This is a genomic window from Streptomyces sp. MK7, from assembly GCF_032658145.1.
Taxonomy (GTDB): Bacteria; Actinomycetota; Actinomycetes; order Streptomycetales; family Streptomycetaceae; genus Streptomyces; species Streptomyces spiralis.
On sequence record NZ_JAVACL010000044.1, the window covers coordinates 1 to 57,311 of the forward strand.

Sequence of the window (57,311 nt, forward strand, 5' to 3'; positions counted from 1 at the left end):
CAAGGCCGGGGTATCCACGAAGGAGAGACCCGATGACCGCCACACGTGATGCCGCGGGTTTCCGTGCCCGGCTGCTCGCCGAGCGGTGGGAGCGGGTGCTGGGCGACCCGGACGACCCCGAGAACGCCTTCTGCGCTGCGCGGTGCGCCGAGCTCGACGAACGGGAGGAGTTCCCCGCCGACATGTGCGCCGCGCTGGACGCGGCGGGGCTGCCGACGGCCTACGTGCCGACCCGGTACGGGGGCGGGCTGGCCGGCTACGACGAGGCGTTGGCGATCATGCGCACCGTGGCGCGGCGGGACCTCACGGTCGCCGTGGCCCACGGCAAGACCTACCTCGGCGCGGTCTGCGCCTGGGTGGGCGCGGACCCCGCCCAGGCGGCAGAGCTGGCCGGGCTGATCATGGGCGGCGGTGTCGTCTCCTGGGGGCTCACCGAACGCGGCCACGGCAGTGATCTGCTCGCGGGTGAGGTCACCGCCCGCCCCACAGCGGCCGGTTATGTCCTCAGCGGAGAGAAGTGGCTGATCAACAACGCGACCCGGGCCGACCGCGTCTGCACCCTTGCCCGCACGGACCCGGCCGGCGGTCCGCGCGGCTTCACCCTTCTCCTCGTCGACAAACACCGCACCGGGCGCGGCGCCGGCGGGTACCGCACCCTGCCCAAGGTGCTCACCCATGGGATCCGGGGCGCGGACATCAGCGGCATCGCGTTCGACGAGGCCGAGGTACCGGCGAGCGCCGCGATCGGCCCCCTCGGCAGCGGCCTGGAGATCGTGCTGAAGAGTCTCCAGCTCACCCGGACCCTGTGCGCCTCGCTGTCGCTGGGTGCCGGTGACCACGCGCTGCGCCTCGGTCTGGACTTCCTGCACCGGCGCAGCCTCTACGGACGCACGCTGGCCCGGCTTCCGCAGGCCCGCCGGACCTTGGGCGAGGCGATCGCCGGTCTGCTGGCCGCCGAGGCCGTCGGTGTCGTGGCCAGCCGGGCGATCCACACGTGCACCGGCGAGCTGGCCACGTCCTCGGCCGTCACCAAGTACCTGGTGCCCACGCTCGTCGGGGAGAGCATCACGAGCATCGGCCGGCTCCTGGGCGCGAGGGCCTACCTCAAGGGGACGCACGCGCAGGCGATGTTCCAGAAGGTGGAGCGCGATCACCGCATCGTCGGTCTCTTCGACGGGAGCACCGTGGTGAATCTGCACGCCCTGGTGAATCAGTTCGGCCTGCTCTCCCGCGGCTACCGGCGCGGACTGGCGGACGAGGCCGGCTCGGCCGTCGCGGCCACCCTGACCGAGCCGCTCCCCGCCTTCGACCCCGGCCGGCTGTCGCTGGCCCCCACGAAGGGATCCGGCTTGGTGACGGGTCTGACGTCGATGCTGAAGGTCAGCGCGCTGCCGCCGGCCACCGCCGCGCTGGCGGCCGAGGTGCTGACCGCGACCCACGAGCTGCACGACGAACTCGCCTCCTACCGGCCCACCCCGCTCGCCGTGCCGCCCCGGGCCTTCGCGCTCGCCGAACGCTACGCGGCCTGCTACGCGGCTGCCGCCGCGCTGCGGCTGTGGTCGCACAACCACCGATGGGTCGCGGCCGGCGCGGCCCCGCACGACGCGGCACTGTGGCGCGACGGACTGTGGCTCGAGGCCTGTCTGCACCGGCTCCTGGCCCGGATCCGTCCGGGTTCGGCCCGTGGCAACCCGGACTCCGACGAGGCGTTCGACCGGCTGGTCACCGTGGCCACGGATCGCGCGGCCGACGCGGTCGGCCCGCCGCTCTCGCTGCTGCCCGCCCCCGCCCGCGTTCCCGACGAGGAGGGACTGTGAGTACCGCCCCCGGTCTGGAGGAGCTGCTGGGAGACCCCTGGGACGGCGACAACCCCCTGGGTTTCGAGGCGATCGTGGCCGCCGACGAGGACGGCCGGCTGCCGCGCGGCGGGGAGCGGCTCCTCGACCGCTACGGGCTGGGCAAGGAGTTCGTGCCGGCCGAACTCGGCGGCCGGCTGCACGACATCTCGCAGTTGGCGCGTTCCCTGCGGTCCGTGTTCCGCCGCGACGGCGCGCTGGGGCTCGGGCACGGCGTGACGTCGTTCATGGCGGCCGTCAACGTGTGGACGTCCGGCAGCCCGCAGCAGCGGCGCCGGCTCGCCGAGGTCCTCGGCGACGGCGGGAAGGCGGCCGTCTGTTTCCATGAGCTCGCTCACGGAAACGACCTGTCCCGCCAGGAGTTCCGGGCCGATCCGGGGACCGGCGGCTTCCTCCTGAACGGCCGCAAGGAAGTGGTGAACAACGCGGACCGTGCCGACGCCCTGGTGCTGTTCGCCCGTACCGGGCAGGGCCCCGGCAGCCGCAGCCACTCGCTGCTCCTGCTCGAACGGCCGCGGCTGCCCGGTGCCCGGGTCCGCTCGCTGCCGCGCTACCCGACCGTCGGGGTACGCGGCTGCCGGCTGAGCGGGCTCGAGTTCACCGACTGCCCCGCCCCCGCGGACAGCACGGTCGGTGAGGCCGGTACCGGCCTCGAGACCGCGCTGCGCTCGTTCCAGGTGACCCGGGCGGCGCTGCCGAGCATGGCGCTGGGAACGCTGGACACGCAGTTGCGCGTCACCCTGCGTTTCGCCCTGCACCGCAAGCTGTACGGCACCAGGGTGGCCGAACTTCCGCACGCTCGCGGGCTCCTGGCAGGCGCCTTCGTCGATCTGCTGATCGCCGACTGCCTGGCGACGACGGCCACCCGGGCGCTGCACCTGCTGCCGGACCAGTGCGGTCCGGTCGCCGCCGCGACCAAGTACCTGGTGCCGCAGTTGCTGCTGGGGGCCTGTGCCGATCTGTCGGTCGTCCTCGGCGCACGCCACTACCTTCGCGAGGGCGAGTTCGCGATCTTCCAGAAACATCTGCGGGACCTGCCGGTGCTCAGCCTGGGCCACGCCGGGTCCACCACCTGCCTGGCCACGCTGGTCCCCCAGCTCCACCAACTGGCCCGGCGCTCCTGGCTCCTCGGCGCGGAGGCGCCCCCCGCGCTCTTCCGGCCCGATGAGGCGCTGCCTGCCATGCGGTACGACCGCCTCTCCATCGGCACCGGCGGCCGGGACGTGCTGGGCGGCGGCGTCCTCGCGTCCTTCGAGGCGGTGCTCAAGGAGTTCACGGGCCCCAGGGACCCGCTCGCGGCCCTGGCCCGGGTGCTGCGCGAGGAGTTCCACGACCTGGCGACGCGCTGCGCGGCCCTGCGCCCGCGGGAACGCACCGTCGTCTCGGGCCCCCGCAGTTTCGAACTGGCGGAACGCTACGCCCTGTTGCTCGCCGCGTCCTCCTGCACCCAGGTCTGGCGGCACAGCCGCGACACCGCGCTTCCCTTCCTGCGCGATCCGGCCTGGCTGACGGCGGCGCTGCACCGGATCGCCGTACGGCTCGGGCACACGCCGCAGCCGCCGGCGCAGGAGACGGACGACCTCGTCTTCACCGAGCTCCTCGTACGTCACGAGGCGAGCACCAGCTTCGACCTCGACGACCGCCCCTACGCGTAGCCCTCGACCGGCAGGGCCCTGCGCGAGCCCCTACGAGAACACGGAGAACCCATGGCCACCACGCCCCCCGCCGCGCTCCGTTCCAAGACGGAACTCAAGCTCTGGCTCACCGCTCTGATCGCCGACTACGTGGACGCCGACCCCACGTCCCTCGATCCGCACCGGCCGCTCGCGGAGGCGGGGCTCGACTCCGTCTACGCCGTGAGCGTGTGCGCGGACATCGAGGAAACGCTCGGCATCCCGGTGGAGCCCACGCTCGCCTGGGACCACCCCACGATCGACGCGATAGCCGAGTACCTCCACCACGCACTCGCCCTCCGATGAGCCGCGAGGAACGCGTCGGGGCCGCCCGTTCCCCGGTGGCGATCACCGGCATCGAGTGCGTGTTCCCCGGGGCCGAGGACAAGGACGCCCTGTGGGATCTGCTGATGCGCGGCGGCGACGCCATGCGCAGTGTCCCGGACGCCCGCTGGGACACGGAGCACGTCGTCGCACCGGGGCCCGACGTCCTCCCCGGCACCATGAACACGCGGCTCGGCGGCTATCTGGACGACATCGACCTCTTCGACAACGACTTGTTCGGTATCGCCCCCCGCGAGGCGGCCGCCATGGATCCGCAACTACGGCTGCTCCTGCAGTGCGCATGGCGGGCCATGGAGGACGCGGGCACCGGTCCGCGTGCCCTGGGGGGCAGCAGGACCGGAGTCTTCGTCGGCGCCATGGGCAACGAATGGGCCCTGCGCATGGGCTGCTTCGACGCCATCACCCCGCACCTGGGGTCGGGCACCGGGCACGGGATGATGGCCAACCGGATCTCGTACCAGTTCGATCTGCGTGGCCCGAGCGTCTCCGTCGACACGGCGTGCTCGTCCTCCCTCGTCGCCGTCGACATGGCCCGTACGGCGCTGGCGCGCGGCGAGTGCGACCACGCGCTCGTCTGCGGGGTGAACGTGATCCTCACGCCGGCGCTCGGGATCTTCTACACCCAGGCCGGGCTCTCGGCACCGGACGGCCGGTGCAAGCCCTTCAGCTCCCGTGCCGACGGCATCGGCCGGGGGGAGGGAGCGGCCGTCGTCGTGCTGCGCCGGCTCGACGACGCCCTGGCCGCGGGCGACCGGGTGTACGCCGTGATCCGCGGCGGCGCCGTGAACCACGGAGGGCGCAGCAACGGCTTCGCCGCCCCGAACCGGATCAGCCAGCGGGAGGTCATCACCGCGGCCTACGCCGAGGCGGGCGTGGAGCCGGCCGACGTCCGCTTCGTCGAGGCCCACGGCACCGGCACCGTCCTCGGCGACATGATCGAGACGGCCGCCCTGGGTGATGTGCACGCCGTGCCGCGCGAGCAGCCCTGCGCGGTCGGCTCGGTCAAGGGCAACCTCGGGCACACGGAAGGGGCCGCCGGCACAGCCGCTCTCATCAAGACCGCGCTCGCGCTGCACCACGGCGTCCTTCCGGCGAGCCTGCACAGTCGGCACGAGAACTCGGCTCTGCGGCTGGCCGAGCGAGGACTGCGGCTGGTCAAGGCGCCTCTCCGGCTGCCGTCAGGAGACATGTTCGGCGCGGTGAGCAGCTTCGGGCTCGGCGGCACCAACGCCCATCTGCTGCTCTCCGGTGCCCCGTCGGCCCCCCGACGGGGCAACGGGGCCAAGGGCGCCGTATCGGACGCCGCGGCGCGCGAACCCCAGCTGTTCACGTTGTCCGCTCCCGACCCGGAGTCCCTGCGCCGCAATCTCGCCCGGCAGGCCGTCCATGTCACGCGGCAGCGCGAGCTCGACCTGCCGGCCATGTGCCACACCTCCCGTCGGGTGAAGGCCGGTCTCAAGCACCGCTTCTCGGTGACGGTCACCAGCCGCGACGCCCTGGCCGAGGTGCTCGGGCTGGCCTCGCGGGACGACACGGTGTTCGCCCGGCACACCGGCCGGGCGGCGGTGCCCAAGGTGGGTCTGCTCTTCACCGGGCAGGGCTCGCAGTACCCCGGGATGACGGCGGACGTCTACCGCCGGTCCGCCGTCTACCGCCGGTTCCTCACGGAGACCGACGAGGCGCTGGGGCCCCACCTCGGAGATTCCGTCGTGCGGCTGCTGCTCGACGAGGATCCCCGCGTGCGCGAGCCCGCCTACGCCCAGCCGATGCTCTTCGCCGTGGAGCACGCGCTCGGCCGCACCCTGCTGTCGTACGGTGTCGAGCCCGCGTTCGTGCTGGGCCACAGCATCGGCGAGTTCGGGGCGGCCTGTCTGACCGGCGCGCTGTCCCTGGCCGACGCGGCACGGCTGGTGTGCCTGCGCGGCGCCCTGATGCAGCGGCTGCCCGCCGGCGGCGGCATGCTCGCGGTGCTCGCGCCCCTGGACGACGTGCTCGGGCTGGTGGCGGACGAGCCCCTGCTGGGCGTGGCCGCGATCAACGGACCGCGCAATGTGGTCGTGTCCGGGGACGGAAAAGCGCTGTCCCGTGTCAACGAGGCCCTGGCGGCACGCGGTGTGCGGTCGCGCCGGCTGGAGGTCTCGCACGCCTTTCACTCACCGCTGATGGCGCCGGTCGTCGAGGAGTTCGCGGCCGCGGCCGCGTCGGTGTCCCCCCAGACGTCCGGCACTCCCCTGCTGTCGACGGTGCTGGGCGGCCCGCTGGACGACGCCCCGCTGGACGCCGCCTACTGGACGCGGCACATCACCGCGCCCGTTCTCTTCGCCGACGCGGCCCGAGCGGCGCTCGCCCTGGAACCGACCCACCTGGTGGAGGTCGGGCCGCGCCCGGTGCTGAAGTCGCTCGTCTCCGCGCTGCAGCCGCCACCCGGCCTGCGCCGGCTCTCCACCTGCTCCGGCAAGAACGCCACGGCCGAGGACCTGCTGGAGGTGGTGGCCGCCCTGTACCGTGCGGGCCTCGACCTCGCCCCGCAGGCCCCGTACACCGCGCAGACCGAAGCCCCGCACCGGCTGGCGCCGTACGTCTTCTCTCCGACCCGGCGCTTCGACACCACCGTCGTGCCCGTGCGGCCGGCGGCTCCGGGCCCGGACCCGGCGGTGTCGGCAGGGACCGGGCCGCCGGACACCGAGCTCCCCGAGCTCCCAGGGCTTCCCGGGCTCCCCGACGACCTGGTGCACAGGACGGTCGTCTCCGTGGTCGCGGAGGTGGGCGGCTACTCCCCCGCCGAGATCCTGCCGGACACGGTGCTCTACGACCTCGGATACGACTCCCTCACCCTGCTCCTGGTGGGGCGCAAGCTCCAGGACTGCTTCCCCCGGCTGGCCGGGGCCGAACCGGCCACCGGGCGGGCCGCCGCCGAGCTGCGTGTACGCGACCTCGTCGCGTGGGTCGGCGAACACCTCGACGGACCGTTGGCGACGCAGAACAGCGGGGTACACGCATGACACCGCACATCGACACCCAGGTCTGCGTCGTCGGCGGCGGACCCGGCGGACTGATGCTCGGCCTCGAACTGGCGCGGCGCGGCTGCGACGTGGTCGTCGTCGAGCAGTCCACGAAGTTCACCCGGCACTTCCGGGGCGAATCGGTCTCGCCCGACTCGGTGCGCCTGCTCGACCAGCGCGGCCTGCTCGAAGAGATCAGCGCACGGCTGGACTTCGAGGAGACGCGGCGATTCGAGATCTCGGACGGCGGCAGGCGGGTACTGGAGGTCGACTTCCGGGACCTGAGTCCCACGGGATACCTGCCGATCGAGCTTCCCCAGCAGATACTCCTCGACGTACTGGCCGAGGCGGCCGCCCGTCACCCCGGCTTCACCCTGCTGCGCGGCAGCAGCGCCACCGGACTGGTCGAGGAAGGCGGCCGGGTGGTCGGTGTGCGCTGCGGCGGCGGGCAGGACGGCGGCACACAGATCCGTGCCGCTCTCACGGTCGGCGCCGACGGCCGGTTCAGCCGGGTGCTGCGCCAGAGCGGTCTCGCCCACAAGAAGACGCCGCTCAACCGCGATGTGCTGTGGTGCACCCTGCCCTTCCCCGACACCTGGGACCGCAGCACGGTCCGGGTGCGCATCGACGGGGACCAGCACGCGCTGTGCCTGCCGACCCATCCCGGCCTGGTCCGGGTGGGCCTCAACATCCCCAAGGGCGGGCTGAAGGAGTTCCGCGGCCTCGGCATCAACGCCCTGCGGTCACGTCTGTCCTCGCTCGTTCCCGAGCTGGCGCCGGCCGCGGCGGAGCACATCACCGGCTGGAACAGCATGATGCTTCTGGACATCTTCACGACGTCGGTCCCGCAGTGGTCCCGCCCCGGTCTCGTCCTGATCGGCGACGCCGCCCACACCCTCTCCCCGGTGCTCGGGCAAGGGGTCAACCACGCCGTCATCGACGCCGTCACCCTTGCTCCGCTCGTGGCGCGGGCGCTGCGCTCCTCCGACCGCAGCGGCCTGCTCGACGCCGCCACGCAGCGTTTCCAGCACCTGCGCAGCCCGCATGTCGAACAGGCCCGCAAGGTGCAGCTGGCCCAGGAACGCGCCTTCTCCGTGTCCAGCGCCCCGGCCGTACGCGTACGCCAGGGCCTCTACACCCTGATCGACTCCAACGACTGGCTCAAGCGCCGTGTCTGGCGGCGCGTCTACTACACGCTGCCGGCCGGCCGACGGCACGACAGCCCCATCCCCCGTCACTCCACTCCTTTGTGAGGCAGCATCATGTACCGGAACCTTGCTGAGCAGCGCATCCTCATCACGGGTGCATCCAGCGGGATCGGACGGGCACTGGCCAAGGCTCTCGCCCTCAAGGGGGCGCACCTCGCGGTGGCCGCCCGCACGGAGACCGCGCTGCACGAGCTCGCGGACGACATCACCCGTGCGGGCGGCCGCCGGCCCGTGATCCTGGTGACCGACCTGTCCCTGCGCGGCAACGCGGAACAGCTCGCGCAGCGGGCCCTGACCGAACTGGGCCGCGTGGACGTCCTCATCAACAACGCCGGCGTGGGCTGCTTCGGCTTCCAGTGGAACGTCGGCGACGGCGACGAGGCCCGCGAGGTGTACGAGACCAACTTCTGGAGCCCGCTCGCCCTGGTGCGCTCCCTCGTGCCGCACATGCGCGAACGGGGCACCGGACTCGTCATCAACGTCTCCTCGCTGATGCAGCTGCGCACCTGGCCCGGCCTCGGGTACTACGCCTCGTCGAAGTCGGCCCTGGCCGCCGTCACCGAGACCCTGCGGCTGGAACTGCAGAACAGCGACATCGACGTCATGGAACTGCTGCCCGGCCCGGTCGACACGCAGTTCCTCTCCGAGTCCGCACAGGCGCCGGGCGCCGGACACATCCTGCGCAACCTGCCCATCGGGACGACGGACGCGCTCGCCGTGGCCGCCGTACGTGCCATCGAGAAGGGCAAGCGCCGTCTGGTGTACCCGGGCAAGCTGGTGGCGGCGCTCTACCTGCCGATGCTGGTGCGCTACAAGGCGGCGCGGACGGTCCGGAAGGCCGGCTCGGACATCGACAGGAACGACCGACGCGTCCTGCGTTCGGGGTCGAACGGCGATCCGATCGCCCAGCAGGCCCGCGCCGACTGGGTGCGCGCCAAGAGGGCCTCGTGATGTCGTCCGGCCCGGTGGCACCGGTTCCCTACCTGGTCGGTGCGGGCTCGGCCCTGCCCGGCGATCCGGTCGGCAACGAGCGGCTGGCCGGGCTCATCAAAGCCAGCGCGGCGTGGATCGACGACTTCACCGGTACGAAGACCCGGCACTTCGCGTCCGACCTGGCGACCGGTGCCGCGACCCACACCCTGGCGCAGCTGTGCCATGAGGCGGCTCAGGCGGCGCTCGCCGACGCGGGGCTCACCGCCGCCGACATCGGTTTCGTCGTGCTGGGCACCGCGACGCCCGACCATCTGATGCCCGCGACGGTCAATCTGGTGGCGGACCTGCTGGGCATCGGCCACGTGCCGACGTACCAGCTGCAGTCGGGGTGCGTCGGCGCCGTCCAGGCGCTGGACCTGGCATGCCGCATCCTGCGCGATCCCGAGACGGACCGCTCCTGCACCACCGGCCTTGTCATCGGCGCGGACATCTGCAACAAGCACCTGCTTCTCGACCGGGACTTCACCCGCCTCCAACCGGGCGAGCTGGTCAACTACATGCTGTTCGGTGACGGGGCCGGCGCCGCCGTGGTGTCGCGGGAACCTCTCGGGCACCGCACGGCGATACGCCGCGTCCTCAACCGCTTCGTCGGCCTGGGGCAGAGTCCCGGGCAGGTCATCGAGTGGTTCGGGCTCGCGGACCGTGACCGGGACAGGCCCGCCGCGCAGGAGGACTACAAGGCCATCGAGGACAACGTCCCCCGTTTGGCGGAAGAGGTCCTGTGCGAACTGGCCGACGACATCGGCTGGGATCTCGACAAGATCGACTACTTGCTGCCGCCGCAGCTGTCGGGCCGGATGACCGGGCTGATCGTCGACCGCATCGGCGTCCCGGCGCAGGAGGTGAGCTGTGTCGACACCACCGGTAACAACGGAAACGCCCTTCCCTTCCTCCAACTCGGCCGTCTGCTGCCGCTGCTGAAGGACGGCGAGCGGGCGCTCTGCGCCGCCGTGGAATCGAGCAAGTGGTTGAAAGGCGGCCTTGCCCTGGAGAAAGAATCCATCAGTTGAACGAGCTCTTTTCGAGACAGCGGTCTGTTCTGCCGTCTCGATTGCGCGCTTGCGCCCGTGGTCTTGAGTGCGGCACCCTCGTGGACGTGCGAGGGTGCCGCATCCTCGAGCGATGGAAAACAGCTCTGACTTCATGGATTTGAGTACATGACAAACCGTTTCTACAACGGCCCTTCACTCCGACGACTTCACGACGAATTCGCGAAGAAGTACACCATCGACAAGGATGCGCCGGTTCGCGGCGCGGTGGAAGTGGAGATCGATGCCCCTTTGACAAGGGTCTGGGAGCTGTTGAGCAACGTCGAAGGATGGCCCTTGTGGAACCCCGGCATCACCTCGGTCCAGCTCGATTCCGGCGTAGCGGTGGACGCCACGTTCACCTGGGTGAGCCAACGGGCCAGGATGCGCTCGAAATTCGCCGTCGTCGAGCCGCTCCGTGAACTCACCTGGACCGGAGTCAGCCTGGGCATCAAGGGAATTCACCGGAACATTCTCCGGAAGCTGCCCGACGGCCGCGTGCTCGCCCGGACCGAGGAGTCGATGGCCTCTCCGCTGCTCCGCCTCATCTTCAGCGAACGCAAGCTCCGTTCAACGCTGTCGGACCAGATGGCGAGGCTGAAACAGGCCGCGGAGCAGACCGCCTGAGACGGGTGACGTCCACGCGGGCGCGGACAACCGCTATGCGCCGATGCCGACTTGCCGTGCGAGGCCCGCGCAGGTGTACGCGAAGAATTCCTCCTGCGCCCGCAGCGGTGTGCCGTACGCCCCGAAGACCTCGAATCCGATCAGGCCGAACAGCTGCGCCCAGGCCGCGACCAGGCATACCGCGTTGGGCGCGGGGAGTCCGGAGAAGAGTTCCGCACCGAGCCGTTCGGCATCCTCGAGGACCGCGGCCGGCGGCGGCCCGGTCGGCGGTGCCGTGAGCCGGCCCGCTGCCAGGGCGTCCGCCGCGATACGGCTCAGGGTGCGCCCCAGCCGCAGGGCCGGGGCGACCGTGTCCCGGGGAGCGGAGCGGCCCGGGACCGGCGAGCCGTAGATCAGCGTGTACTCGTGCGGGTGCTCCCGTGCCCAGGCACGGGCCGCCAGGCACACCGCTGTCCACCGGTCCACCGGCCCGGCTTGCGACGCGCCCTCCAGGGCCTGTTCCGCGGTGTGCCCCAGCGCGTCATGAGCATCGGCGGTCAGGGCGGTGAGCAGGTCGTCGCGGCTCGGGAAGTACCGGTAGACGGCGGACGAGACCATGTCCAGCTCGCGCGCCACGGCCCGGAGCGACAGCTGCTGCGCCCCCGTGATGACGAGCTGCCGCCGCGCCGCCGCCTTGATGCCGGCGGTGATCTCGCTGCGGGCCCGCTCTCGGATCACGTCGATCACTCCCGTACGATCATCCGCCGTCGGCACAGCACGGTGCTCGCGGCCGTGCTATGCCGCGACCGAAGGGTGGTCCGCGGGCACCGGCAGGATGCCCGTACCGGCAGCGCCGCCCGGCGAACCGAGTTCGGCGAAGACGTCCCGGGTCGTCCGGCTGTAGTGCTGCAAGTTCTCCGGCAGGTCGTCCTCGAAGAAGATCGCCTCCACGGGGCAGACCGGCTCGCAGGCCCCGCAGTCGACACATTCATCGGGGTGTATGTAGAGCATCCTCGGACCCTCGTAGATGCAGTCCACGGGGCACTCGTCCACGCACGCCTTGTCCTTCACGTCCACACAGGGCTGGGCGATGGTGTAGGTCATGAGTATCTCCCCTTAAGAAATCACGGCCCGTCATGCTCCGACCGGCTGCGGCTGCGGTGTCCTGAGGTCCACCGGATCGATCGGGTGCGGCGCGGCGAGTACGTTGCCGAACAGCGAGTACTTCATCGGCAGCCGGTCGAGCACCTGGAACCGCGCCCGCCGCAGCGCCGTGCCGAGCGGAGTGTGCTGCTCGAGAGCGGCCTCCTGCCGGCGCTGGAACCCCGTCACCATGCTCTTGTGCTTGCGGCGGACGGCGACGAAGTCGGCCAGATCCGCGGCCGGCACCTGCGAGCCCGGCTTCCCGCGCTCCAGCGAGCGGGCGATCACGGGGGTGATGCAGACGGTGTCCTGGATGGCCAGGTTCACGCCCTGGCCCAGGATCGGGGTGCACGTGTGCGAGGCGTCGCCGATCAGCACCAGCCCGTCACGGGCCCATTCGTCGACCTCGGCGGTGAAGATCTCCAGGAAGCTCGTGTCGTTCCACGAGGTCAGATGCTCGTCGAGCAGCGGCTTCAGACGGGGGTCGATGGCCGCGATGCCGGCGCGGAAGGACGCGAACCCCTCCTTGCGCAGCTCCCCCATCCCACGCTTCGGGAGGTTGTTGCTGACCCGCAGGAAGTCGGGGAACGTCGGCAGCACCACTAGGTGCTTGTTGCGCTCCACGATGAGTTCCGCCTCGGTGCCCCAGTCGGCGGGGCGGGGCAGCTTGAACGACAGGAAGTCGCGGCCCGCGGGCTGGATCCGGGCGGTGATCCCGGCTTCCTTGCGCACCTTGGAGAACCGCCCGTCGGCGCCGACCACGAGACGGGCCCGGACCTCGACGCGCTCGCCGTCCTTCGACTTGAGCACGGCACCCCGGACGGCACCGTTCTCCTGCAGCAGCTCGGTGCAGCCGACACCCGAGAGGTAGGTGTGGCTCGGCAGTCCGGCCGCCGCATCGTTGAAGATCTTGATCAGTGCGGGCTGCGGGATGTCGGTCGGTTTGGTGGGTATGCCGAAGCGCCCGTAGTCCAGTGAGAACACCCGCCGGCCCTCCATGCGCATCGTCACGGCGGTCGTTTCCAGATAGCCGTGCCGTTCCAGCGCCGGGCCGAAGCCCAGTCTGCGGAGTGTGACGACCGAGGGCGCCGCCAGCGTCTCCCCGCGAAACTCGCGGTCGAGATGTGACTGCTTCTCGGCGACGACGACGTCGATACCGCGACGGGCCAGCAGACAGCCAAGCAGAGCACCGGCTGGCCCACCGCCGACGACAAGGACGTCCGTCTCGTTCGGGATGGTCATGCTGCGGTCTCCCCATGCTCGGTCTTGTCCGACCGGAGGAAAGTAAGCCGCCGCACTCGGATGGCGCTCAAGGACCGGTCGCACCGGCCAGGAACGGTCGCGGCCCGGTCCGGCTCGAGCGGGCCTTGAGTACAGCGCTAGGGGCTTTGGGCAGGCTGCGACAGGCAGCCGGTACGTCACTTCTGCGCGAGAATTTCGAGGAGCAATCGTGAGTGTTAACACCAAGGCCGTGCCCGAAGAGGGTGCGTCAGGCTCGTCGGGCAGCCCTCCCGCGGACAGTCGGCGGTGGTGGGTACTCATCGTGGTCTCGCTGGCTCAGTTCATGGTCGGTCTCGACGCAACCGTCGTCAACGTCATGACGCCGACGCTCCAGTCGGCCTTCGGCATGTCGACCGCGAACCTGCAGTGGGTCATGAGCATCTACGTGCTCCTGTTCGGCGGCCTCATGCTGCTGGGCGGCCGGCTCACCGACGTCCTCGGCCGACGCAGGATCCTGCTGGGCGGCATCGCCCTGTTCACCGTGGGCTCGCTGCTGGCGGGTATCGCCCACGGCGAGACCCAGCTGCTGTGGGCGCGCGCTCTGCAGGGCATCGGCGCCGCGGGTGTCTCGCCCGCCGCACTGTCCACCGTCGTCACCAGCTTCCCCGACTCCAAGGAACGCACGAAGGCCTTCGGTATCTGGGGATCGATCATCGGCATCGGCGCCGCCTGCGGGACGCTGCTCGGTGGAGCGATCATCGACATCGGCTGGCGCTGGGCGTTCTACATCAACGTCCCGATCGGCGTGGTGCTCCTCCTGGCCGCGCTCGCGCTGATCCCGGGCGGTTCACCGGCCGGTCCGCGGCCCAAGTCCGACTTCCTCGGTGCGCTGACGTCGACGCTCGGCCTGTTTCTGCTCGTCTACGGGACGGTCGGCACGAGCAGCCGCGGCTGGGCCGATCCGATCACCCTCGGCTCCTTCGCCGCAGCGGCCGTCCTGCTCGCCCTCTTCGTCCGCATCGAGAGCCGCAACTCGGCGCCGCTGGTACCGCTGCGGCTGTTCCGGCAGCGGGGCGTGGTGGCCGGTGGTCTGGGCCAGCTCATCACGGCCGGCATCATGCTGCCCTGCTTCTTCATGCTGCCGCTCTACATGCAGTCCGTGCTCGATTACACCCCCATGCAGACAGGTCTCGCGTACATCCCGACCACGCTCGCGATGATCTTCTTCGCGCCCATCATCTCCAAGCTCATCCCGAAGGTGGGCCCGCTGGCCCTCTACGTCACGGGCACCCTGCTGCTCGCCGTCATGATCGTCCTCATGCTCGGCAGCCCGATCCACACGAGCTACTGGGCCCTGATGATGCCCGTCACCGCGCTGCTCGGCGTCGGTCTGCTCTGCTGCCTGATCCCCACGCCTCAGGTGGGTACGTCGCAGGCCACCGAAGAGGACGCGGGGACGACATCCGCGCTGCTCAACTCGGCGACCGAGATCGGCGGCGCGTTCGGGCTGGCCGTCGCGGCGACCGTGGTGCAGTCCCGGACCGCCCACTTCATCGCGGCGGGTGCCGACCCCGTGCACGCCCTCAACAAGGCGCTGCACACCGGATTCGCCGTCCTGTTCGTCTGGGTGGGAATCAGCCTCGCGGTCGGCTTCCTCGGATTCCGCGGCATGAAGCCGAGCCAGGCCGCGACCGAACCGGTCGCGTCGAACACCACGTCCGCGGGCAAGAGCGAGAGCAAGGTGTCCGTCGCCACCAACTGACGTCCGGTGTGGCGCCTGTCCTGTCGATCACCTCGACGGGGCACGCGCCACTCGGGCGTGTCCCCCGTCCGTCCGCCTACTTTCTTTCTCGTCGCCTCCCGTGAGGACCCCACATCGCCATGCGTATCGTCGCCGCGGCAGCATCCGCTCTGGTCATCTTCGAGTTCGGGCTGGCCGCTCTCACCTGGACACCCGCCCTGCAGGTCGCGGTCGAAAGGTTCTCCCAGGTGGCGCATGTCCCACCGGCCCCGCGCCTCGTCGCCCTGATCGGTCTGCTCGACCTGATCGGTGTGATCGGCGTGGTCGTGGGCTTCTGGAAACCGGAGGCCGCCGTGGCGGCCGGTGTGTGGTTCGCGGCGCTGTGCGGCTGGATCCTGTACCGGCAGGTCACTCACGGCGACCGCGGGTCCGCACTCCTTCCCTACACGCTGTTCGCCGGCTCGGCGGTCCTCGTGATCGTCGGCCGCCTGGCTTCCTGATCCTGAACGAAGAGGCCGGGGGGCGCGTCGAAGCGACGCCCACGCAGCGCCTCCCGGGCCTTCGGCCTCCGGGCCGCTGACGGGCGCTGCGGGCCGCGGGCTCGCCGATCTCCCAGACACCCGGCCGCAGTTCCAGCGGATCGCCCGGAACGCTCCCCAGCCGGAGACCGGCCGCGGCCCGACGGGCGTACGCGTGCCACCGCCGGTCACGCAGCTCACCGGTCTGGCGCTTCGGCCGGGCCGCCGGCACCTGATGACACGGTCACAGGGCGCTGCGGGCCGCGGGCTCGCCGATCTCCCAGACACCCGGCCGCAGTTCCAGCGGATCGCCCGGAACGCTCCCCAGCCGGAGACCGGCCGCGGCCCGACGGGCGTACGCGTGCCACCGCCGGTCACGCAGCTCGCCGGCCGCCTGCTCGCACTCCGCGAGACGCTGGAGCGCGGTCGCCGGATCACCGCACCGCAGCGCGGCGAACGCCAGTCCGCGCCGTGCGTCGGCCAGGCCGCGCAGATCCCCTTCGGCACGGCAGAGCAGGGACGCCTTGGCGTAGATGCGCCCGGCTTTGACAACCCCGCCCAGGCCCAGCGCCACGTCCGCCAGGCCGATGAGAGCCCTCGCCTCGGTGCGGCGGGCTGATGCCTCGAGGGCGCGGCTCCTGGCGGCCTCGTAGTGCGTGCCGGCGAGGACGAACTGACGGCGCTGCCAGGCCAGGGCCCCTTGCGAGCACAGGATCGACGCCTCGGCGGACGGATCGCCCGCACGGCGGGCCGCGGTCAGGGCCAGCCTCGCCAGACCGTCCCACTCCTCCCACTCGCCGCCCGCCTCCAGGTAGCGCAGGAAGGCCTCGGCCAGGGTCCAGGTCAACTGCCACAGTCCCGCGTCATGCGCCCGGCGCAGCGTTGTCGCGATACCGGCTCGCTCCTCGGCGAACCAACGCAACGGCGTAGCGCCGACGGCCTGGTGAGGGACGAGCCAGTCGGGGTGGTCCTGCTCGCCGGCTCCGGGGCCCCCGGTCTCGCGGGCCCCGGGTGACAGCAGGTCGTCCGCGTACCGGGCGAGCGCTCGGTACGCGGTGCACAGCCGCGTCGTGGCCCGCCGGATCTCCTGCGGGTCCCGCTCCGCGAGCAGTTCGGCCGCCAGCGCGCGGGACAGGTCGTCGCCCACATAGCGCACCTGTCCGCCGCCCGAGGGCCGGGTGCCGAGCAGCCCCGCGCGCACGAGCCCCTCCACCGCCCGCTCGACGTGGTCCGCCGTGGTGCCGAGGAGAGCTGCCGCACACCACGGAGCGACGTCGGGCTGTGGCGCGAGGGCCAGCATCCTGAAGGCGTGCCGCTCGGCGTCGTCGAGTTCGCGGTAGCCCGTGAGCAGACGGCCACGGACGTCCTGGTCGCCGAGGGCGAGTACGTCGAGTCGTGCCCTCTCGTCCGCGAGCCGGGCCCGCAGCCCCGCGCCCGACCAGCGGGGGTGACGGGCGAGGGCCGTGGCCGCGCTCCGCAGCGCCAGGGGCGAACAGCCGCACAGCCGGGCGATGTGCGTGGCCGAGTCGACCTCGAGGGGCACTCCGGCCTGCGCGCGCAGCAGTTCCACTGCCGCGTCGGTGGTGAGCGGCGGCAGGGGGAAGGTGCGCGTGCCGTCGAGGCCGCTGACGGGCTTGCGGCTGGTGATCACGACCGTACTCGCGGTGGCCGCCGCCGTGACGGGTTCGATCTGCGCGGCGCAGCTCGCGTCGTCCAGGACGAGCAGCAGCAGCCTCCCTGCCACGGTCACCTGCAGCAGGTCGGACAGTTCGTCGATGCCTGCGTCCGGGTCGGGCGAGGGGCACTCGGGCCCGGTCCGCAGCAGCCGCAGCAGCCGCAGCAGCACGGCACGGGCATGCAGCGGCTCGCCGTCCGCCCCGCGCAGGCTCACGAACACCTGCCCGTCGGGGTGGCGGTCGGCGGTGCGACGGGCCAGTTCCACGGCGAACGCGGTCTTCCCGACGCCCGCCGCTCCCGTGATGCCCAGGACATGGACCGGGTCGACGCCGCCGGCCCCCCTCAACTGCGCTTCCGCCGCCTCGAGCTGTCCGTCGCGGCCCGTCATCCCCCGCGCCGGCCTCGGCAGTCGCACGACCGGCGCGGGGGCGGAACGCACCTCGACCACGGCCCTGCCGTCCAGACATTCGTCGAAGTGCGTGATCGGTTCGGAGCGCAGCACGCGCTGGTGCAGTTCGCGCAGGGCGTGGCCCGGGTCGATGCCCATCTCCTCCGCGAGCGAACGCCGGATCCGCTCGTAGACCGTCAGTGCTTCGGACTGCCGGTTCGACCGGTACAGGGCCACGATGAGGTGGGCGTGGAGCGTCTCCCGCAGCGGATACTCCTCCACCAGGCCGGTCAGTTCACCGGTCAGCCGGCGATGCCGGCCCAGCCAGACGTCGACAGCGATCCGCTGCTCCAGGGTCTCCGTCTTCAGCAGCTGGAGACGGGAGGCGGCCGCCTCCAGACGCTGCCCCTGCACCACGCCCGTCAGAGCGGGGCCGCGCCACAGGCCGAGCGCCGCGTGCAGGGCCTCTCCCGCGGCGGCGAACTTCCCGCGGCTGTAAGCCTCTTCGCCCCGTGCGCGCAGGTCCTCGAAGGCGTGCAGATCCAGATCCTCCGGATCCGTGTGGAACATATAGCCCGGCGGGCGGGTCTCGATGAAGGCCCGGCCGATGCCGTCGTCGGCGCCTGCGGACAGCAGCTTGCGCAACTGGGAGATGTACACCTGCAGTGTGGTCGTCACCGTGCGCGGCGGATCAGCGCCCCACAGTTCGTCGACCAGGTTGTCGGTGGAGACGACGGTGTTGGCGCCGACCAGCAAAGCGGCGAGGGCGGTGCGCAGCTTGGCCGCGGACGGGGTCTGCGGTTCGACCTGCAGCGGGCCGAGAAGACGAAAACGCATGAGGCCTCGACTCAGCAGTCCTGCAGCACGGACATGGTGACCGTGCTGATACGGCGTTGTCCCTGGGCGAGTTCGATGGCGACGGGAACCGTGGGCCGGTCCATGGCGTCCCGGTGCACCGCTCCGGGTTCGGCGAAGCACTGGACCGGGAGCAAGGGGTCGAACGGGGCATTGCGCAGCGAGGACCACCGGGTGGGCAGGCAGTGCGCGGTCGAGAAGTTGCGCAGCTCGGCGACCGCGTGGATCGCGGCCTGCCCGGATGCTTCGAGGAGCAGCGCGGTGTCCGCGAGGCCGTCCCGCCAGGTGCCGTGGACGGCTCCGGCCTCCGTCCCGTGGTCCGCGTGGCCGGCGATGACATCCATCAGCAGTCGTCTCCCTTGCACCACGTGGGGCCCGTGGACCGTCGCGTTGCGCAGACCGGCCCGGCCGCGGGGCACCGGCCATGACCGGGGAAGGTCGTCGGCGGCCGGGCGCGGCGCGCTGTCTTCCCGGCCCTCGGGGGACCGTGCGGAACCGGCCACGGCCAGCTGAGCGCTGACCGCCCCGCACCGCATGCCGTTGATCCGTGCCTCGCCCTCGCACTCCAGCCCGGTCAGCACTCCCGCGGCCATGACCGGCCGGACCAGGAGGTCGACGACGACCTGTGCCCGCTCCCGTCCACCGAGCAGCCACAGGTCGACATCCGTGATGTCGAGGGACCTGCGGGACACCGTCACACGACCGTCTGCCGTGCCGGTGCGGTGGCGGCGCGTCACGAGCCGTACCACGCTCCGCATCGCCTCGGCCAGGAAGCGGAGATCATCGGTCGAGCCGCCCCCTTCCCCGAACGCGTACCGTGCAAGGGGGAGTTCCTCGGTGAGCACGAACCGGTGGTCGCCGAGCACGGTCGCCCCGAGGTAGAACTCCTCGGGCGATGTGGGGCGCTGCACCACGTGTCGTACCGATGCATTCTCGCGGACGGAATGCTCCTGCCAGGACGCCGAAGGCGCCTCTTCGGCCACCGCTGCCTCACCGTCCGATGCGAGCGACAAGACTCCCACTTTCTCGCCTTCCTCGGCCGGGCCGCCGCCCTGACCACTCCGAGAATCCTTCCGGACACTGAAAGGTGAAATACCCTCACTTCTTGACGGAGTGCATTCCCCCGCCCAGCCGGAACGGGGGTAAATCAGCCTCACCTTGGCATCTCGCTCCGTTCTGCCCCACCCCTACCCCGCCCCCTTAGCCACCCCCTACGCCCTTGGGCGCGCCGGGCGAAGAAGCTTTTTCGACCTTGGATCATTGCTGGTCAGATGAGACTGCGGAGATCCAATAGGCGGGGGAAAAGATCACGGAGAACGAAAGATCGGGGAATTTTTTCGGGGAGCCGGTCAGTGCCCCGTCGACCGGAAACAGACAGTGAGCCTGTCCGTCCTCCAGCGGAGGACAAGCGGTCTTCCGGCGGCTCCATGGACGCTGTCGGACATCAGGCGACCGCTGGGAGGCCACCATGAACCACCCCGTTGCGTCCGGCGAGCATCTTCGGCCGGCCGCCTTGAGCGGCCCGGACGGGCATGCCCCGCACAGCCTGGAGGAGTCCCGTCTGCTGAGCGGGCTCGCCACTGCCTCCACCCTCGCGGGTGCGGCGTCGGTGGTCTGGATCGCCTGGCGCACGCTCGGCCGCGGCCCGGACAGGGCGGCCGCGTAGCCGCGGCCGGGGCGTGACGCGCACCGGGTCCTCGATGCCGAGGGCCCGGTGCCGGTGCGTCACGCCCGGTGGGCGGCTCACGCAACGGCGTGGGAGGCGGCGTTCGTCTTCTTCCCGATGAAGGCGATCAGCGAATCGATGGACAGGAAGTGCCCGGGGTTGAAGTCGTCCTCGCTGACGGTGATGCCGAAGCGCGCCTCCACCTGGCAGCGCAGTTCGACGAAGCCGAGGGAGCCGATGCCCAGGTCCCGAGGGAAATGCTGGTCGCCGGTGATCTCGTCCGGGTCGGCCTCGAGTCTGTGTGTCGCCTCTTGATCCGCGGTGAAGGCCGGGGCCGCTCAGCCGACGACGGTCCAGGTGTCGCCGCCTGCGAGGAGTGCGGCGAGGTCGCCCTTGCCGTTCTGCTCGATCGCCGCGTCGAGCTGATCGGCCATCTCGGCGTCGTAGACCGGGCGTCCGACGCTGCGGAAGACGCCGATGGGGGTGTGGTGCAGGGTGTCGGGGTCGGCGAGGCGGGAGAGGGCGAAGGCGGTGGTGGGGGACGTGGCGTGGGCGTCGTGGACGAGGATGTCGGCCTTGTTGTCGTCGGTGACGGGGACGACCTTCAGGTCGCCCGTGGCCGGATCGCGGACGACGCCCTTGGAGCCTTCGGCGCCGAAGGTGATCGGTGCGCGGTGTTCCAGGCGGATGACGGCTTCCTCGGCCTGCTGTTTGTCCTTGAGGACTTCGAAGGCGCCGTCGTTGAAGATGTTGCAGTTCTGGTAGATCTCGACAAGAGCGGCGCCCGGGTGGGCGGCGGCGGCGCGGAGCACCGAGGTGAGGTGCTTGCGGTCGGAGTCGACGGTGCGGGCCACGAAGGAGGCCTCGGCGCCGATGGCGAGGGAGACCGGGTTGAAGGGGGCGTCGAGCGAGCCCATCGGCGTCGACTTGGTGATCTTGCCCAGCTCGGAGGTCGGGGAGTACTGGCCTTTGGTGAGGCCGTAGATGCGGTTGTTGAACAGCAGGATCTTCAGGTTGACGTTGCGGCGCAGGGCGTGGATCAGGTGGTTGCCGCCGATGGAGAGCGCGTCGCCGTCGCCGGTGACGACCCAGACCGACAGGTCGCGGCGCGAGGAGGCGAGGCCGGTCGCGATGGCGGGGGCGCGGCCGTGGATGGAGTGCATCCCGTAGGTGTTCATGTAGTACGGGAAGCGGGAGGAGCAGCCGATGCCGGAGACGAAGACGATGTTCTCCTTGGCCAGGCCGAGTTCGGGCAGGAAGCCCTGCACCGCCGCCAGGATCGCGTAGTCACCGCAGCCGGGGCACCAGCGCACTTCCTGATCGGACTTGAAGTCCTTTGCCTTGAGGGTGAGTTCAGTCGGCATGAAGGACTTCCTCCAGTACGTCGGTGAGCTGCTCGGCCTTGAACGGCATGCCGTTGACCTGGTTGTACGAGTGGGCGTCCACCAGGTACTTCGCCCGGACGAGCGTGGCGAGCTGCCCGAGGTTCATCTCGGGGACGACCACCTTGTCGTAGCGCGCCAGCACCGCGCCGAGGTTCTTCGGGAAGGGATTGATGTGACGCAGATGGGCCTGCGCGATCGCCGTGCCGCCCGCGCGCAGCCGGCGTACGGCCGCCGTGATCGGCCCGTACGTCGATCCCCAGCCGAGGACGAGCGTGCGCGCCTGGTCCGGGTCGTCGACCTCGATGTCCGGCACCTCGATGCCGTCGACCTTGGCCTGGCGGGTGCGGACCATGAAGTCGTGGTTGGCCGGGTCGTAGGAGATGTTGCCGGTGCCGTCCTGCTTCTCGATGCCGCCGATGCGGTGCTCCAGGCCCGGCGTGCCCGGGATCGCCCACGGGCGCGCGAGGGTCTGCGGATCGCGCTTGTACGGCCGGAAGACCTCGGTGCCGTCGTCCAGCGTGTGGTTGGGTCCGGTGGCGAACTGCACGCGCAGATCCGGGAGCTCGTCCAGCTCCGGCACCCGCCACGGCTCACTGCCGTTCGCCAGGTACCCGTCACTGAGCAGGAACACCGGGGTGCGGTACGTCAAAGCGATCCGCGCCGCATCCAGGGCGGCGGCAAAGCAGTCGCCCGGCGTCCTCGCCGCGATCACCGGGACCGGCGCCTCGCCGTTGCGGCCGTACATGGCCTGCAGCAGGTCCGCCTGCTCCGTCTTGGTCGGCAGGCCCGTCGAGGGGCCGCCGCGCTGGATGTCCACCACCAGCAGCGGCAGTTCGAGCGACACCGCGAGCCCGATCGCCTCGGACTTCAGCGCCACTCCCGGCCCGGACGTGGTGGTGACCGCCAGCGAACCGCCGTAGGCCGCACCGAGCGCGGCACCGATCCCGGCGATCTCGTCCTCGGCCTGGAAGGTCCGTACGCCGAAGTTCTTGTGCTTGCTGAGCTCGTGCAGGATGTCCGAGGCCGGGGTGATCGGGTACGAGCCCAGATACAGCGGCAGATCCGCCTGCCTGGACGCCGCGATCAGGCCGTAGGACAGGGCCAGGTTCCCGGAGATGTTGCGGTACGTACCGCCGGGGAAGGCCTGCGCCGCCGGGGCGACCTCGTAGGACACCGCGAAGTCCTCGGTCGTCTCCCCGAAGTTCCAGCCCGCGTGGAACGCCGCCAGGTTCGCCTTCATGATCTCGGGTTTCTTGCCGAACTTCGCCCGCAGGAACCGCTCCGTGCCCCCGGTCGGCCGGTGGTACATCCACGACAGCAGGCCCAGCGTGAACATGTTCTTGGAGCGCTCGGCCTCCTTGCGCGAGAGGTCGAACTCCCTGAGCGCCTCCACCGTGAGGGTGGTCAGCGGCACCGGATGCACGGAGAAGCCGTCCAGCGAACCGTCCTCGAGAGGACTGGTCTCGTAACCGACCTTCGACATGGCCCGCTTGGTGAACTCGTCCGTGTTGACGATGATCTGCGCACCGCGCGGCACGTCACCGATGTTCGCCTTCAGCGCCGCCGGGTTCATCGCTACCAGCACGTTCGGGGCGTCGCCGGGCGTGAGAATGTCGTGGTCGGCGAAGTGCAGCTGGAACGACGAGACCCCGGGCAGGGTCCCGGCAGGCGCCCGGATCTCGGCGGGAAAGCTCGGCAGGGTGGACAGATCGTTGCCGAACGAGGCCGTCTCCGAGGTGAACCGGTCACCCGTCAGCTGCATACCGTCGCCGGAGTCACCCGCGAACCGGATGATCACCCGGTCCAGACGCCGTACGTCCTTCGCGGGGCTCGCGAGGTTCACGGGGAGCGGCCCTGTCGCGGGCGGCCCGGTCATTTCCACAGTCATGGTGTAGGTCGGCTCCTGTCGGTGTGTTCGGCCCTGAGAGGGACACACGTGGCCGGTCCCGCGGGAAGGCGGCCCGGGCCCTTCGCGGGGGTGCAAGCCGTACGGGGAGCGTCGCGGTTGTCGTGTCGCGCCGCCCCGGAAGTATCACCTTCGCCACGCGAGCCGGGGTGGACGGCGCCTCGAGCCACCCTGGACCGGGATCCGTGCGCGGGTGGCGCTCACCGGGCCGCGTCCGCCGGGCAGCGACCCGAGCGACCCGGATTGCCGACGGGTCCCCGGAACCTGACCGGGGTCCGGGGTGGGCGGGCCGTCCGGCGGATACGTGCCGGATCCTCAGACGACGCCCTGGGCCAGCATCGCCTCGGCGACGCGTTCGAAGCCGGCGATGTTGGCGCCCATGACGTAGTCGCCCGGCGCTCCGTACCGCTCGGCGGTGTTCGAACAGACCTCGTGGATGTCCCGCATGACGGCGGCCAGTTCGCTCTCCACGCGCTCGCGCGGCCAGGAGTCGCGCCCGCTGTTCTGCCGCATCTCCAGGGCGCTGACCGCGACCCCGCCCGCGTTGGCGGCCTTGCCGGGGCCGAAGGCGACACCCGCGTCCTGCAGCACCTTGACCGCGGCCGGGGTCACCGGCATGTTCGCCCCCTCCGAGACGGCCTTGACGCCGCCGCGCACCAGCGCCAGCGCATCGGCGGCGTCCAGTTCGTTCTGCGTCGCCGACGGCAGCGCGACATCGGCCGGCACTTCCCATACGTTGCCGCCCGCCACGTACGTGGCCGACGTGCCGCGGCGCTCCGCGTAGTCCTCGACCCGGCCCCGCTCGACCTCCTTGATCTGCTTGAGCAGGTCGAGGTCGATGCCCTTGTCGTCGATGACGTAGCCGCCCGAGTCGGAGACGGTCACGGCCCGCGCGCCCAGCTCGTGGAGCTTCTCGATGGTGTAAAGGGCCACGTTGCCCGAGCCGGACACCAGCACCTGCTGGCCCGGCAGGTCCTCGCCGCGTACGCGCAGCATCTCGGCGGCGAACAGGACGTTGCCGTACCCGGTGGCCTCCGTGCGGCCGGCCGATCCGCCCCAGGCCAGGCCCTTTCCGGTGAGCACTCCGGCCTCCCAGCGGTTGGTGATCCGCCGGTACTGGCCGAACAGATAGCCGATCTCCCGGCCGCCGACGCCGATGTCACCGGCGGGCACGTCGGTGCTCTCGCCGATGTGCCGGTGCAGCTCCGTCATGAACGACTGGCAGAACCGCATCACTTCGGCGTCCGACCGGCCGCGCGGGTCGAAGTCGCTGCCGCCCTTGCCGCCTCCGATACCGAGGCCCGTCAGGGCGTTCTTGAAGATCTGCTCGAAGCCCAGGAACTTGACGATGCCGAGGTTGACCGACGGGTGGAACCGCAGGCCTCCCTTGTACGGGCCGAGCGCGCTGTTGAACTCGACGCGGAAGCCACGGTTGACGTGGGTGCGCCCGGCGTCGTCCTGCCACGGCACCCGGAACAGCACCTGCCGCTCCGGCTCACAGACGCGCTCGACCAACGCGCCCTCGGCCAGCTCGGGCCGGGCGGCCAGCACCGGTGCCAGCGAGTCGAGGACCTCCCTCGCGGCCTGGTGGAACTCCGGTTCCGCGGGGCTGCGGCGCACGACCTCGGCGTAGACGGCGTCGATCCTGTCCTGCGCGGACACCGCGGACGCTGCGGATGCTGCTGACATGGCCACCTCTTTCGGTGCGACGGCTCCTGAGGGGCGTAGTACAGCGCGCGGCGCTAGGGAACCGGCACAGAAACGCTCGCAACCTGTGTCGACACGTCAGCCGGCCCAGCGGCCGGTCTTCCGCGAGGCGCGCTGGCCGGCCGTACGGCCGGCCAGCGCGGCCTCACCGGGGGCCCGCACGAAGAGCGAGCGCTCCTTCACCGGGAACAGGCGGCGGGTGCAGCGGCGCCCGACGACGTCGTTGAGGGCCTGCGCGAACCGGTCGATGCCCTGCTGCGAGGTGTCCGGATGCAGCGACGCGCGCAAGGCGGTGGCGGCACCGTCCGGACCGAGCAGCGGGGTCTGGTGGGCGACCGTCTTTCCGACCGCCACTCCCTGCTCCGCGAGGCGGTGCCGGATGAGCCCCGCGGGCACCTGTGGGTGGTCGAAGGCGAGGATCGCCGACTGCCGCCGGCCGGGGGCGACCAGATGGGCCCCCGGGACCGCGTCGACGGCGGCGCGCAACGCGGGCATGAGGTCGTGGTCGTGGCGGTCCGGCGCGTGCTGGGCCAGGGCGGAGTTCAGCGCCGCGACAGCCGCGCTGGCGGGGAACGGGTCCGGATCGAAGGGGTAGGACACCGGATCGACGTCCGCCCACTCCGTCGGCTGGTCGCGCAAATGCGGTGCGACGTACGCGAAGCCGACCTCGCGGGGGCCGCACAGGAACCGCCAGCCGTCGCCGGTCAGCAGATGGCAGCCGATCCGGGCGACGTCCACGGGCAGTTGGCCGACCGAGTAGGCGGCGTCGACGGCGTACAGGGTCCGGTACGGGGCGAGGATGCGGCCGATGTCCTCGACCGGGTTGACGATGCCGCGGGTCGCGGGCACGTGGGTCACGGAGACCAGTGCCACGTCGTTGTCGATGTGCCCGGCCATCCACTCCAGGTCCAGGTCGCCGTCGGGGCTCAGCGGCACCACCTCCAGGCGGCAGTGGGTGCGGTCGCGCACGGACTGCAGGGTGGTCAGGTGGGCGGTGCTCTCGTAGGGCGTGGTCCAGATGCGTTCGTGCCGGCCGAGGGCGAGGCCGCCGACCAGCGCGTCGAACGCGGTGGCGCCCGCGGTGAACAACTCGGTCTGTCCGTAGGGGGCGTTGAGCAGGCCGGAGAGCCGCTGGTGGATCTCGAGGTGCACGACGTCCTCGACGTACTCCTCGAGTTCGTGCGGGCCGAAGCGGTCCGCGAGGCGTACGTACTCGGTCAACGCCGACTGGACGGCGCTGGGCATCCGGCCCTGGCCTGCCGTGTTGAGGTGGATCATGTCCTGCTGACCATCTGTCGGACGCTTCACGGCCGTATCTCCCTTGCCAAGCGTTGCCAACTTTCTTGGCAATACCTTGCCTACATGTTCGGAGGCCTGGCAACACGCGCTCCAGGCGCGCCCTAGCGGCAGGGCCCGGACCTCGGGTTTTCCCGCGCCGGGGCGTTCTGGCATGAGGGACTTGCCATGTGTTGCCACATCAGGCAACACCGAATCCGGCTCATCCGTGCAGGTCAGAGCGGTAGGAGCTGAGATTATGAGGCCTGATCGGCTTTCATTGCCCGGCCGTTTTGCCAGCCTCCACCAAACATTGAGCACATTCCGAGCACATCTCAAGGTCAGTCGGTCAATCTTCTTGGCAAGAGGTTGCTCGCCACCGAGGCAAAACTTGTCACAGAGGAGTCAGTCATGAAGGTTCTCGCCCGCGTCCTGGTCGTCACCGCCGCCACCGCCGCCGCCGTCCTCACCACCAGCGGGATCAGCTCCGCGGGCGACAGCATCGGCTGGCCCGTCGCCCCCGCCACCGCCGCCACCACCGCCGACGACAGCATCGGCTGGCCCGTCGCCCCCGCCACCGCCGCCACCACCACCACCACCACCGACGACAGCATCGGCTGGCCCGTCGCCCCCGCCACCACCACCACCGACGACAGCATCGGCTGGCCCGTCGCCCCCACCGCCGCCGCTGTCTGAGCGTCAGACCGAGTCGAGCGACGATCATTGGAGGCAGCTGATGTCCCCCTTCGAGCTCGTTCCGCACCAGGCCGCGCCGATCCTGGCCCCCGTCACCGGCCGACGGCCTTCGGCCTCGGGACTTCCGCTCCACCACGCGTGGCTCCCGGTCGGTCCCCTCGTCCGTACGGACACCCCGGCTCCGGTCGAGCCGCACCCCGGTGTCCCGCCCGGGACCCCGGTCCAGGAGATCGTGCGGAACCTGTTCGCGCAGACGCTCGGCGTACCACGCGGCACGGTCGACGCGGACAGCGACTTCTTCCGGCTGGGCGGCTCCCCCGCCGACGCGGCCCGGCTACTGGAGCGCGTCGCTCGGTTGTTCGGCGACGACCCGGGCCCCGACGGGCTGAGCTCCGCACCGACCCCGGCACGGTTCGCCGCCCTGATCGGTGACCCGGCCCCCACCGCCACCGGCCCGCGGACACGCCCCGGACACAGCGCCCTGCTCCCCCTGCGCCTGCAAGGCCCCCTGGACGAGAAAGCGCTCGACCACGCCCTGGCCGACCTGGGACACCGTCACGAGGCCCTCCGCAACAGCCGTCTCGGCAACGTCGGAACCAGGCTGCGCACCCTGGGCACCGATGACCGGCTCCTTGAACTGGCCCTGCCGGCCGACGTGATCGATCCCTGGGCCGTCTGGCCGCTCGCCTCGGAACTGGCCCGGGCCTACCGGGCACGGGTCACCGGCGGCCTCCCGCACCGCACCCCCTGCACCCCGGAGACCACGCCCCGCGCACGGGAAGGCGACCGGGCCCCCACTCCCCTGCCCGGCAGCAGCCCGCACGACCGGCACGAGGAACGGCACGTGCTGGCCCACCAGGTGCCCGCGTCGGTGCACCGGCACCTGACCCGCTGCGCGGCCGCCCACGACGTCACCCTGTTCATGCTCGTGCACACGGCGCTGACCCGGCTCGTCGCCGAGCGCGGCGCACCCGGCCCGGTCACCGTGGCCGCTCCGGTGCCGGCCCGGCACTGCGCGGCGCTGCGCGACGCGGTCGCCCCGCACAGCCGCATCCTCGCGCTGACCGTCGACACCGCGGGCCGCCCCGACTTCGCCGAGCTCCTGTCGCGGACCAAGGCCGCCCACCTGGCCGCCTACCGAGCGCCCGACGCGCCGCTCGCGACCCCCGGCGGCATCGCGCTGACGGTCCTTGCGGAGCTGCCCGGGACGCTGCACGCCGCGAACCTGTCCATCACCCCGCAGCAGCCGGTCCACGCCGCGCCGTGTGCGACGCTCTCCCTGACCTTGACCGAGCACCACGACGCAGCCGGCGACAGCGCGGGACTCACCCTCCTCACGTCGTACCAACTGGACGCCGTGGCACAGGAGTCGGCGGACACGCTGAGCGAGGACCTGGTGGCCGCGCTGGCCGCCGTGCCGTACCCGGAGCCGACGCCCCCTCAGGCGCGGTCGGGAGTGCGGTCCTCGTGAGCCGCCGTGGGCGCGGGCGCCCGGAGCTGGACGAGCGCCTCGGCGAGGATGCGCCAGATCTCCGCGGCCAGATCCACGTTGGCACTGCGCTGGGCCTCTTCGGCGAGCTCCCGCAGCCCCTGGACGCCGCTCTCGTCACCGGCCAGGACCCGCAGCTGGTGGGCGAGGATGTCGAGCCTGGCCCGCTCCCGGTACGTCATCAGCAACTCGTCACGGTCGAGCGATCCGAGCAGTTCGCGGGCCTCGTCGTAACGGCCGGTCAGGAACGCCAAGTCGGCTTTGAGTGCGGTGAGTTCCTGGCGCAGGGTCGTGGTCTCGACGAAGACGAGCGCCGCGGCGGCCTGCGTGACGCACTTCTCGGCCGCCACCGGGTCCGCGGGGATCTTCTGCAGGTGCAGGCGCCCGGCCGCGAGCCGCAGCCGCACCCACAACGTCAGGTCCTCCGCACTGGAGAACCCCTCCAGGGCCAGCTCCAGGCGCTCCTGCGCACCAACGTAGTCCCCCTGCCGCATGCGCACGGCGGCCGCCGTCCAGTTCGCCTCCGCCCACAGCGTGTCGCTGCGGCCCTCGACCAGTGCCGTCAGCTCGTCGGCGTGCGCGCGCGCGTCGGGCAGCCGGCCGGCCTCGGTCTCCACCGACACGAGTGCGAGCAGCACCCCGGCCCGGTCCTCCACGCTCACCCCGGCCTCGGAAGCGAGCCGGTGCGCGGTCTCGCTCGCCTGCAGCGCGTCCGGGATCTCACCGAGGGACCGCAGGCAGCGCGCCAGGCTCGTCAGTCCGCGCATCCGCAGTTCGGGCAGCGCGACCTCGTCGCCGAGGCGGACCAGCTCCTCCAGGTGCCGGCGTTCACCGACGTGGTCGCCCTCGAGCTTGCGGGAGCGGGCCAGCAGCCACAGCGCCTGCCAGCGCAGTACGGGCGACTCGTGGGACTCCGCCGCGTACGCCTCGCGCAGCGTGTCGATCGCGGTGTCCGAGCCGGTGGAGGTGGCGAGGGTGAGCGCGTGTGCGAGGGAACCGGCCGCGGGCTCCTCGAACTCGGCCACGTCGATGCCGAGGCGCTCGGCGAGGTAGGTGACCGCCCGCTCGGTGGGCTGCCGGTTGCCGGACTCCAGCCGGGAGAGGTAGCCGGTGGACATGCCGTCACCGGCAAGCGCGGTCTGCGACAGGCCTCTGGCCAGGCGCAACTTCTTCAGACGGCTTCCGAACGCGGGTTGACGCAGCATCAGGCCACTTCCAGGAGGGCAGTGCGGTGGTCGGGTGGACGCGTGCCGGTACGGGAGTGGTCGCGGTGAAGGCGAACCGGTCTACCGGAGCACCGAGCCTAGGCCTCTGCCAACAGCCGGGCAAACCTTTGCCATGGACCGCCGACCGGGCTCCGGTCGCGCTCACCCCGGCCTCCGGCACTTCTCGACCGGTTCTCCAGAGATTCGAGGGAGGATCTCGAGTGATCATGCCGGACGCGCGTCCTCATCCAGGAGTCGCCGTGAATCATCCGATGCCCACGCACCAGCCGGTGGCCGACGCCGTGCGGCCCGTCCGCGCATGGCCGGAGCCGGTCGCCAGTACGGGCCGGTCCGACGAGGACGACATCGGGTGGCCGCGCCGCAGCACGGTCAGGGGGGCCACAGGGGCACGGACAGCGGTGCCCGTACGGCTCGCCCGCAGGATGCGTGCCTATCTGGCGGTGCGCATCATGTCGGGGGGCGCACGGCGGAGTTGACACGCCGATGGCAGAAGTCCGCGCGGACCCGGGGCCGGTCAGGCGGCCGCGCGCGACGGGGCGAGGGCCCCTTCCCGGATCAGGAAGTCGTGGTACTCGGCCACGTCGCCCGCCGCGTCGAAGCGGAACTCCGCGATCAGCCCGCAGGGCACCCGGTCCGTGGTGAGGGTGACCCGCACCGTCACGCGGTCGCCCTCGGCGAGCACCGACTCGCAGACCGGGGCGTGATAGGCGTCGGCGACCAGCGCACGGGCCAGTTCCTTGTTGCGCTCCCGCCGGGTCCGGTCGGCGAGCAGGGACGCCAGCGTCTCACTCACGGCGTCGTGCGGTGTCTGGGCCATGGCCGGACCTCCCGTTCTCGCAGCGCCCGCCTCGGGCGCCGGCGGACCCATGGTCGGGCGTGCGGGTCAAGGGCCGTTCGAGGTGCGCTACAGCCGAGGTCCCCGGTCCCGAGTACCCCTCACCCCTGCCGGGCGGCACGCATAGGGGTCGCTGTCTCTTGCCCCCCGCGCCGAGCGTGGATCACGATGGAGGCGTAGTTCTGTCCATGTTCTGTCCATGCTCTGCCGAGCAGTTACGGCCTGGAGGCGTCTGTGCATGTGCGCCCGGTGCCCTCGATCCGTGTCCGCGTGGACGCGGAGGGACATCTGCACATGGTCACGGCCCGCCCGGACCGGCACTTCCGCTGCTCCCCCGTGTGCACCGCGATGTGGATGGCGCTGCGGAACAAAGACGGCGACGTGTCCGCGGCCGCCCGCCGCCTGGCCGCGCTGTGGGGCTCGGACGTGGAGAACACCCGCGCCGACCTCGATATCTGGATCGGCGAACTGCGCGACGCGGGTCTGGTGCGCGACGAGCCCTGCGCGTCGGCCTCCTGCCCGTGCTCCGTCCCTGCTCGACCGCCCCTGTAGCCGGCTTCAGCACGCTGTGAGCGCCAGGGTCGGGCAGGTCACGGACGGGGGACGTCATGCCGTTCATGTGGGGGCACGAGGTCGCCGGCACCGTGGACGAGGTCCTCGCGGGCGCCGCCCCCGAGGGGAGCTGCCGGACCCTGCTGGTCGAGGGCCCCAGCGGCTGTGGACGCAGCACCCTCGTCGACGCGGTCATCGAACGCGCGACGGCGGTCGGCGCCGTCGTGCTCAGCGCCGTCGGCTGGGCCGGGGAGCGCACCGTGCCAGGCGGCGTGCTTCGCCAACTCGCTCACCGGGTCCCGCAGTTGCTGCCCGCAGGCGACGTCGGCCCGGTGCCGGCCGCCACCCGGGTGGAGGACATGCAGCGTTTCTGCCGCACGGTGGACTCCCTGGGCTCCGACGCCCCGGTGGTGATCTGCGTCGACGACGCGCACCACGCCGACCGGACGTCCCTGGACCACCTGCAGTACCTGGCGCGGCACGGGGGCCGGGCCCGGGTGCTGCTCGTCGTCACCGTGCCGCTGCAGGAGCGGCCGAGCCGGGCGGCGTTCCTCACCGAACTCCTGCGCAGGCCCGGCTTCCGCCGCGTCACGCTCGGCCCGCTGAGCCGGGAGACGGCCGCGGACGTGGTCCGCTCCGCCGGGCACGGCAGGCTGGCCGGTCCCCTGTACGAGCTCAGTGGCGGCAACCCGTTGCTGCTGCGGGCACTCCTCGAGGAGTGCCCGCGCGCCGACCGGGCCGAGCCCCGGCCCGGGGGCCCCTACGCGATGGCCGTGGCGGCGTGCCTGCACCGCAGCGGCCCCGGCACGGCGGCCGTGGCCCAGGTCTGTGCGCTGCTCGGCCCGCGGGCCGGTGCCGAGCGGGCCGCCCGGGTGCTCGGGCTGCCGACCGAGGAGGTCCGGCGCACGCTCTCGGCCCTGGAGGCCGCCGCCCTGCTGACCGGTGGCCGCACCCGCCACCCGGTGGCGCAGGACGTCATCCTCGCCGCGGTGCCCGCCGGCCGCCGGGCCGAGCTGCACCGCAGGGCCGCGCGCGTGCTGCGGGCCGAGGGCTGCCCGGCCGCCGAGACCGCCGGTCATCTGCTGGCCGCCGCGGAACACGCGCCGGGCGCGGACGCCGAGCACCTGCGGACGCTGTGCGACACCGCCGAGGACCTGCTGGCCGAGGACGACGCGGCCGGTGCGCTGCGCCTGCTCGAACTCGCCCACCGCTGCTGCCCCGAGGGGCCCCAGCGCACCGCGGTCGGCCTGCGTCTCGCGCAGGTCTCCTGGCGGCTGGACCCGGCCGCGGCGGAGCCGCACCTCGACTCACTGCTGCGGGCCGGGCGGCTCGGCCGGCTCGACCCCGCGCAGGCCCAGCCGCTGGCCCAGCTCCTCATGGCGCAGGGCCGCTGCGCCGACCTCGCCGAGGCGGCCGACGACAGCGGCCGGCGCGCGGACCCGGCCGGCGCTCCCGCGCTGCCCCCGCTGGGCGCGGCCACCGGCGACACCGTGCCGGCCGGCGAGCACCTGCTGCAATCCGCCCGGCTCACCGACGCGACCCTGCTGCCCGTGTGGCAGGCCCTGTTCTCGCTGACGTACTCGGCCGGGCCGCAGCGGGCCGTGCCCTGGACGCGACGGCTGCTCGCGGAGGCCGAACGTCGCCGGGCGCCGGGCTGGCACGCGGCCTTCGCCGAGCTCCACGCCCAGGCCCTGCTGCGCACCGGCGACCTGACCGGGGCCGTCGAGTTCGCGGAGCGCGCCCTGGCCGCGCTGTCCGGCAGCGGCCGCGCCCCGTTCGCGTACAGCGCCCGCGCGGTGCTCGTGCGCGCCCATGACGCGCTGGGCCGGTACGACCGGGCGGCCGAGCACCTGGACGCGCCGCCGCCCGCGCTGCTGCGCACCCGGCACGGCCTCGCCTTCCTGCACGCGCGCGGCCACCACCACCTGACCAGCGGTCAGCCGCAGCCCGCGCTCGCGGACTTCCTCGAGGTGGGGCGGCTGATGCGGGAGTGGCGCATCGACCATCCCGCGTACCTGCCCTGGCGCACCGATGCCGCTGAGGCGCTGCTGCGCCTGGGCCACGTCGAGCACGCGGCGCACCTGGCCGGGGAGCAGCTCGCGCTGCCCGACGCGCGGCACCCGTGGACCGACGGCCAGGCGCTGCGCGTACAGGCACTCGCGACCACCGTGCCGCAGCGGCGCGCCGCCCTGCTGACCCGGGCGCTGGTCCTGCTGCGGCAGTCCGGGGACCGGCTGGCGACGGCGCGCACCCTGGCCGACCTCGCCCGGCTGCACGCGCCGGGGACCCCGGCCCGCACCGCGCACCTCGAGGCCGCGTGGCGTCTTTCCGAGGAGTGCGGGGCCGCCGCGCTCGCGCACGACATCCTTCCGGTGGCGCCGGCCCAGGTGGTCCGCGAAGCCGAAAACGCGCGGCCGCGTCCGGCGTCGGGCGAGACCCGGCTGACCGCGTCGGAGCAGCGCGTCGCCACGCTCGCCGCACAGGGCCTGACGAACCGTGAGGTCTCCGCGAGGCTCTGTCTGACCGTCAGCACGGTCGAGCAGCACCTCACCCGCGTCTACCGCAAGCTCCACATCACCTCGCGCCGCGACCTGCCGCTCCAGATGACGCCGCTCACCCCGGCGGCGAGCGGCACGGTGTAGGGGGCCGGGCGGCCTCTGGACCGGTCAGACCGATCCGCCGCGGCCTGATCCGCCGGACAGGCCCTCGCGCGGCACCGGCAGGATCTGGCGGGGCCCCACCGCGGGGTGGCCGGGGCGCTGCCACTCCCGTGGGTAGCCCACCGAGACCTCTTCGAAGCGGACCCCGTCGTACCAGGTGGTACGCGGGATGTGCAGATGCCCGTAGATCATGGCGCGCACCGGGAAGCGGACGTGCCAGTCGGCCGTCAGTTCCGTGCCGCACCACTGGGCGAACTCCGGGTAGCGCAGGATCCGCGTGGGATGCCGGGTCAGCGGATAGTGGTTGACGAGGACGAGCGGCAGCTGCGGGTCGAGCTCGGTCAGCCGGGCGTCCGTCTCCTTCACACGGTCCAGGCACCAGGCCTCGCGCGTGGGGTACGGATCGGGGTGGAGCATGAACTCGTCGCTGCACACGATGCCGGACTCGTAGGCCCGGTCCAGGGATTCCTGTTTGGTACGGGCCTCGGGCACGCGGAAGGTGTAGTCGTACAGCAGGAACAGCGGGGCCACGACGACCGGCCCGCCCTCTGCCGTCCATACGGGGTAGGGGTCCTGCGGGGTGAGCACGCCGAGGGAGCGGCACATGTCGACCAGGTGCGCGTAGCGCTCCGCGCCGCGCAGTTGGAGCGGGTCCCCGCGCGGGGTCCACAGCTCGTGGTTGCCCGGTGTCCACAGAACCTTGGCGTAGCGGCTGCTGAGCGTGCGCAGGGTCCATTCGATGTCCGGGGACATCTCTGCGCAGTCGCCGGCGACGATCAGCCAGTCGTCGTCCGAGCGCGGACGCATCCCTTCGACGAATGTCCGGTTGTCCGGGAAGGCAACGTGCAGGTCGCTGACGGCCCAGAGTGTCGCGGCTTTCCCGTGCGGCATGAAATCAGACCCTAGACCTCGAACGGCCCCGTGCAGAAGTCCTGCTCCGGCACGGGGACTTTATCCGGACAGTCGGTCACGGTGCGCTATTCCGCGACCCAGGTGTGCTGGGCGTAGCGGAACACGCGCAGTTCGCTGTCGCCCCGCCGGACGAACTCCTCGGTGGGGGTGAAATGGTCGTAGCGGTTCTCGACCCGGAGCTTGAACGTCTCGCGGTGGTCCGGGACGAACGTGACGATCTCGTTCTCGCGCGGCTGGTAGGGCATGCCGACCAACAGGGCGTTGGGTTCGGCGGTCATCGTTGGCATGGGGAACTCCTTGTGGTCGTCCACGGATTCTTCGGTGGTGGCCAACCTCGGGCCCGCCGTGGCGCAGCGGTCCGGAGCGCGGGGAACTGCCCGCGGGATGGCCCGGTGGAGGTACAGGAGCGGGGTGGTCACCCCGCGGCCGATCCGGTGTCACAGCATTTCCGGGACGGCCGCGGAGAGGTTCCGTACGGCGTCGGAAATGATCGAGGTGATCTCCTGGAGGTGCTGGTCGATGAAGAAATGGCCGCCGCGGAAGACCTGGCAGGTGAGGTCGCCGGTGGTGTGGTCCGTGCAGGCCTCGGCCCCGGCGAGCGTGGTGTATGGGTCGTTGTCGCGGGTCAGTGCGGTGATCGGGCAGGTCAGCCGGGCGTCGGAACGCGGATGGGTCTCGATGGCGGTGTGGCCGGCGCGGACCGGCGGCAGGACGGCGGCCGCCGGCTCGGCCGGCCAGACGGGGTCGGTGCCGCCCCCGGTGCGCAGCTCGTCCGGGATCCCGGCCGTGTCGCGCTGGTGAACGGTGCCGCCGCGCAGCCGGGACGGCGCCGGATATCCGGACGCGAGCGGTCAGACGGGCGGCGTAGCCGTCCGCTCCTGACAGCGGCGGGCCACCTCGAAGGCGAGGACCGATCCCATGCTGTGTCCGAAGAGCACACAGGGGCGGCCGTCCTCGGCGTCGCGCAGCGCCGCGTACGCGTGGCCGGCGAGTTCGGCGAGGCAGGTGACGCACCCCTCCGCCACCCGGTCCTGGCGTCCCGGATACTGCAGCGCGAGCATGTCCGGTCCCGGCGCCAGGGATTTCGACAAAGCGTAGTAATAGCTGGCCGAACCGCCCGCGTGCGGGAAGCAGACAGCCGGAATGTGCTTTCACCGGAGGGACGGAAGCGGCGTATCCATTCCCCGTCGAATGTCGTCGGCCCCGTCATGCCGATCCCTTCTGTGCATTCCTTGGATCCGACCCGCGGTGCGGCAGTGCTCCGGGACCGGAAAGGCCGAAGGGCAGTGGTGACCCGGGCGATGCCCTGCCCGGGGCGCCCTCGCGGGGCGTCAGGCCGCGGCCGGCACGTCGCTCGCGCCGCCCGGCACGTCGCTCGCGCCGGCCGGGACGAGGCGCGGCACGTCCGGGGCCGACGGCACACGGCTCTCGGTCAGCGGCAGGTTCTCCTCGGGCAGGGGCCGCGGCAGCGGCAGCGCTCCGCCCTCGGCGGCATACGCACGGGGCAGGTCGGCGGCGGTGAGGGTCCTCGGGTTCATGGGGCATGCCTCCTTCTCGTGTCGGGTCGTGCGGGCACCTGCGGCAGGCGGGCAAGGCCGCCGCCCACCCCACCTTCGCGGCACCAGCTCGAGAAACGCTCGAGATTCGGCCCGGTCGCACCGGAGCAGCGGCGCCGCGCCGCTCGATCGCGGACCGGCCGGGCGGCCCCAGGGGCCGGTTCAGGGCTGCGGGACGCGCTGGGGCGCGAAGGGCGGACGCCGCGCTCGAGTCCCGCCCTACCACCACGGGCCACCATGGAGCTCCGGCGCACCGGACCGCCGGACGTGTGGCTCCCGGGCCGTCCTCGAATCCCCCGCCAGGACGGCTCGGGACCTTCGCGCCTACGCCGCGAACAGGTCGAACGTGGACTTCCGCGGCGGCCCCGCCAGTACGTCGAGCAGCGGGTCGACCGCCAGCATCGCCTGGTGCAGCCGCTGCAGCTGCGGAGAGGGCTCGACGCCCAGCTCCTCGATGAGACGGCCCCGCAGCCGGCGGTAGACGTCCAGGGCCGAACTCTGCCGCCCGGAGCGGTACAGCGCGACCATGACCTGGGAGTGCAGGCCCTCGTGCCGGGGGTGCCGGGCCGTCAGCTCGACCAGTTCGGCGATGAGTTCGGCGTGGCGCCCAAGGCGCAGGTCCGCGTCGATCCGCCGCTCCACGGTGACCAGACGGCTCGCCTCCAGCCGCATCACCTCGATCTCCAGGACCGGCCCGAGGCGCACGTCGACCATGGTCCGCCCCCGCCACAGATCGAGCGCGGCACGGAAGCGGTCGGCGGCGACCTGATTGTCGCCGGTTTCGAAAGCGGCCTGCCCCTCACGCGCCAGCGTCTCGTACTGGCGTACGTCTATGTCGGCGGCGGGGATCTGCAGCAGATACCCGCCGTGCCGAGTCGCGAGCACTTCCTTCACGCTGCCCGCGCTGCCCGGCCCCATGGCGACCCCGATGCGCCGGCGCAGTTGCAGAATGTAGGTCTGCAACGTGGTGAGCGCGCTCTGCGGAGGGTTCACCGACCAGATTTCCTCCATCAGGGTCGGGACCGGGATCACACGCCCGGGCGAGAGCGCCATCAGCGCCAGGATCTGCCGCGGCTTCCCCGCCGACGGCACGACCGATTCACCATTGACCTCGGCACCCAACGGGCCCAAGAGCTGAATCTTCACGCGAGCACCTTCCCCGTCGATCCGCCACGTGCGCGGTCCGTAATGTTTCGCAGAAAAGCAAGCTATCGGACCGCTAACCAGCCGATCACTTTTCTCCAGCAGATCTGTAGCGGCCTTCTAATTTTAGAGATCTTCGGCTTTTGTCGAATTCATCCGCATACTTCATCGGCGTCTTTCGGACAGAGGAAATCAGTCAGGAGATGAGCAGGCCGTGGCCGCCGTCGCGCACCGGCTCGGGCAGGGAGAACAGCTGCGGCTCAAAGCGCTTCCAGGGAAAGCCCTGGTACAGCTGGAGCTCCGGCAGCGGCCCCCGGTCGGCCTGGACCGCGACGGCCACCAGGACGCCGGGCAGCGGCTCCAGCTCGATGAAGATCCAGGCGCCCGCGGTGTCGTCGGCGGGCGCCTGGAAGCCGAGCACGCCCTGTTCGTCGGCGAGCGTGAAGGCGAAGGAGTCGAAGTCGAGCCCGAGGCCGAGGCCCCGCGCCTTGCTGTAGGCCTCTTTCAGCGTCCACAGCCGCAGCACCCGGCGCTTCCACGCCGCCGAGGCGACCCGGGCCTGCCCCACCCAGCTCTGCTCCCCGGGCGAGTACGCGCGTGCGATGGTCTCGAGCGCGCCGGCGTCCCGGTCCAGACGCTCGATGTCCACGCCGATGCGCTGGCGGCGCACCACGCCGAGCAGGTTGTAGCCGCTCGCGTGCGACAGGTTGAAGTCCAGTTCCGGGCCGCCGCGCGGCAGTCCGCCCGCCGGGTACTGCAGCGAGGGCCTGCCCCTGGGCGAGCGCCAGATCAGCAGCTCGGGTTCGACGAGGCCGACCTCCATGGCCAGCGCCCTGCGCACCAGGGTGTGCGCCACCACGTACTGCCGCCGGTCGCGCTCGAACATGAACCGCTCCGCGGTCTCCTTCTCCGGCCCGTCCAGCCAGTGCGTGGCGAGCACCCCGGCGATCGCGTCCGGCAGGTCGTCGTTGGCGCACAGCCACAGCTTCACCGCGGAGGAGGCGCCCGGGGCCGCAGCGGGCGGCACGCCTGTCACCGGTCGCTCCCGGCGTCCGCGGAGCCGTGCGGCCGCACGGCCGTGCCGGGCAGCCGCACCACGCGTGGCGGCGGCGGGGCCTCGGCGCCCACGTCGACACCGGCCAGCCAGAGCCGGGCCAGCTGTTCGTTGCGGCCCGACTGCCACAGGGCGCGCACATAGGCGCGGGTCTCGGGGACGTCCTCGAGCAGCGGCGGTCGGCCCTCGCGGCCGCGCAGATCGGCGCGGCGGACCGCGCCGGGACCCTCGGGATCCGGTCCCTCGCGGCCGAACTCCTCGAGCAGCGACGTGAGTTGAGTGAGATCCCGGACGATCACCGCGAGCCGGCAGGGCCCCGCGGCCCGGCCGGTGCGCAGCTCGGCGGCGACCTCGGCGGCGGTCGGCTCGGACTTGCCCGCGTCCTGCAGCGCGGCCGCCCAGCGGGCCAGCTGCCGTGCGGTACCGGTGAGATGGCGCGGGGTGGGGGCCGAGAGCAGCACCAGCTGCTCGCCCTCGGCACGCGGCGCCACGGCGTCCGCGGCAGCGCCCTCGCCGTCCTCCTCGAGGACCAGCTGCCCGCACACCCCGCCGCTGCCGTGCACGGTGACCGCGGCCCTGCGGCGCACCGGGGCGCCGTCGGGCCCGCTCGGCGCCCAGGGCACCGCCTCGGCCCCCGGCAGGTTCGGCGCGAGGGTGGCGTGGTGCAGCTGGAGCACGGCCCGGGTCAGCGCGGCGCCCCCGGTGGCCGCGCCGGCGTCACCGACGCAGCGGGCCACCGACTGCGGGGTCTCCCACAGGGTGATGTCGTCCGGGGTGATGCCGGTGCGGTGGGCGGTGGCACGCAGCAGCCGGTCCTCGGCCGCGGCGCGGCCGCCGCGGCCGCGCTGGGCGACGACGCCGGCCCGGATGACGGCGTGCACCAGGTCCCCGTCCGCGCGCGCCGCGGCGAGCGGTTTGAGCAGGACGGCGCAGACCGCCTCGCCGTGTTCCGGCCGCGGCGCGGGGCGGGGGCCCAGGTCGGCGGCGGCGACGAGGGCGGCCGCGCACTCGCCCGTGGTGAGGGCGTTCAGCGCCTGGTGCACGGCGGTCAGGAAGGAGGACTCGGCGGTGTCGACGGTGCAGCTGGGGCCCCGCAGGTCCAGCAGTTCGGGCAGCCGGTCGGCCATCCGCCAGGGCCCGCCGGGCGCGGCCGGGCCGGCGGCGGGCAGGCCCCGGCCGGCCGCGACGTACACGCCGAGGCTGCGCTCCGCGCCGTCGGCCGCCTTGAGCCGCTGCAGCCGCGCGCCGGTGTGGCCGCAGCGCTCGAGGACGTCCCAGGCGACCTCCAGGAGCAGCCGCTCGCGCGGATCGGCCGCGGTGGCCTCTTCCTCGGTGAGGCCGAAGAGCTGCGGGTCGAACGCGTCGATGTCGCCGATGAGGTGGCCGGGGCCCTGCGACGCGGTGTCCCTGGCCTGGAGCACCCCGTGCCAGAAGGAATCCACGTCCTCGACGCCCGGGTAGCGCCCGGCGATGCCGATGACCGCCCAGCCCTGCGCCGCGGCCGGCTCGGCGGAGCGGGCCGGCCCGGCCCCGGGGCGGGGGCCGGGCCCGGCCACGTCGGTGAGCTGCGCCGGCTCGGGCGCCGAGAACAGCGCTCCGCGCAGCAGCGTCAGCGCGTGTTCGCGCTGGAGCGTGCCGTCCTTGTAGTGGGTGAGGATCTGCCGGTTGTCCATGATGCTGGGTTTCCGTCCCGTCAGGTGCGGGCCCCCAGCAGCGCCACTGCCTCCTCGATGCTCAGTACGTCGTCGCGTACCGCGTCGAGCAGCGTCTCGAGGTCCCCGGCCGTCCGCGGGGCGACGGTCACCAGGGTGGCGAGATGGGCGGCCAGGGCGGCCAGGCTTCGGTGGTCGTGGAGGACGGAGGCCGGTTCGGCCAGTCCGTAGGTGTGGTTGAGGCCCGCGATGAACTCGTTGGCGAGCACCGAGTCGAGGCCGAGCTCGGCGAAGGCCCGCTCCGCGTCGATCTCCTCGGGCTTGTGGTGCAGCAGCCCGGCGAGCTGGCGCCGCAGTTCACCGAGGACGAGCGTGCGGCCCACGGCGGAGGGCGACGGCGACGAAGCGGGCGGGGCCGCGTGCCCCTCCCCCACCACGTGCCGCACGAGCGCCCGCAGCGTCGTGTGCTCCAGCAGGTCGGCCGGGCCGATCCGGGTGCCGTAGCGCTGGTTGAGCGCGGACGTGAACGCGACGTTCAGCATGGAGTCGAACCCGAGTGCCCGGAAGGGCCGTTCGGGATCGACGGCCTCCGGCGGGAGCTCCAGCATCTCGGCCAGGACCGCCGTACAGGCGGCGAGCGCTTCGGGTTCCGTGGCGGGCAGGCCCTGCCCGGGTCCGCGCGGATCACTGATCGTCACAGGTGTCCCCTCCCGGGAGCCGTCAGCCCATCGGCACGGTGCTCAGGACGGCCTGCGGGAGCGCCGGGTCCTCGCCCGTCACGCGCAGGCCCTCGCCGGAGGCGGCCAGCAGGGACTTGTGCAGCCGGATCAACCGGGCCGACGGTTCGAGACCGAGCTCCTGGACCAGGGTGGTGCGCAGCCTGCGGTAGATGGCCAGCGCCTCGCCGCGCCGCCCGGAGCGGTAGAGGGCGATCATGAACTGGGCGTGCAGGTTCTCGTGGGTGCGGTAGCGGCTGACCAGGACCGTCAGTTCGGCGAGCAGCTCGCGGTGGTGGCCGAGGCGCAGGTCCACCTCGATGCGCTGGTCCAGGGCGCACAGCCGGCTCTCCTCGAGCCGCTTGACCTCCATGGACAGCTGCGCACCGAGCTGTACACCCGCGAACGCGGTCCCGGTCCACAGGTCGAGCGCCTCGCGCAGCGCGGCGGCGGCCTTGGGGAAGTCACCGGCGTCCATGGCCCGGTAGCCCGTGCCCGCCAGGCGCTCGAACTCCCGCACGTCATGGGTGCCTTCGCCGCCGACCAGCATGTAGCCCCCCGGCGCCGTCACGAGTACGTCCTTGGGGGTGCGCAGCGGTGTGCCGGCGTCGTCCTTCACCAGGGCCTCGGCGATGAGCTCCCGCAGCTGCAGGACGTACGTCTGCAGCGTCGTCCGGGCGCTGCGCGGCGGTTCGCCTCCCCACAGCTCCTCGATGATCACCGACAGGGGCACCACCTGATCGACGTGCAGGGCGAGCAGCGCCAGGACTTTGCGCGGCTTGGGCGCGGTCGGGGTGATGGACACCCCGTTCTCGCGCACCTCCAACGCACCCAGAACCTCGATGTCCACGCCGCCTCCCGAGTTCTCCCGTAACAAGCTCCTCGATTAAAAAACAGCACGAGCGGTTTGTCAACGGTTTTCTATTGCCGCACTACCCGTCATCGAGAGGCCGTTCCCGCAGAGAAGGCGAACAAATCGGACCTTTGGGGCCGATTTGTTCGCCTTCTCTTCGCCGAAAATGAACCGAGCGGACTCTTTTATTGGCTGCTGCCTTATTGCGGGGGGTTGCCGTGCTTGCGGGACGGCAGGTCGGCGTGCTTGGTGCGGAGCATCGCGAGCGAGCGGACGAGCACCTCGCGGGTGCCGGCGGGGTCGATGACGTCGTGGACCAGGCCGCGCTCGGCCGCGTAGTAGGGGTGCATCAGCTCGGCCTTGTACTCCTTGACCATCTTCTGGCGCATGGCCTCGGGGTCCTCGGCCTCGGCGATCTGCCGGCGGAAGATGACGTTGGCCGCGCCCTCGGCGCCCATCACGGCGATCTCGTTGGTCGGCCAGGCGTAGGTGAGGTCCGCGCCGATGGACTGGGAGTCCATGACGATGTAGGCGCCTCCGTACGCCTTGCGCAGGATCAGCGAGATCCGCGGGACGGTGGCGTTGCAGTACGCGTACAGCAGCTTCGCGCCGTGCCGGATGATCCCGCCGTGCTCCTGGTCGACACCGGGCAGGAAGCCCGGCACGTCGAGGAGGGTCACGATGGGGATGTTGAACGCGTCGCACATCTGGACGAAGCGGGCCGCCTTCTCCGACGCCTTGATGTCCAGCACCCCTGCCAGGGTCAGGGGCTGGTTGGCGACGATGCCGACGACATGGCCGTCGAGGCGGGCCAGGGCGCAGATGATGTTGCGCGCCCAGCGCTCGTGCACCTCGAGGTAGTCGCCGTGGTCGACGAGCTCCTCGATGACCCTGGCCATGTCGTACGGCCGCGAGCCGTCGAGAGGCACCAGGTCCAGGAGCGCGTCGCTGCGCCGGCCGGGCTGGTCGTCGGGCTCGACGCGGGGCGGGTTCTCACGGTTGTTCTGCGGCAGCAGCGACAGGAGATAGCGGACCTCGGCGATGCAGGTCTTCTCGTCGTCGTACGCGAAGTGGCACACGCCCGAGGTCTCGGCGTGCACATCGGCGCCGCCCAGGCCGTTCTGGGAGATCTCCTCACCGGTGACCGTCTTGACCACGTCCGGACCGGTGATGAACATCTGCGAGGTGTCGCGGACCATGAACACGAAGTCCGTGAGGGCGGGCGAGTACGCCGCGCCGCCCGCGCACGGGCCGAGCATCACGGAGATCTGCGGGATGACACCCGAGGCCTTGGTGTTGCGCTGGAAGATGCCGCCGTAACCGGCAAGGGCGCAGACGCCCTCCTGGATCCGGGCGCCCGCGCCGTCGTTCAGGGAGACCAGCGGCGCGCCCGCCGCGATGGCCATGTCCATGATCTTGTGGATCTTCGTGGCGTGGGCCTCGCCCAGGGCGCCGCCGAAGATCCGGAAGTCGTGGGCGTAGACGAAGACCGTGCGGCCCTCGACCGTGCCCCAGCCGGTGACGACACCGTCGGTGTACGGCTTCTTGGCCTCCAGGCCGAAGCCGACCGCGCGGTGCCGGCGCAGCTGCTCGACCTCGTTGAACGACCCCTCGTCGAGAAGCAGCTCGATGCGCTCGCGCGCCGTCAGCTTGCCCTTCTTGTGCTGGGCCTGCGTCGCCTTCTCGCCGGGTCCCGCCAGGGCCTGGGCGTGGATCGCGTCCAGCTCGGCCACGCGCCCACGGATGTCTCCCGCCTCCGGCTCGGCTAGGACGAGGGAAGTTGTCGCCGTCATCTGTGTTCAATCCCCTTCCTGGGACGGAGAACCGCTTCCCCGTCACTTCCAGCTGCCGGGCGCTTGGTACGCCTCGGGCCCGCGCCACCGCCGCTTCCGCGCCTCCGCCTGCTCTTCGAGCATCTGATCGGACTGTGCGCGCAGCCCGAGCAGCACGACGAGTACGGCCGCCAGCTCCTCCGCGCTGGCCCGGCCTCGCTCGACGCGTACGACGTCACGCGGTACGAGGGGTTCGACGATGCCCGTGTCCGTCATGGGGCCTCCTCCGGCTTCCCGGCCACCGTCGTCCACAGCGCTGGAGAAGCGGTCTCACTCCGCTCGAACCCGGCTCGCGGCCCGGCCCTGGTCGCCCCGGACCGCCTCAGCGGCTGCCCGCGAGCACCGACCTGAGCCCCGCGGCCAGCGCACTCGCGCCCGCCTCCGCGCTGCCGGTGCCCGTCATCACCACCACGACGTCGCGCCCGTGCGCGGCGGAGCCGGCGATCTCGTACGCCGTCAGCGCCCCCGGCCCGCTGCCGCACAGCAGCAGCCTGGCGCTGCCCAGCACCTCGACAAGCTCGGCGGGCAGCGTGTGCCCGGGTCCCGGGCAGCGCCATTCCACGATGTGCTCGGGGCCGTTGTGCCGGCCGACGAACCGCTCGTGGGCCCGGGGCGCCGCGGCCCCGTCCGCGACCAGGCAGATGACGTCCGCGCCGGGCTCCCCCGTGCGCAGCACGGCGAACTCCGGCGGGATCGCCCCGGGCGGCCGGGGCGCGACGCGCGGCACCTCCGCGCCGTCCAGGACCTCGAGGACCTGCGCCACGGTGGTGTCCGGGTCGGTGAAGTCCGCCAGGGCGCACAGCAGCCGGACCGTGTGGGCGAGCGTGCGGGCCGCGTACACGTCCCGCAGCGCCGCACGGTCGTACAGGGCGGTCAGGCCGAGGCTTCCGTCCGGCTCGTGGCGCGCGACGAGGGTGACGTCATGACTCGTGCCACCACCGGCGAGACTGGGGGGTTCGACATGGACGCCCTTCGCCGCGAGTTCCCCCCGCAGCGCCCTGGGGTGCTCGGGAACGCTGTCGAAGACGAGCACCGTGTCGACGCCGTGCTCGGGCGAGGCCGCCCCGCTCCAGCGCAGCAGTTCGTCGTCGACCCACGGGTAGGCCACCATGTCCAGCACGGCGTTGCGCAGCTCGAGCGCCAGCTCCCGCATCGGCGCCTGCGGGTCCACGGTGACGGTCAGCGGCATCACGCATCCCAGCAGCCCCGGCACGTCGGCGGCCCCGGGCAGCGCGATGTCCCGGCCCGCCAGGTGCACCCCGAAAGCGACCCGGCCGGGGCCGCTCACGCCCGTGGCCCGGTACAGCAGCAGCGCCCACACGAGATGCAGCGCGCTGCTCTCCCCGAGGCCCCACTCCGCGGCCCAGGACCTCAGGCGCGCCGTCTGCGCGCGGCGCAGCCGGCGCCGCACCCGGGCACTGCCCCGCTCCCCGGTGGCCTTGCCCGGCCTGCCGGGGCTGAGACCGGTGGCCGGCGGCGACGCGGCTCCCGCCCAGAACGCGCGGGCGGGCACGGCCGGCCGCCCGGCCAGCCAGCGGGCGTGGTCGCGCAGGTCGGGGCGGCGCTCGCCGCCCGGCAGCACGCCGCCCGAGAGATAGGCGCGGTAGAAGGCGCGCAGCAGCAGGTGCACGGACCGCTCGTCGAGGAGCGCCCGGTGGTAGGTCAGCAGGATCCGCGTGGAGCGCCGGGACACCGTCTCGCCGTGCACGGGGTCGTCGAGCAGCGTCAGGCGCAGCAGCGCGGGCCGGTGCAGGTCGAAGCCGCGCTCCCGGTCCTGCTCGAGCAGTTCGCTCCAGGACTTCTCGAGACCGGAGCAGCGGGTCACGTCGACCGTGGCGTGGGAGTGCACCACCAGCCGCGGCACCCCGACCCAGTCGGGGCTGGTGCGCAGCACGGACTCGCGCTCGACGACCGACTGCCAGGCGGCGACGAAGCACAGCAGGTCCAGCTGGCCGGTCCAGCGCCACGCCACCTGTTCGACGTGGAGTCCTGGATCGTCCTGCTCGCGCACGGCGGCCCGGACCCGGGCCCGCTGCGCCCCGAGCAGGGGCACCGGCTCCGCGCCCGGCGGCACCAGCAGCACCTCGGTGAGCAGTTCGGGCACCGGGTCCTGGTCCCGCGCCGAGGCGTCGTGCGGGGTGAGGGTGAGGGTGTGGTGGTCCACGGCGTGGCGTTCGAGCTGCACGCTGAAGCCGCGGTGGCGGATCGCGGCGCGCGCCGCCACGCGTTCCGCCTCGGACGCCGTCAGGTGTCCGCACAGATCGAGCACATGGCGCTCGCCCCGCCGCACGCCGTCCGGCAGGGACACCACGCACAGCAGGTCGTCCTCGAGGGAACGATGCCAGTTCATACCCAGCCCCGGCCGTCCCCCGGCGGGGCCTGGGAGGCCGCCCGGTCCCTGCGGTGCGCCTCGCTCACCAGGTACCGGCCCTGGACGCGATGGGTACGGAACTCCCAGTCCGCGGCGTCGGAGACCGGCGCCGCCAGCACCGCGGCACCGGTCTCCTCCTGTGCGAAGCCGACCGTGCTGAAGCGGCGCCGCAGCCCGTACCCGAGCGCCTTGGTGTACGCCTCCTTCAGGGTCCACAGCCGCAGGAGCCGGGAAGCACGCTCCGAAACCGGCAGCGCGGACAGCCTCGCCTCCTCCTCGGGTGTGCACACATGGCCGCTCATCAGGTCGAAGTTGATGTCGCGGTCGGCCAGTTCGGCGTCCACCCCGATCGGGCCGGTGCGGCTCACCCCGACCACGAGGAGCTCGTCGGTGTGCGCGAGGCTCAGCGTGATGTCGTCCCGGCCCCGCAGCCCGGGCCGTCCCCCGGGCTGGTAGACGAGGTCGATCTCGTCGACGCAGGCCTCCACAGCCGCGGCGGCCGTGTACTTCATGACGTAGCGCGAGGCGGCGAAGCCGAGCCGCTGTTCGGCGTTGGGCAGCTGGCGGTAGCGCGGCCAGTCGCGGTCGAGCAGCCGGGGCAGCGCGGGGTCGAGCAGCGCCGCGGGGGCCCAGGCGCCCCACGTCGTGTGCACGACCAGCCGCCCGTGCTCGCGGAACCGGTTCTGCGCCTCGGTCCATGGGCCGTCGGGGCACGCCACGTACAGCGGCTCCGTGGCGTCGGCCCGTACCGCCTGCCGGCCGCTCACCACGGGGTCCTGGTGGCGTGGAGATCGCAGTCGAGGTTCTTCCACTCCCGTGCCTCCAGTTCCGCCGCGACGTCGATACGCGGATCCTTCACCGGGTCTGCAGAGGTGACGCCCAGCCGCTGAACGGTCCGGGACAGGGCGAGGAGCGCCCACTCCGGGCGGGCCAGGAAGCCGCTGCCGTGCGCCGCCGCGTCCCGGTGCACTCCCAGCGCCGTGCAGGCCAGCACGATCCGGGCGTACCGGTCGGCCAGCGCGGGCGTCGGCGGGCGGGACACGGCCCGGCCGGCGCGGCGGCCGGGCCTGCCGAGCAACCGGTACTCGGTGAGCAGCCGCCGGGCCACTCTGGCCAGATCGTGGGCCGGGTCGGCGGCACTGCCCTCGCCGACCCCGGTGGCCGTGTCGACGAGGACGCCGAGCAGGGCTCCCCCACAGTCGACGGGTGCCGCCGCGTCGTGCCCCCCGGTCCCGCCGAACAGGCGGCCGGCAGCGCCCGCCGCGCCCGCGGCGGCGAACGCGGGCGCTTCGCTCACCAGCTCGGTCCTGCACGTGGTCCCGGACCCCGAGGCCTCCCGTACGTAGGCCATGTCGGCCACCGCCTTCGCACACAGCCGCATCTCGTGATCGCCGACGCCGAATCCGCACTCGGACAGGGTGAGGGCCACTTCGTCGAGCACCTCGCCGAGCAGTCCCGGTACGACATGGCCGGCGGCGGCCCGCACCAGGCGGCCCGCGTCGGGCGGCAGGTCCAGGGTGCGCAGCGCGACCGCCAGCAGGCTCTCGCAGGCCAGCAGGTCGGTGAAGGCCCCCGCCAGGGACAGGCGCCAGCGCGCGGAGCTCTGCCCGCCCCGCACGACCGCGCGCACCGCGCAGCGCAGCGTCGTGCCGACCGCCGCGCTCAGCGCCACGGGGGCGAGCAGCCGGGCCAGGTCCACCGCCTGCGGCAGCATCGGGGCGTCGGCCTCGTCCGAGGAGAACAGGACCGCGGTGGCGAGGGAGTGGCCGAGCGCCGCATCGCGGCGCAGCAGGGGCCGCAGCCCCGGCACCGCGAGGTCCGCGCTGACGAAGCGACCGCCCCGGGACGGCGGCAGGAGCTCCGCCGCGACCCGTTCCCGCAGGGCCGCGCTCCCTGTCGTCCCCGAGGCGGCCAGCGCCTCGTACGCACGCAGCTGGGCGGGGTCGCGGGGGTCGCCGAACAGTTCCTCCAGCTGCCACGCGCGCAGGACGATGTCGGCGGGCAGGCGGCTTCCGGCCGCCGCGGGGCCGGGCTGCCCTGGACCCGTGCCCGTCGGGGCCGCACCCGCGTGCCGCAGGAGCGAGCCCTGCCCGGTGTCCGCCATCGGGCCGTCCCTCCCAGTCGTCAACGCCGTCATGGCACGCCCCGTCATCCGACGCGGCGGAGTGCGCTCTCCGCGTGCCACTTGGCCAGGCCGAGGACCTCCCGGCTCGCCCGCCCCAGGCCGGCCCGCACCTCGTGGCGCGCGTCGACGAGGGTGGCGTCGGAACCGAGAGCGCTGTCGAGGGCCGCCTCCTTCAGCATCACCGAGTGCGAGCAGACCACGATCGTCCCGAGCGGCCCCGGCAGCACGGACCACTCGGTGGTGTGCCCGGCGAGCAGCCGGGACAGGCCCGGCCGCTCCTGAGCGCCGTCGGGGTCCGTGGCGAGGAGGTCCTTGTGCACGACGCGCCCCGCGGAGGGGAAGCACAGCCGCACGGCCCGGGAGACGACGGCCCCGGCGCCGTCCCAGTCGCAGCTGCCGAGGTCCGCGACCTGCACGCCCGGGACGTCCTCCTCGACGTCCACCCAGTCGATGTGCGGGACCAGCTCGGGCCAGTCCTCGATGCGGTGGAAGAAGTCGTAGACGAGTTCGTGCGGCCCCGACACCCGGATGCTGTCCTCGAAGCCCAGCAGCAGCTGGTCCAGCGCGGTCCAGCGCTCGGCCACCGCCTTGACCTCGTCGAGCCTGGTGACGACCTCGGCCTCCAGGGCACTGTCGTCCGTCTCGGGCGACGAACCGAACCACGGGGGCGGATCGTGCTCCCTGCGCAGGCTCAGCACGCAGCGGTCACCGTCGGGCGTCACACGCCACAGGCCGCTGGTGACGACGCCGGGCGTCACCGGGTCGATGCGCTCGGTCGCCACGGTCCTGGTCCGCGGGTGCAGCCGCCGGCGCACCCGCAGCGGCCGGACCCGGCCCTGCACCAGATCCCACAGGTGCAGCCGTTCCTGGGTGCCGTCGTGGTCCATGCGCTCCACATGGACGTACGAGGGGAAGAGCACCGGCCAGCGGACCGCGTCGGCGAGCAGTCCGTAGACCACCCCCGCCGGTGCCGCCACGCCCACGGCGTGCTCGGCTGCGTGCACCCGCTGTGACGACATGAGCGGTCCCCTCTCCGGCCCCGGTCAAGGATGCGAGGCCCTCCTGGAGTCCGGCTGGAGGCGGACACGGGAATCCGCCCTGTGCGGACGGGGCGGCGCCGCGACCGCGGTGCCCGCCCGCAAGATGGCCTGCTGCAGTTTCGCCAGGTCGAGGGAGGGCTCGATACCGAGGGTGCCGACCAGGGTGTCGCGCAGCCGGCGGTAGGCGTCCAGGGCCTCGCTGCGCCGTCCCGACCTGTGCAGCGCCAGCATGTACTGCCCGCACAGACTCTCGTGCTGCGGATACCGGCTGACCAGCACGGACAGCTCGCCGAGCAGTTCCCGGTGGCGGCCCAGCCGCAGGTCGACGTCGACCCGCCGGTCCAGGGCGCACAGCCGGTCCTCCTCCAGCTTCGTGATCACCCGCCCGAGGTGCTCGCCGGGCGTGATCTCCGGCAGCGGCGGTCCGGTCCACAGCGAGAGTGCCTCGCTCAGCAGCTTCTCGGCGGCGATGTGGTCCTCGGCGTCCATGGCCCGGTGCCCCATTCCGATCAGCCGTTGGAACTCCTGCGCGGCGTGGACGCCCCCGTCGGCCTTGAGGAGATAGCCGCCGGGCAGGGTGAGGAGCACGTCCTTGGCGGTCCGGGGCGGTGCGCCGGGCGGGTCGAGCCGAAGAGCGGCTGTGATCAGTTCACGCAGTTGCAGGACGTACGTCTGCAGGGTCGGCCGGGCGCTGCACGGCGGGTGCTGCCCCCACAGCTCCTCGACGAGCGTGTCGGCGGGCACGAAGCGGTCGGCGTGCAGGACGAGGAGGGCGAGTACCTGGCGGGGTTTGGGAGCGGTGGGCGTGATCGAGACCCCGTTCTCCCGTACGGCGAGTGCTCCGAATATGTCGCTGTCCATGCCGTCTCCCGCCATCGGCGAAGCCTGTGTTCTGGTCCGGAGCCTCAGTAAAAAACAGCGCGTGCGGTTTGTCAAGAGGGCGAGCGGCTGCGGCGACCCGCCGACCACCGCGATCCGCCGAACGGACAGGCGGGCCGGGGGTCCCGCATGGCCGGCCTTCACCTGAGGCAGTAACAAACCACACGAGCGGTTTTACCCGCAGGACCGCCGTTCCCCGGTGACCACCGGCGCCGGCGCCTCGTGCGGCGACGCCGCCAGGTGCGGCGCGAGGAACGACCACAAGGGCGCGACCCGGTCCACCGAGAGCCAGGCCCGGTCCACCGCGCCCAGCACCCCGAAGCCCACGGTGGAGGACACGAGCACCGTCGTGGCCGCGTCCTCCGACACGGCCTCCCCCAGCTCACCCGCGCGCCGGGCCTCGACGACGAGCGTGCGCACCCGGTCGTGCCACCAGTCCAGCAGCTCGGCCCCGGCCTTGCGGGACGGATCGGCGCTCAGCCGGAAACCGGCGCGGACCACGGGATCGTCCGCGAGGGCGTGCAGCAGGCCGGAGCAGACGTCCAGGAGCGACTGCAGCGGCGGACCGGCGGACCGGGAGCGCTCGGCCAGCCGGGCGGCCGCGGTGGCGGCCTCTCTCTCCACCGCGCCGGCGAGGACGTCCTTGCTCATGAAATGGAAGTGCAGGGCGCCCGTGCTCACGCCCGCGCGCTTGCTGATCGACGGCAGCGAGGCGAGAGCGTATCCGTCCTCGGCGAACACCTCCGCCGCGGCGCGGATCAGGGCCTCACGTGTACGCGCCGCCCGGACCTGCTTGACCATCGAGACCGCCCTTCAAAAACCGCGCGAGCGGTTTGTTTCATGATCGCACCTCTGCCCCATAGGCCGCCGAGGCACCCACGGGGCAGCATACGCCTACGCGGGAAAGATATTAAACCGCACAGATGGTTTGTTGTAAGTGTCTACTTCAAGACACCCGCGGGAAGGGGCGACGGCCTGCCGGACAGCCGGCAGGCACGTCCGGGAGCCGGATCAGGCAGAAGCCCCGGCCACGTCGGCGGCGACGGCCACCTCGGCCGCGTCGGCCTCTGCCTCATCCGCCGCCACGGCAAGACGTCTTCCCTCTTCGGCGACCTGGAAGCCCCGCTCGGGACCGTACTGCAGTCGGCTCAGGACCGCGGGCACGGCGATGCTCGGCAGCAGATGGGCGAAGAGCGACGAGATACGGGCCTCCAGGTCTTCCCGGCCCGACAGCTGCTGGGAGTAGATCTGGACGCCGGTCCAGGCCGCGGAGAAGATCCACGCGGACTCGGCGGGATCGACATGGGGAAGCAGCTCGCCCTGCGCCGCGGCCTCCCGGAACACCTGCTCGGTGACCGCGACCCAGGCATTGGTGTATCCGGTGCCGAAGACCTCCACCATCTGCGCTTCGAGACTGAGCCTGGCCGACGCTCTGACCATCGGGTCGTGCCGCATGCGGTAGGCCAGGCCGAGCCCCATGTCCACGACCTCCTGCAGCTTGCTCGCCCGGGGTGTCAGAGCTCCGTACCGGAACTGTTCGTCGAGGACACCCTGAGCCAGCGCCTGCTTGGACGGGAAGTGAAAGTACAGGGCTCCCTTGGTCACGCCGGCGCGGCTCAGCACCTCGCCGATCGTGGCGGCCTGGAAGCCCCGCTCGTCGAAGACCTCTGCAGCCGCTTCCAAGATGGCTTTACGGGTGCGCATCGCCCGCTCCTGTCGCACCACCGCGAACCCTCCATAGATCGTTTCCGTGTCGCAATTTCTTCCAGCATCTAGAACCAAACCAGGTAGTCCGTATATTCACAAGCCCGGTTCGCTTCTTCGCGTGTGGCCACTGGCTCGTTCGCAAGCCTTCGTGTACGGCGGAGGGCATCGCTCACGGCGTCGCCGTCGCCTCTGACCGGGGCAAGCTGTCGCCTCCACCGGGATGCCGTCCGCGGCGCGGCACGAAACCGGAGTCCCCGAATCGACTTGTTCGGTACCACCGTGTGCCGGACAGGACCCGGCCCCTGCGGTACGGTCGCCGCGCAGAGGCCGTCGAACGGGATTCGAGCGGAATTCGAGTGGGATCGGGGGGACCGTTGATCCTCGTAACGGGCGCTACAGGAGCGGTGGGAAGCGCGGTGGCCCGGCAACTCGCGGCGGGGCATCCCCTCCGGGTCATGGCGCGCCGGCCCGAGCGGATCTCCGTGACCGGCCCGCGTATCGAGACGGTCGCCGCCGACTACGGCGAGCCGCCGGCACTCCGCCGGGCGCTGCGGGGGGTGCGTGCCGCGTTCCTGGTGACCAATCACCCCACCGCACCGCACGACGAGAGGTTCCTGGAGGCCGCCGTCGCCATGGGCGTCGCCCACGTGGTCAAGCTGTCGGCCGCGGCGGTAGAGGACGGCCTCGACGATGTGGTGACCCGTCGGCAGCGGGCGATGGAAGCGGCGGTGCGCTCCGCCGGGGTGGCCTGGACCCTGCTCCGACCGCGTGCGTTCATGTCGAACACGCTGGCGTGGGCCCCCGAGATCCGCAGGACGGGAACCGTGTGCGCGCTGTACGGCGACGCGGCCAACGTTCCCGTCGACCCGCGGGACGTGGCCCGTGCGGCCGTCCGGGCCCTGACCGAGCCGGGCCACGAGGGGAAGGCCTACACCCTGGCCGGGCCCGAACGGCTCACCGCGAAGGACCAGACCCGCATCCTGGCCGAAGTCCTGGGCCGCCCTGTGGAGTTCAGGGAATGGACGCCTGAGGAGGCCCGCGGCCACCTGGCCCGGCGCTTTCCGCCCGCGGTGGTCGAGGCGCTCCTGCAACGGGCGGCCCTGCAGGCGGCCGGAGGCAAGGCGCTGCACTGCGATGCTCCGGCCGGACGGCCGCCGACGCCCTTCCGCACCTGGGCGCAGGATCACGCGCACCACTTCTCGGCAGACACGCGCCGAGCGACCTGAGGGCGGCTGGCGCCGGTCGCTCGGCGGGATGGGATCGTGCTCCGGCAGCGGCAGGCGCTCCCCTACGACGCGGCTTCGCCGAGCAGCACCGGCAGTTCGCGGTAGCCGTTGGAGATGAACGACTCCACCGGGCGCAACGCGTCGAACGGCACGGCCAAGGAGAGGTCGGGGAAGCGGGTGAACAGGGCCTGGAGCACCACCTCCGCCTGCAGCCGGGCCAGCGAAGCCCCGATGCAGTAGTGCGTGCCGTGGCCGAAGGAGAGATGCTCACGCCTCGCCTCGCGGGTGACGTCGAACTGATCCGCCGTGGCCCCGTGGACCTCGGGGTCGCGGCCCGGCGACACGAACGAGATGACCAGTGGTTCGCCCTGGGGGATCACCGTGTCCCCCACCGCGATGTCCTCGACCGCATAGCGCAGGATCCCGTTCGCCCCCGGTGCCTTCATCCGCACCGACTCCTCGGCCGCGTCGCCCCAGCTCGCCTTCCCCGTGCGGATCAGTTCGAGCTGGTCGGGGTGGGCGAGCAGCAGTGCCGTCGTGTTGCCGAGGAGGTTGACCATGGTCTCGTTGCCCGCGCTGAGCATCATGATCAGGTTGTCGACCAGCTCCTTGTCGGTCAGGCGCGTACCGCTCTCCTCGTCACCCGCCGCGAGGAGCACGCTGGTCAGGTCGTCGCCCGGGGTACGCCGTTTGAAGGCGACGAGGTCACCCATGGTGCGGTACAGGTCCCGCAGGGTCTGCTGCGCGGCCTCCAGTGACATCCCCGTGTCGAAGAAGCCGTTGATGATCCGCTGCAACGGCTCCCGGAACCCCCCGGGCACGCCGAACAGCTCGACCATGACCTCACGCGGCAGCAGATCCACGAACCTGCTGCGGAGGTCCACCGGCACGTCCGGCGCCTCCTTGGCCGCCAGTTCGTCCAGCAGGACGTCCGCGATCTCCTCGATCCGCGGACGCATCAGGGCGATGCGCCGGGCGGTGAACGCCGAGGCCACCAGCCTGCGCAGACGCTGGTGCCGCTGACCGTAGGCGGTGTACATGTTCTGCACCGAAACCCATATGCCCAACGGCCAGGTCTCGGCTATCTGGCCGTTGTTCCACGCGGGCCAGTGGCGGTAGGCGTCCTTGGAGACGCGGGGGTCGGTGAGCAGCTGCCTGATCGTGCTCGGGTCGGTGACGGCCCAGGCCGTCACGCCTCCGGGCAGCTCGACGGGGGTGACGGGTCCACGCCGGCGCAGTTCGTCGGCCTCTGCGTGGATGTCTCTTCCGGACGGGTCGATGGCGTACGGGCACCGTGCTGCGGACATCGATGACTCCCAAGGGGGCAGTGATCTTTCCCGACAAAAAAACCGCAAGACCGGTTTACTGTAGTCACAGAACACGGCCTTCCGCGAGACCTTCGTGCAGTCCCGCCTCCGCCGCCCCATTCATGATCGAAAGAGAGAAAGCGGAATATGAGCTGCCGCTTTCTCCAGGATCACCGGCCACCAGACCCGCGCCGCGCCTCTCATAAGGATCAAGAAGTATGGATCGATGCGATCTGCGAAGGGCTTGAAAAGAAAACCGGTAGGTTCGTATCTTACAGGAACCGCACGGTCTTTCGGCGAATCACCAACGGCGAAATGGAGACAAAGGTGTCCGTCCTGGCGTTCTCAGAGGAAGACCGTTCCACACAGGTACAGATCGGCGACCCACCTGGTGGACCGGTCGTCGCCGCCATGCCGCGGCTCACCACCACGGTCCCGCGCGAGTACGTGCACCGCTCGAGTCTGGCAGAGGTGTTCCTGAGCGGCTGCGAGAAGCTGGACGACACCCACTTCGCCCTTTTCGGCCAGTGGCCTCGTGCGCACACCTTCTTCACCAGCAACGACGGGGTCCGGCACGACTCGATGCAGGCGGTGGAGACCATTCGTCAGGTCGGGCTCTACCTCGCGCACGCAGAGTTCGGCGTCCCTCTCGGCCACCAGTTCGTGATGTGGGACATGACGGTCACGACGTACGCCGAGTACCTGGCCATCGGCACGGCGCCCAGCGAGCTGAACCTCACCGCGGCCTGCACCGAGATGAAGTGGAAAGGGAAGCGTCTCGCAGAGTTCACCATGCACGTCACGGTGGAACGGGACGGGATGCTCTGCGCCGCCGGCGGCGGCCGTTTCACCTGCATCGCACCCGCGGCCTACCAGCGGTTACGCGGCCCGTCGACCCAGGCACGGCGCACTCAGCGGCTGCACGCCGTGAGCTCCGACGCGCCGTCGGCTCTGGGCCGGGTCACCCCCTTCGACGTGGTGCTCGCCGCCACCGACCAGCCCGGTCGCTGGCTGGTCGATCCCGATCCGCGTCATCCCATCCTGTTCGACCACGACGCCGACCACATACCCGGCATGGTGCTGATGGAGGCCGCGCGGCAGGCCGCCTGCTCCCTCACGCAACCGCGCCCGCTCACCCCGTCGCACCTGCACGCCGAGTTCCTGCGGTACGCCGAGTTCGACGCTCCGTGCTGGATCGAGGCGTCGCTCGAACCCGCCGCGGAATCGGGCGCCGTGAGCGTTCGGGTGATGGGGCGGCAGAACAGCCAGGACGTCTTCGCTGCACGCATTTCCGGCACACTCGACGGACGCTAGAAATACGGTCGAGGGTCCCATGAGAGGAGGTCGGCCAGAAGAATCTCCGGCAATTCCAAGAGGGCACGGGAATTCACCGTACTTGGCGGATCCCATGCCCTCTGTTTCCGCCTCACACCCCTCCACTTTGCCGTTTGTTTACAATGGGGCGTGCTACGCAGGCGATCGCTCCCGGTGGACGGAACCCTACTTCCGCCAAGAAAAAACCGACTGATCGGTAGGTGAAGGGGGCTGGGGCGACCCCGGATCAGACGGAATGCGTGGCCGAGCGTTGCGGTACGCCCTCGGAACGCTCGGCCTTGCGCCTTTTGCTCCGGGGCTCGATCATGCGCGGGTCCACCGCCTCCACCCGGCGCCCCCGTCGTATACAGCCCGTCGGGGACCGCGTCCCGGTCGTGCGGCAGCAGCCGGAAGACCCGGCGCCGGAAGGTCCCCGAGGAGCGGGACGGCTTGGCGTCGGGACCGAGGACCGCGTAGCCGACCATGCGGCCGTCGCGGTGGTACACGGGCGTGCCGCGCCGGGTCGGCAGCCGGTCCAGGCTCTGCAGCGACTGGAGCACGAGTCGACGGGCCGGGGGGAAGGTCCACGGACGGCCCTCCAGCGGCGCTCGATCGGACATGAGGCGTTCCTCGAGGCACCGTCGGCATCTTCTGAGGTGCGTCCCTGCGAGCACGACCGGAGATCCCCTCCCGGGTGGTCCCGCGAGGTCTTTTTCTGGCGGACCACCCGCACCCGCGCCGGCAGAGCAGCGGCGCGGCGGCCGGATCCCGGGATCGAGGTCCATCGGGTCCTCGAGCCACATGATCTCGACCTCATGGACGACATCGCCTTTTGAGCACGTCGCCCGCCATGAGGACCACCGAAGACCACCGAGGGCTGTCCGGGTGTCATTCTATTTACAGACCGCTCGTGCGGTTTGTTAAATGGTGGCATGGTGAAACAAGAACGGGCTGCGCGTACCCGTGAGGCCTTGATCAATGCCGCGGCCGAGGTCTTCGACCGCGGCAGCTTCGCGGAGGCGTCGCTTGCCACGATCAGCTCGCTCGCCGGGGTGAGCAGCGGGGCACTGCACTTCCATTTCGCGACCAAGGCCCTGCTGGCCGATGCGGTCCAGGACGCGGCGCTGCGCCGCCTGGACATCATCACGGCGCAGTCCGTCGCCGTCCCCAGGCCGTCGTTGCAGTCGCTCGTGGACGCCTCGCACGACCTGATGCGCGCACTGGGCACGGACGCCGTACTGCGGGCGGGCTTCGGCCTGAGCGCGACCAGCGCCTGGCCCCCGGAGCAGAATCTGCGCGGCCGCTGGCAGTCGTGGGTCACGCAGGCGATCGAACTCGCCGACCGAAGGGGCGAGTTGAGCCGGAAGGTCGCGCCGGAGTACGCGATGACCGCCGTGGTGGCGGCGATGGTGGGGTTCGAGGTGCTCGGCGGCACCGCCCCGCACTGGCGCTCCCGCCCGGTCATCACCCGGTTCTGGGACCTGCTGCTGCCCGGGATCGCCGCTCCCGCGGTCCTGGGGGGCCTGGTGCCGGCGGGACGTCAGCCCCATGACGCGATGCGCGTACCGGAATAGCCGCACCGCGCTCGAAAACGGACGCTCTTTTGGCTCGGGATCGCCTTGAGACGGCCTGGGAGACAGCCCGAACTCCGCTGGATCCGCAAGGTCACTTGGGCGGGAGCACCGCCGCCGCGCGCAGGCCGCCGCCGTCCGCGCGGCCCAGTTCGAGCCGGCCGCCGCCGGCGGTGAGCAGGGCGGCGGCGACGGACAGGCCGAGCCCCGTGCCCGCGCGCTCGCCCGCCGTGGCGCCGCGTCAGAACGGGGCGGTGGCGCGGGCGATCTCCTCGTCCGTCATACCGGGGCGGGTGCAGCTCTGTTTGAGGGACGGTGATCAGCGGGGGTTTCGCGTTCCGGTGGTCGGGAACTGCTGACGTTGCTGAAGCAGCGTGAGGAGGCGGCCCGGCATCGGGTGGA

General features: G+C 71.9%; 49 protein-coding genes and 2 pseudogenes. 18 read left to right on the forward strand and 33 right to left on the reverse strand.

Going from position 1 to position 57,311, the window contains the following annotated elements:
• The first annotated feature begins 32 nt into the window (after window positions 1-32).
• The 8 genes from R2S09_RS32510 to R2S09_RS32545 all read left to right on the forward strand — a co-directional run bounded on the left by R2S09_RS32510 (window position 33) and on the right by R2S09_RS32545 (window position 10,732).
• Window positions 33-1,817, forward strand: a complete 1,785-nt coding sequence (locus tag R2S09_RS32510) for an acyl-CoA dehydrogenase family protein (RefSeq protein ID WP_316744893.1) — start codon at window positions 33-35, stop codon at window positions 1,815-1,817.
• A complete protein-coding gene (locus R2S09_RS32515; RefSeq protein ID WP_316744895.1) occupies window positions 1,814-3,511 on the forward strand; it encodes an acyl-CoA dehydrogenase in 1,698 nt (565 codons plus the stop codon). The genes R2S09_RS32510 and R2S09_RS32515 overlap by 4 nt, the downstream gene beginning before the upstream one ends.
• Window positions 3,512-3,562: 51 nt before the next feature.
• Complete coding sequence (locus R2S09_RS32520) at window positions 3,563-3,835, forward strand: acyl carrier protein (RefSeq protein WP_306192823.1); 273 nt, start codon at window positions 3,563-3,565, stop codon at window positions 3,833-3,835.
• Window positions 3,832-6,876: a beta-ketoacyl synthase N-terminal-like domain-containing protein gene (locus R2S09_RS32525; protein ID WP_316744896.1), complete on the forward strand. Its 3,045-nt coding sequence runs from the start codon at window positions 3,832-3,834 to the stop codon at window positions 6,874-6,876. The genes R2S09_RS32520 and R2S09_RS32525 overlap by 4 nt, the downstream gene beginning before the upstream one ends.
• Window positions 6,873-8,129 carry an FAD-dependent monooxygenase gene (locus R2S09_RS32530; RefSeq protein ID WP_316744898.1) on the forward strand — a complete coding sequence of 419 codons (1,257 nt, stop codon included), beginning with the start codon at window positions 6,873-6,875 and terminating at the stop codon, window positions 8,127-8,129. Before R2S09_RS32525 ends, R2S09_RS32530 begins: the two co-directional genes overlap by 4 nt.
• Before the next feature lie 9 nt (window positions 8,130-8,138).
• A complete protein-coding gene (locus tag R2S09_RS32535) occupies window positions 8,139-9,035 on the forward strand; it encodes an SDR family NAD(P)-dependent oxidoreductase (protein WP_316744899.1) in 897 nt (298 codons plus the stop codon).
• Complete coding sequence (locus R2S09_RS32540) at window positions 9,035-10,087, forward strand: 3-oxoacyl-ACP synthase III family protein (protein ID WP_306192818.1); 1,053 nt, start codon at window positions 9,035-9,037, stop codon at window positions 10,085-10,087. The genes R2S09_RS32535 and R2S09_RS32540 overlap by 1 nt, the downstream gene beginning before the upstream one ends.
• Window positions 10,088-10,234: 147 nt before the next feature.
• On the forward strand, window positions 10,235-10,732 hold the full coding sequence (locus R2S09_RS32545; protein ID WP_306192817.1) for an SRPBCC family protein: 498 nt from the start codon (window positions 10,235-10,237) through the stop codon (window positions 10,730-10,732).
• Window positions 10,733-10,765: 33 nt separating this feature from the next.
• On the opposite strand, the gene R2S09_RS32550 is transcribed toward R2S09_RS32545, so the two are convergent.
• The 3 genes from R2S09_RS32550 to R2S09_RS32560 are packed head-to-tail and all read right to left on the reverse strand — an operon-like array spanning window position 10,766 to window position 13,096.
• Complete coding sequence (locus R2S09_RS32550; RefSeq protein WP_306192816.1) at window positions 10,766-11,458, reverse strand: TetR/AcrR family transcriptional regulator; 693 nt, start codon at window positions 11,456-11,458, stop codon at window positions 10,766-10,768.
• Between the two features lie 48 nt (window positions 11,459-11,506).
• Entirely contained in the window at window positions 11,507-11,815 is a 309-nt protein-coding gene (gene fdxA, locus R2S09_RS32555; protein ID WP_306192815.1) for a ferredoxin, read from the reverse strand.
• Window positions 11,816-11,845: 30 nt separating this feature from the next.
• Window positions 11,846-13,096: an FAD-dependent monooxygenase gene (locus R2S09_RS32560; RefSeq protein ID WP_316744904.1), complete on the reverse strand. Its 1,251-nt coding sequence runs from the start codon at window positions 13,094-13,096 to the stop codon at window positions 11,846-11,848.
• A 301-nt stretch (window positions 13,097-13,397) separates the two neighbouring features.
• On the opposite strand from R2S09_RS32560, the gene R2S09_RS32565 reads away from it, so the two are divergent.
• Both R2S09_RS32565 and R2S09_RS32570 read left to right on the forward strand, forming a co-directional pair.
• Complete coding sequence (locus tag R2S09_RS32565) at window positions 13,398-14,837, forward strand: MFS transporter (RefSeq protein WP_306192813.1); 1,440 nt, start codon at window positions 13,398-13,400, stop codon at window positions 14,835-14,837.
• A 119-nt stretch (window positions 14,838-14,956) separates the two neighbouring features.
• Window positions 14,957-15,316: a hypothetical protein gene (locus tag R2S09_RS32570; RefSeq protein WP_306192812.1), complete on the forward strand. Its 360-nt coding sequence runs from the start codon at window positions 14,957-14,959 to the stop codon at window positions 15,314-15,316.
• A 262-nt stretch (window positions 15,317-15,578) separates the two neighbouring features.
• Here R2S09_RS32570 and R2S09_RS32575 read toward each other — a convergent pair whose 3' ends face one another.
• Both R2S09_RS32575 and R2S09_RS32580 read right to left on the reverse strand, forming a co-directional pair.
• Window positions 15,579-18,236, reverse strand: coding sequence for a BTAD domain-containing putative transcriptional regulator (locus tag R2S09_RS32575; protein ID WP_316744907.1), 2,658 nt, complete (start codon window positions 18,234-18,236; stop codon window positions 15,579-15,581).
• An 11-nt stretch (window positions 18,237-18,247) separates the two neighbouring features.
• Window positions 18,248-19,267 (reverse strand): hypothetical protein, encoded by a 1,020-nt coding sequence (locus R2S09_RS32580; protein WP_316744908.1) that lies wholly within the window; start codon window positions 19,265-19,267, stop codon window positions 18,248-18,250.
• A gap of 455 nt (window positions 19,268-19,722) precedes the next feature.
• Between R2S09_RS32580 and R2S09_RS32585 the strand changes: the two genes are divergently transcribed.
• Window positions 19,723-19,920 (forward strand): hypothetical protein, encoded by a 198-nt coding sequence (locus tag R2S09_RS32585; RefSeq protein ID WP_316744909.1) that lies wholly within the window; start codon window positions 19,723-19,725, stop codon window positions 19,918-19,920.
• Between the two features lie 77 nt (window positions 19,921-19,997).
• Here the strand turns inward: R2S09_RS32585 and R2S09_RS32590 are convergent.
• From R2S09_RS32590 to R2S09_RS32610, 5 genes and pseudogenes are all read right to left on the reverse strand, one after another.
• Window positions 19,998-20,204 (reverse strand): annotated as a pseudogene (locus tag R2S09_RS32590) (acyl carrier protein); the annotation flags it as partial.
• Between the two features lie 54 nt (window positions 20,205-20,258).
• On the reverse strand, window positions 20,259-21,284 hold the full coding sequence (locus R2S09_RS32595) for a 2-oxoacid:ferredoxin oxidoreductase subunit beta (RefSeq protein WP_316744910.1): 1,026 nt from the start codon (window positions 21,282-21,284) through the stop codon (window positions 20,259-20,261).
• Window positions 21,274-23,181, reverse strand: a complete 1,908-nt coding sequence (locus R2S09_RS32600; RefSeq protein ID WP_316744939.1) for a 2-oxoacid:acceptor oxidoreductase subunit alpha — start codon at window positions 23,179-23,181, stop codon at window positions 21,274-21,276. Before R2S09_RS32600 ends, R2S09_RS32595 begins: the two co-directional genes overlap by 11 nt.
• Before the next feature lie 345 nt (window positions 23,182-23,526).
• Window positions 23,527-24,900, reverse strand: coding sequence for an NADP-specific glutamate dehydrogenase (gene gdhA / locus R2S09_RS32605; RefSeq protein WP_306192399.1), 1,374 nt, complete (start codon window positions 24,898-24,900; stop codon window positions 23,527-23,529).
• A gap of 96 nt (window positions 24,901-24,996) precedes the next feature.
• On the reverse strand, window positions 24,997-26,226 hold the full coding sequence (locus R2S09_RS32610; protein WP_306192400.1) for an aminotransferase class V-fold PLP-dependent enzyme: 1,230 nt from the start codon (window positions 26,224-26,226) through the stop codon (window positions 24,997-24,999).
• A 378-nt stretch (window positions 26,227-26,604) separates the two neighbouring features.
• On the opposite strand from R2S09_RS32610, the gene R2S09_RS32615 reads away from it, so the two are divergent.
• Window positions 26,605-26,889 (forward strand): hypothetical protein, encoded by a 285-nt coding sequence (locus R2S09_RS32615; RefSeq protein ID WP_316744913.1) that lies wholly within the window; start codon window positions 26,605-26,607, stop codon window positions 26,887-26,889.
• Between the two features lie 40 nt (window positions 26,890-26,929).
• Entirely contained in the window at window positions 26,930-28,360 is a 1,431-nt protein-coding gene (locus tag R2S09_RS32620) for a phosphopantetheine-binding protein (RefSeq protein WP_316744914.1), read from the forward strand.
• Here R2S09_RS32620 and R2S09_RS32625 read toward each other — a convergent pair.
• From R2S09_RS32625 to R2S09_RS32635, 3 genes are all read right to left on the reverse strand, one after another.
• Entirely contained in the window at window positions 28,330-29,583 is a 1,254-nt protein-coding gene (locus R2S09_RS32625) for a helix-turn-helix transcriptional regulator (protein WP_316744915.1), read from the reverse strand. The two genes, R2S09_RS32620 and R2S09_RS32625, sit on opposite strands and share 31 nt — an antisense overlap.
• Window positions 29,584-29,848: 265 nt before the next feature.
• On the reverse strand, window positions 29,849-29,986 hold the full coding sequence (locus tag R2S09_RS32630; RefSeq protein ID WP_306192404.1) for a hypothetical protein: 138 nt from the start codon (window positions 29,984-29,986) through the stop codon (window positions 29,849-29,851).
• Window positions 29,987-30,118: 132 nt separating this feature from the next.
• Window positions 30,119-30,421 (reverse strand): hypothetical protein, encoded by a 303-nt coding sequence (locus tag R2S09_RS32635; RefSeq protein ID WP_306192405.1) that lies wholly within the window; start codon window positions 30,419-30,421, stop codon window positions 30,119-30,121.
• Between the two features lie 267 nt (window positions 30,422-30,688).
• On the opposite strand from R2S09_RS32635, the gene R2S09_RS32640 reads away from it, so the two are divergent.
• Complete coding sequence (locus R2S09_RS32640; RefSeq protein WP_316744918.1) at window positions 30,689-30,991, forward strand: PqqD family protein; 303 nt, start codon at window positions 30,689-30,691, stop codon at window positions 30,989-30,991.
• Between the two features lie 56 nt (window positions 30,992-31,047).
• On the forward strand, window positions 31,048-33,633 hold the full coding sequence (locus R2S09_RS32645; RefSeq protein ID WP_316744920.1) for an AAA family ATPase: 2,586 nt from the start codon (window positions 31,048-31,050) through the stop codon (window positions 33,631-33,633).
• Between the two features lie 24 nt (window positions 33,634-33,657).
• Here the strand turns inward: R2S09_RS32645 and R2S09_RS32650 are convergent, their stop codons facing one another.
• From R2S09_RS32650 to R2S09_RS32735, 18 genes are all read right to left on the reverse strand, one after another.
• On the reverse strand, window positions 33,658-34,542 hold the full coding sequence (locus R2S09_RS32650; RefSeq protein WP_306192408.1) for a metallophosphoesterase: 885 nt from the start codon (window positions 34,540-34,542) through the stop codon (window positions 33,658-33,660).
• 86 nt (window positions 34,543-34,628) lie between these two features.
• Complete coding sequence (locus R2S09_RS32655) at window positions 34,629-34,850, reverse strand: DUF5988 family protein (protein ID WP_306192409.1); 222 nt, start codon at window positions 34,848-34,850, stop codon at window positions 34,629-34,631.
• Window positions 34,851-35,414: 564 nt separating this feature from the next.
• Entirely contained in the window at window positions 35,415-35,708 is a 294-nt protein-coding gene (locus R2S09_RS40725; protein ID WP_399145194.1) for a thioesterase II family protein, read from the reverse strand.
• A 186-nt stretch (window positions 35,709-35,894) separates the two neighbouring features.
• Window positions 35,895-36,101 carry a hypothetical protein gene (locus tag R2S09_RS32665; RefSeq protein WP_306192410.1) on the reverse strand — a complete coding sequence of 69 codons (207 nt, stop codon included), beginning with the start codon at window positions 36,099-36,101 and terminating at the stop codon, window positions 35,895-35,897.
• A 342-nt stretch (window positions 36,102-36,443) separates the two neighbouring features.
• Window positions 36,444-37,265, reverse strand: a complete 822-nt coding sequence (locus R2S09_RS32670) for an AfsR/SARP family transcriptional regulator (protein WP_306192411.1) — start codon at window positions 37,263-37,265, stop codon at window positions 36,444-36,446.
• Window positions 37,266-37,458: 193 nt separating this feature from the next.
• Entirely contained in the window at window positions 37,459-38,298 is an 840-nt protein-coding gene (locus R2S09_RS32675) for a 4'-phosphopantetheinyl transferase superfamily protein (protein ID WP_316744922.1), read from the reverse strand.
• Window positions 38,295-39,989 (reverse strand): beta-ketoacyl synthase N-terminal-like domain-containing protein, encoded by a 1,695-nt coding sequence (locus tag R2S09_RS32680; RefSeq protein ID WP_316744923.1) that lies wholly within the window; start codon window positions 39,987-39,989, stop codon window positions 38,295-38,297. The genes R2S09_RS32675 and R2S09_RS32680 overlap by 4 nt, the downstream gene beginning before the upstream one ends.
• A 20-nt stretch (window positions 39,990-40,009) precedes the next feature.
• The gene (locus R2S09_RS32685; RefSeq protein WP_306192414.1) at window positions 40,010-40,666 is read right to left on the reverse strand and encodes an acyl carrier protein; all 657 of its coding nucleotides are present in this window, start codon (window positions 40,664-40,666) and stop codon (window positions 40,010-40,012) included.
• Window positions 40,667-40,688: 22 nt separating this feature from the next.
• The gene (locus tag R2S09_RS32690; protein ID WP_306192415.1) at window positions 40,689-41,534 is read right to left on the reverse strand and encodes an AfsR/SARP family transcriptional regulator; all 846 of its coding nucleotides are present in this window, start codon (window positions 41,532-41,534) and stop codon (window positions 40,689-40,691) included.
• A 203-nt stretch (window positions 41,535-41,737) separates the two neighbouring features.
• The gene (locus R2S09_RS32695; RefSeq protein WP_306192432.1) at window positions 41,738-43,270 is read right to left on the reverse strand and encodes an acyl-CoA carboxylase subunit beta; all 1,533 of its coding nucleotides are present in this window, start codon (window positions 43,268-43,270) and stop codon (window positions 41,738-41,740) included.
• A 102-nt stretch (window positions 43,271-43,372) separates the two neighbouring features.
• Window positions 43,373-43,585, reverse strand: coding sequence for an acyl-CoA carboxylase subunit epsilon (locus R2S09_RS32700; RefSeq protein ID WP_306192416.1), 213 nt, complete (start codon window positions 43,583-43,585; stop codon window positions 43,373-43,375).
• A gap of 106 nt (window positions 43,586-43,691) precedes the next feature.
• A complete protein-coding gene (locus R2S09_RS32705) occupies window positions 43,692-45,719 on the reverse strand; it encodes a condensation domain-containing protein (protein ID WP_316744926.1) in 2,028 nt (675 codons plus the stop codon).
• The gene (locus R2S09_RS32710) at window positions 45,716-46,507 is read right to left on the reverse strand and encodes a 4'-phosphopantetheinyl transferase superfamily protein (protein ID WP_316744929.1); all 792 of its coding nucleotides are present in this window, start codon (window positions 46,505-46,507) and stop codon (window positions 45,716-45,718) included. Before R2S09_RS32710 ends, R2S09_RS32705 begins: the two co-directional genes overlap by 4 nt.
• The gene (locus R2S09_RS32715) at window positions 46,504-47,844 is read right to left on the reverse strand and encodes a hypothetical protein (RefSeq protein ID WP_306192419.1); all 1,341 of its coding nucleotides are present in this window, start codon (window positions 47,842-47,844) and stop codon (window positions 46,504-46,506) included. The genes R2S09_RS32710 and R2S09_RS32715 overlap by 4 nt, the downstream gene beginning before the upstream one ends.
• Window positions 47,845-47,888: 44 nt before the next feature.
• The gene (locus R2S09_RS32720) at window positions 47,889-48,884 is read right to left on the reverse strand and encodes an SRPBCC family protein (protein WP_316744932.1); all 996 of its coding nucleotides are present in this window, start codon (window positions 48,882-48,884) and stop codon (window positions 47,889-47,891) included.
• 24 nt (window positions 48,885-48,908) lie between these two features.
• Window positions 48,909-49,766, reverse strand: coding sequence for an AfsR/SARP family transcriptional regulator (locus R2S09_RS32725; protein WP_316744934.1), 858 nt, complete (start codon window positions 49,764-49,766; stop codon window positions 48,909-48,911).
• Between the two features lie 192 nt (window positions 49,767-49,958).
• Window positions 49,959-50,585: a ScbR family autoregulator-binding transcription factor gene (locus R2S09_RS32730; protein ID WP_316744935.1), complete on the reverse strand. Its 627-nt coding sequence runs from the start codon at window positions 50,583-50,585 to the stop codon at window positions 49,959-49,961.
• Window positions 50,586-50,795: 210 nt separating this feature from the next.
• On the reverse strand, window positions 50,796-51,488 hold the full coding sequence (locus tag R2S09_RS32735) for a ScbR family autoregulator-binding transcription factor (protein WP_306192424.1): 693 nt from the start codon (window positions 51,486-51,488) through the stop codon (window positions 50,796-50,798).
• 377 nt (window positions 51,489-51,865) lie between these two features.
• On the opposite strand from R2S09_RS32735, the gene R2S09_RS32740 reads away from it, so the two are divergent.
• Complete coding sequence (locus tag R2S09_RS32740) at window positions 51,866-52,717, forward strand: NAD(P)H-binding protein (RefSeq protein ID WP_306192425.1); 852 nt, start codon at window positions 51,866-51,868, stop codon at window positions 52,715-52,717.
• A gap of 62 nt (window positions 52,718-52,779) precedes the next feature.
• Here the strand turns inward: R2S09_RS32740 and R2S09_RS32745 are convergent, their stop codons facing one another.
• On the reverse strand, window positions 52,780-54,024 hold the full coding sequence (locus tag R2S09_RS32745; RefSeq protein WP_306192426.1) for a cytochrome P450: 1,245 nt from the start codon (window positions 54,022-54,024) through the stop codon (window positions 52,780-52,782).
• Window positions 54,025-54,171: 147 nt separating this feature from the next.
• Here R2S09_RS32745 and R2S09_RS32750 point away from each other — a divergent pair, with 147 nt between their 5' ends.
• Window positions 54,172-55,338 carry a ScbA/BarX family gamma-butyrolactone biosynthesis protein gene (locus R2S09_RS32750; protein WP_306192427.1) on the forward strand — a complete coding sequence of 389 codons (1,167 nt, stop codon included), beginning with the start codon at window positions 54,172-54,174 and terminating at the stop codon, window positions 55,336-55,338.
• Between the two features lie 247 nt (window positions 55,339-55,585).
• Here the strand turns inward: R2S09_RS32750 and R2S09_RS32755 are convergent.
• Window positions 55,586-55,883 (reverse strand): annotated as a pseudogene (locus R2S09_RS32755) (DUF6009 family protein); the annotation flags it as partial.
• Window positions 55,884-56,270: 387 nt separating this feature from the next.
• On the opposite strand from R2S09_RS32755, the gene R2S09_RS32760 reads away from it, so the two are divergent.
• On the forward strand, window positions 56,271-56,912 hold the full coding sequence (locus tag R2S09_RS32760; RefSeq protein WP_316744937.1) for a ScbR family autoregulator-binding transcription factor: 642 nt from the start codon (window positions 56,271-56,273) through the stop codon (window positions 56,910-56,912).
• The last annotated feature ends 399 nt before the right edge of the window (window positions 56,913-57,311 follow it).

Coding starts and splice junctions, on each gene's coding strand:
- R2S09_RS32510 (WP_316744893.1), top strand. CDS start 33: ATGACCGCCACACGTGATGCCGCGGGTTTCCGTGCCCGGCTGCTCGCC.
- R2S09_RS32520 (WP_306192823.1), top strand. CDS start 3,563: ATGGCCACCACGCCCCCCGCCGCGCTCCGTTCCAAGACGGAACTCAAG.
- R2S09_RS32525 (WP_316744896.1), top strand. CDS start 3,832: ATGAGCCGCGAGGAACGCGTCGGGGCCGCCCGTTCCCCGGTGGCGATC.
- R2S09_RS32530 (WP_316744898.1), top strand. CDS start 6,873: ATGACACCGCACATCGACACCCAGGTCTGCGTCGTCGGCGGCGGACCC.
- R2S09_RS32535 (WP_316744899.1), top strand. CDS start 8,139: ATGTACCGGAACCTTGCTGAGCAGCGCATCCTCATCACGGGTGCATCC.
- R2S09_RS32540 (WP_306192818.1), top strand. CDS start 9,035: ATGTCGTCCGGCCCGGTGGCACCGGTTCCCTACCTGGTCGGTGCGGGC.
- R2S09_RS32545 (WP_306192817.1), top strand. CDS start 10,235: ATGACAAACCGTTTCTACAACGGCCCTTCACTCCGACGACTTCACGAC.
- fdxA (WP_306192815.1), bottom strand. CDS start 11,815: ATGACCTACACCATCGCCCAGCCCTGTGTGGACGTGAAGGACAAGGCG.
- R2S09_RS32560 (WP_316744904.1), bottom strand. CDS start 13,096: ATGACCATCCCGAACGAGACGGACGTCCTTGTCGTCGGCGGTGGGCCA.
- R2S09_RS32570 (WP_306192812.1), top strand. CDS start 14,957: ATGCGTATCGTCGCCGCGGCAGCATCCGCTCTGGTCATCTTCGAGTTC.
- R2S09_RS32575 (WP_316744907.1), bottom strand. CDS start 18,236: ATGCGTTTTCGTCTTCTCGGCCCGCTGCAGGTCGAACCGCAGACCCCG.
- R2S09_RS32585 (WP_316744909.1), top strand. CDS start 19,723: ATGAACCACCCCGTTGCGTCCGGCGAGCATCTTCGGCCGGCCGCCTTG.
- R2S09_RS32595 (WP_316744910.1), bottom strand. CDS start 21,284: ATGCCGACTGAACTCACCCTCAAGGCAAAGGACTTCAAGTCCGATCAG.
- R2S09_RS32600 (WP_316744939.1), bottom strand. CDS start 23,181: ATGACCGGGCCGCCCGCGACAGGGCCGCTCCCCGTGAACCTCGCGAGC.
- gdhA (WP_306192399.1), bottom strand. CDS start 24,900: ATGTCAGCAGCATCCGCAGCGTCCGCGGTGTCCGCGCAGGACAGGATC.
- R2S09_RS32615 (WP_316744913.1), top strand. CDS start 26,605: ATGAAGGTTCTCGCCCGCGTCCTGGTCGTCACCGCCGCCACCGCCGCC.
- R2S09_RS32620 (WP_316744914.1), top strand. CDS start 26,930: ATGTCCCCCTTCGAGCTCGTTCCGCACCAGGCCGCGCCGATCCTGGCC.
- R2S09_RS32625 (WP_316744915.1), bottom strand. CDS start 29,583: ATGCTGCGTCAACCCGCGTTCGGAAGCCGTCTGAAGAAGTTGCGCCTG.
- R2S09_RS32635 (WP_306192405.1), bottom strand. CDS start 30,421: ATGGCCCAGACACCGCACGACGCCGTGAGTGAGACGCTGGCGTCCCTG.
- R2S09_RS32645 (WP_316744920.1), top strand. CDS start 31,048: ATGCCGTTCATGTGGGGGCACGAGGTCGCCGGCACCGTGGACGAGGTC.
- R2S09_RS32650 (WP_306192408.1), bottom strand. CDS start 34,542: ATGCCGCACGGGAAAGCCGCGACACTCTGGGCCGTCAGCGACCTGCAC.
- R2S09_RS32655 (WP_306192409.1), bottom strand. CDS start 34,850: ATGCCAACGATGACCGCCGAACCCAACGCCCTGTTGGTCGGCATGCCC.
- R2S09_RS32665 (WP_306192410.1), bottom strand. CDS start 36,101: ATGAACCCGAGGACCCTCACCGCCGCCGACCTGCCCCGTGCGTATGCC.
- R2S09_RS32680 (WP_316744923.1), bottom strand. CDS start 39,989: ATGGACAACCGGCAGATCCTCACCCACTACAAGGACGGCACGCTCCAG.
- R2S09_RS32700 (WP_306192416.1), bottom strand. CDS start 43,585: ATGACGGACACGGGCATCGTCGAACCCCTCGTACCGCGTGACGTCGTA.
- R2S09_RS32705 (WP_316744926.1), bottom strand. CDS start 45,719: ATGAACTGGCATCGTTCCCTCGAGGACGACCTGCTGTGCGTGGTGTCC.
- R2S09_RS32715 (WP_306192419.1), bottom strand. CDS start 47,844: ATGGCGGACACCGGGCAGGGCTCGCTCCTGCGGCACGCGGGTGCGGCC.
- R2S09_RS32720 (WP_316744932.1), bottom strand. CDS start 48,884: ATGTCGTCACAGCGGGTGCACGCAGCCGAGCACGCCGTGGGCGTGGCG.
- R2S09_RS32725 (WP_316744934.1), bottom strand. CDS start 49,766: ATGGACAGCGACATATTCGGAGCACTCGCCGTACGGGAGAACGGGGTC.
- R2S09_RS32730 (WP_316744935.1), bottom strand. CDS start 50,585: ATGGTCAAGCAGGTCCGGGCGGCGCGTACACGTGAGGCCCTGATCCGC.
- R2S09_RS32735 (WP_306192424.1), bottom strand. CDS start 51,488: ATGCGCACCCGTAAAGCCATCTTGGAAGCGGCTGCAGAGGTCTTCGAC.
- R2S09_RS32745 (WP_306192426.1), bottom strand. CDS start 54,024: ATGTCCGCAGCACGGTGCCCGTACGCCATCGACCCGTCCGGAAGAGAC.
- R2S09_RS32750 (WP_306192427.1), top strand. CDS start 54,172: ATGAGCTGCCGCTTTCTCCAGGATCACCGGCCACCAGACCCGCGCCGC.
- R2S09_RS32760 (WP_316744937.1), top strand. CDS start 56,271: ATGGTGAAACAAGAACGGGCTGCGCGTACCCGTGAGGCCTTGATCAAT.